A 57671-nucleotide genomic window follows, 5' to 3' on the forward strand; every position below is an offset into this window, starting at 1 on the left:
TCCAGATTTTGTGATTGCAGTAGTTGCACCAAGGCGGCGATCGCAAATTCATTGCCTGGGTCGATTTTCTCTAAGCTTTCTGCTGCCTGCCAACGGGTGGACTCATCCAGATTTTGTGATTGCAGCAGTTGCACCAAGGTGGCGATCGCTTTTGTTCGGTCTGTCTGTTGCAGCGTTGATCTAGCTTCCTTTGTAATTGGATAAATAAATTGCACCCACTTCTGTTTTTCTGGTGAATAACCAAAGCCCCACTTGATAATTTGGTTTACTATGTCATTTGCTTGAGAACAATCTTTAAACTCGGCAATTCCCGCCGCCGCCAAAAAGTAGGCTTGATATTCATAAAAGCCTTTGTCTACATTTTCTCTGTTCCACTCACCACATCCATCTTTAAAGTTTACTAAAACATTAATAAACTCTTGCTGCTGTTGTTTGAGTTCTTTTTCTATTAGTCCTAACCACAGCAAAATCACTTCTCGCCACTGTGGTTCAAAAATGCGGTAATTTCCTTGTTTTGGGTTATCAGGAACACAATCGAGAAACTTATGCCCATCATTAACATTTAAAGCTGCAAAATATTCTTGAAAATTAGGATGAAAGAAAGCATAAACTTCTTCTTCATTTACAGAGCTTCTGTCTACTAAATTTAACCAACCAACATCACAAGCTAATTTAAATAATTTCTCACCCATTTCGTTATGTGCTAACTTTCGCCGCAAGCGAAATCTTGCACTACTATTAATACCTGCAAAAGCTAATTTGCTTAAGGCGCGGTGTAATTCATCTTTTAAATCATCAGAGTTATACAAATCAACAGATAACTCTGATTTCCATTCATAAAAATAGCGAGTAAACCTCTGATAAAGTGCAGCTTTCGTTTCTGGTAATTCTTCCTCCTTATCCAAATAAAATGTCTGACACAACAGCGATAACCGCAGAGGATTTGTCACCAAAATACGCAGGTTTTCATATTTTGTTTCTTTTAATTTTCTTCTGAGTTTATCTCCTTTTTGAGAATTACCAGCACACTTAAACCACTGATGAATAAAGCCATCAATTTGTTCTGGTTTAAACTCTTGAGTTTTATAAGTATCAAATCCTGTGAGTGGATTACTAACCTTGGCATCCCAAACATTTAACCGACAAGTTAACACCACCCGCCCCTTTCTCAGAGATGCTGTCAATTCTTGATTAATTTTGGCTAATGCTTGCACAGATGAATTTTCAGCCATTTCATCTACGCCATCTAACAGTAGCCAAACTCCCTTTTTACCAAAAAACTCGATTAATTGACGTTCAATTTCTAGGGTGATGACAACATTAGAGTTAACTAATCTCATCGCATCAGGAAGCCATTGCTTGAGTAAATATTCCTCAATTGTTTTTTCCTGTAAATTGGCGAGAGAGATAAAGATTGGGAAATCTTGAGTTTTGTCATTAATAAAGGAAGCAATGGTACTTAATAAAGTAGTCTTACCTGCTCCTGGTTCACCGATGATAGCAATATGCTGATTATTTCCATCTAGCTTTTGTGCAATTACTTCTCGGAGAAATGCTTCATGTTCATAGGTTTTGACAATTACTTCTTGGGTTAATTCATAGACATTTTCTCTATCTCGCTGTTCATCTTGCTGTCGGCGCTGCTGCTGTTTGCGTTCCACTAACCCCAAGGGAACATAAACATGAATTTCAAAACCTTGTTCTGTAGCTTTGCGTCTAAGGTTTGCAGTTTCTTGCTGACTTTTCAGCATCTTGTGACAAATATCGCGCCAGTCAATACTTGTACTAGTTTTTATTTGCTGTTCTCCTGATTTTTTGCTCTCCCATAGTTGATTGAATCGTTTCTCATTCTCTTGCAGTTCTGTACTCCAAAATGTCAGTACAAAGTGCCAGTTTCCAGAACCTCTTCCTTGCTTTCGTTGGCGTTTATCTTCATAAATATCTAAAAATTTTTCTCCTAAAGAGTTAGTCAGCGCCTCTCTGACATTATCAATATTGAGACTGTCTTGATTTTCCTTGAGCTTACTTTTTGTCAGTTGTACTAAGTCTTTAAGCTGGGCTTTTACTTCTAATTGAGGACTGCGATTACTTCCTTGTTCCCAATTAATTGGCTTGAGGTTGACACCTGTGAAAGCAGAACTACCTTCTAATTCAGCTTTTACCTGATTTAGGAGTACTTGTAACAAGTTCCACACTCGCTCTCTGCGTATATCTCCTTCACTGTGTCGTGGCATACCTAATATATAAAAAGAAAAATTTTGACCAAAAGTTGAAACGCCCTAATCTAAAAAATTATACCCTAATTAAGTTAAGCCTTATTTTACAAGACTTTGAGCTATTTAATTTTAGCTATTGAGTGGGGCTAGATACCCCAATTTAGTTTGTTTACAGACAAGCACACAAACTGAATTGAAGGTAATTTATGAAACGCCCAACTAAAAAGTTACTTTTGCAGCAATTAATCAATTTGTTACTAATTATGCAAATCTTACTAGCTGGTATGCAAACCGCAGACAAGATTCACAAAGGCGATTCGGTGACAGACACTCTAATTTGGCTGATTAACCAATGCATTCCCGTACTGCAACAAGTCACTCATCAGGAGGATGAGGAGAAGAAGAGTAATGAGTAAATGTGAGTACGATTGGGGTAAAGACAATATCTGACTTTTCACGGCATCTGGAAAACCTCTCTCTAAATCTCTCTCCTAAAAGGCTACAGTGTACACACAAGTCACCAGTTTTATCCCAATACCCTTGGGATAAGCCAGAAACCCCTCATGTAGAGACGCGATTTATCGCGTCTAAAAAATTGACCGTTAGGGAGACGCGATAAATCGCCGTCTCTACAAAGAATGGACTCGTCAATTATTCCTTGACAGACTACTATTTCCTACTTGTGTGTACACCGTAGCCTAAAAGGAGAGAGACTTTGAATTTTCCCTCTTCCCGCGACGAGTTGGGGGTTAGGGGGTTAGGTTTTTGGTGGACTTTTCTAGATAACGTGAAAAGTCAGAGACAAGATACGCGCAAAATTTATCACGGCGTAAAGTGTTGTAAAGTAGTTATGTATTTATGTCTTTCAAATATTGCCTAGTTGGATTCAATTTAGGCAATGTTTTATGGAGAGAGAAACAGATCATAAAGCTTTGAGCCATTCTTACCCAACCACCCCAGCTTCCCTTTTCGGCAAAGGTGGTTTCCCACCCTCCTCTCCCTGTCAAAGTAGTTTCAAAGCGAGAGCGAGAATATTTGCGTCCAAAGGAAGTGGAAGCGATAATCAAAGCAGCGCATTCATTCTTCAGCCCATCATAGACTGATTCTGCAACGCCTAATTTTCTTTGTTGTTAGTATCTTCATATAGCTGTTAGCTAATTGGTTTGCAATTAAATATTTGTCACCACAGATAAACAGCAAAGATTTTTCATATCTGCGGTTTTGGATTAAATTCTAAATTTAAAATATAAAATTTTATAATGTCAGATTCTAAATTTACTGCTCCTGTGGCTCAAGAATCATTCCCGTCAGAATTGTCTGAGCGATCGCCTGTTCCTTCTCTGCGGGACAAGATTCTAGCAATCCGCAACAGTCTACGCCCTGGACAACAGCAAATGGCTGACTGGGAATCTGGTCCCTTAGCTATTTCTGCGGTTCCTGGTGCAGGCAAATCTACTGGGATGGCGGCAGCAGCGGCGATCGCGATCGCACGTCAGTATGAGCGTTCATCCTCCCGCCGTCAATTGGTAGTTGTTACTTTTACTCGCTCCGCTGCTGCCAATATTAAAGCAAAGATTCGCAAAGACCTAAAGAAATTATCTCTACCTCAGACGGGCTTTTTTGTCTATACCTTGCATGGTTTAGCGTTGAACATTGCCAGCCGCCATTCTGATTTATCTGGTTTGCAGTTAGAAAATGTCACATTAATTACACCAACCCAAAGTCACCGCTTTATCAGGACAGCTGTAGAGCAATGGATTGCAAATAATCCAGGAATATATTTGCGGTTATTAGAAGGTCATCAATTTGACGGAGAAGAGACAGAAAGGTTGCGTCGCCAATCGGTGCTGCGAACAGAAGTATTACCGGAATTGGCTAATACAGTAATTCATGAAGCAAAAAGTTCTGGAATCTCGCCAGAAAAATTGCGGGAGTGGAGTAAACAAACCACAGACGAATATGCAATTTTGAGCGTAGCGGCGGGATTGTACGAGCAATATCAAAACTTAATGCGATCGCGTGACTTCATTGACTACGACGATATGATTTTAGCCGCCCTGCGCGTTTTAGTAAACGACAGTGCCCGTCGCATCGAGCAAAACCAAGTATTCGCAGTCTTTGAAGACGAAGCCCAAGATTCTAGCCCCTTACAGACGCAGCTGTTGGAAATTTTGGCCAGTGATGGCGACTCTTCACTCCCCAGTACAGACGCGATTAATCGCGTCTATCCTCACTCCTCACTCAATCTAGTACGAGTTGGTGACCCCAACCAAGCGATTAACTCTACTTTCACCCCAGCCGATCCGATTTATTTTCGGCAATTTTGCGAAGAGTGCGATCGCATCGAACGATTGGCAACGATGGATCAAGCTGGTCGCAGTACTAGAATTATCATTGAAGCCGCTAACTTTGCCCTCAAATGGATCAATAATCAATCCTTAGTAAAAACGAATAACGGACAACAGATTCCTGACAATCGACAAGTACCATTTCGCTTGCAGACAATTCGCCCTGTCGAAGTTGGCGATCCGCAAGATAACGCCAACCCAGCACCAGTAGGACGGGGACTCGAACTTTATACTCCGCGTGACATTCATCACACCGTTGAATTGTTATCTCAAAGAGTAATCGAGTTATTTGGCGAAGACCCAACACAAAATAGTGCAGCGGTTTTAGTGCGAGAAAATCGCCAAGGAAGATGGTTGGCAGAGGCTCTGGCATCTGTGTGCAAAGAGTATAAAATTATGCTTTACGATGTAGGAGAACGCGATCGCCGTTCCCATGTGCCCCAAGAAATTTTAGCATTACTGCAATTTTGCGATCGCCCCCACTCCCCCGATTACCTCAAAGCCGCATTAGAAGCATTAGTACAACGCCAATTAATTCCTACCCAAGACCTTAACGCCCTTGCTAGTCTTCCAGAAGAATTTTTGTATCCTGGCCCCCTAGCAGCACCCCAGCCAGATACAGTCCAAAAAGCCGCTCGTTTGTGTCGCAATTTACTTCGCGCCCGCTTGGAATTGCCCTTGTACCAGCTAATTTCCTTTCTCGCTTTGACCTTAAATTACGACCAAGCAGAATTGGCGACTGCTGACAAACTCGCAGAACGGGTAAACCAGCAAATAGCTGGCAATAGTTCGATGGGGGGAATGCTGTCAGCTTTAAGTGAAATCGTCAGTTCCGAACGGTTTGAACCAGTGGAAACCGAAGATTCGGAAGAACGTTACACTCGTCGCGGTCAACTGACCATTATTACCATGCACAAAGCCAAAGGGCTAGATTGGGATTATGTGTTTCTTCCCTTTCTCCACGAAAACTTGATTCCTGGTAGATTTTGGGTTCCTCCCCAAAGCCAGTTCTTAGGGGATTTTACTTTATCAGAAGTAGCCCGCGCCCAAATTCGTGCTGCTCTCCACGGAGAATCTACTATACCAGATGTCACACAAGCATGGGAACAAGCAAAGCACTTGAAAATATCTGAGGAGTACCGTTTACTATACGTTGCTATGACACGAGCAAAGCGTTTGGTATGGATGTCAGCAGCGCAGAAAGCTCCCTTTACTTGGAGTAAACCGGAGAATTTACAAGAACAAGCGCCTTGTCCTGTATTTCCAGCATTAAAACGCCAATTTCCTGAATGTGTGGTGAATTTAGCAGTAATGACTAAACAAGGATGAGCAAGATTCATGGAATGGAATCTACAGTCACTAGCGATCAGATTGTCCCAGAATATTTGTAGAAAATAACCTACCTAAAGTGGAATTTGCCGTTTGAAAATTAATGTTATAAATTGATGCTCAGGTTTTAATCAGAAATCTATTTACCAATGAAAACCCAACAAATCAGTTCAACGGCACAAGAAAATAGACTCACCAAGACTAAAAAACAGTGTTTTCCTGGCATGAATATTGGTACTCCTAAAGTACCATTCCGCAAATGCAAGAAAATAGTACAACAGCATGAGTTACTTAGTGACTGGGAGCACGCGAGTTAATTTAGTGACATCCTCTCATAGCAACTTCCCAGTCGTGATGCGTAATTAGGCGTGCAATGGGTTCTTTCGGTCTATTGCCATGAGCCAACAATCTGAGTATTCTCCTTCATGCAGTTCATGCGCGGGCAATAGTTTTACCTTCACAAAACCACATTTTTCATAGCAGCGGATAGCGCGAGGATTGTCAACATGTGGGTCTATGACAATTTTATGAGCTTGCCGCTGTTCAAAAAGATAGGTGATAACATCTGACAGAATTTTTGTACCAATTCCCTTGTTCCAATAGTCGGTTTCGCCTATGAACAAGTCAATTCCGTAGACATGATCAGTTTGGTCGAGATGATACAATTGTCTATCGATTTGCGATAAGTCATTGAGCGCACAATACTGCAAATAACCAATGGGAATATTTTGATAGTAAAACAGACACGGAACAACCGGCTCATCTCCCCTGATCATAGGTTTGTACGTTTCTATGATTCTTTCTAAATCAAAAGGATTATCTCTTCCTTCATAAAATTTCAAAACTTGTGCATCAGTTAACCATTTTGCCATCAACTCATAATCAGGCATTTCATCTTGCATGAGACGAATAGCTATTTCGTCTTTTTGAATCAGCATATCCTGTGTGAATTTTTCTAACCAGTATTTAAATAATTATAGTTGGTTCAAAATGTCTATCATCTTGCAAAAATCATCAAACAGGAAAGGGAATTCCATACCCGCTTCGGAAGAATGGAATTCCCTTTAAATTTTTGTCTTACCTCTAACCTATGCCAAGCTTAAATTTACTTAATTCCCACCAGACACAACAGCTTTATTATGTATAGCTGTGTCTTCAGGCTTTCTCTGCCATTTCCCTTCATTGCCTGGTTCGTATTCATTCTTTACACTATTCCAAGCAACATCACGCGCACCCTCTTCACTCATACCATTACTTTGAGCAGCATTTAATGCTGCTACAAAAATCTGCTGCGCGTGTTCAGGTAACTGTTCTCTAATTTCATCAGGCAATTCATTTATTGTTTTATCAGCCATAAACTTACTCCGATGATCTCAAGTTAAGTTCATGTTAAAAAACTTGCAATGTAATTTCCTCTTTCTGGAAGTAGAGAAGTAAATAATCATACTTTTGGCTGAGTCAAGCGATTTTTAAATCAGCGATGCAATGATATTGATACTCATAGCTAAAATGGTGGTATTGAAAAAGAAGGATAATACACTATGTAAAAGAGTCAAGCGTCTCATATCGCGCGATCTCGTCTCAACATCTGAAACTTGACTAGTCATGCCAATTACAAAAGAATAATATAAAAATTCCCAATAGTCTGGATAATCGTTATGAGGAAAATCTAAACCTCCGGCGATTTCTTCTCTATTATTAGGGCTAATATATTTGTAATAGCTGTGTGCATATTGCACTGCAAACATTGTATGTACTAGTAACCAGGAACTAACAATAGTCATAATTGAAAGTATGACATGTAGGGTAAGCAGAATTGTTGACAACCCTTTTTTATCAGTTAGTAAAAACCCGATCGCTAAAACACTAGCACAAGCCGCAGCTATCACCAGCATGAATATAGCCAAATGTCCTTCATATTCATTTTCAGCATAACGGCGAATTTTTTCTGGGGTAGCCTTGATCATTTTCCACCAGGTTACGGCTAAGAAAAAGTCAGCACCGGAGTTCCAAGCGCAGAGAATGCGAGTTGGTAAGTGCAGCCAAGGTGGAAGGATTACTGTAACTAATACAGCAAGTCCGACAGCAATGATCAGTCTGGGGCGGGGGTCAAAATTTTTAAATAAATTAAGTTTCACAAATATTGCGATCGCATTTAATGTGTCTGTAGCTCCTCAAGGAAAATTCCCGCTATTTCCGGTAAAATCAAGTTCTGAGGACTGTGGATTTGGGAGAAATTTGGGGTGCCTACACTTGGCGTTAACATTGACCACATCGCCACTATCCGGCAAGCACGGCGGACAGTGGAACCAGACCCCGTGGCAGCGGCGGTGCTGGCAGAATTAGCGGGTGCAGATGGGATTACGGTGCATCTGCGCGAAGATCGGCGGCATATCCAAGATAGGGATGTGCGACTGTTGCGGCAAACAGTACGATCGCATCTTAATTTAGAAATGGCCGCTACAGATGAAATGCTAGCGATCGCTCTCGATATCAAACCAGATTACGTGACTTTAGTCCCCGAAAAGCGCGAAGAAGTCACAACAGAAGGTGGATTAGATATTATCGGGCAAATTGCTAGAATAGGTGAGATAGTTGATAAATTGCAAAGTGCTAACATTCCAGTTAGTTTATTTATCGACGCAGAGCCAGCACAAATTGAAGCATCTGTCAAGGTGCAGGCGCAGTTTATTGAATTGCACACCGGACAATATGCTGAGGCTAAGGATGAAACAAATCGCCACCGAGAATTAGCCATATTAGCGAAAGGGTGTGAACAAGCAATTCAAGCAGGATTGCGAGTCAACGCTGGTCATGGACTCACCTACTGGAACGTCTATCCAGTAGCTGCGCTTCCAGGTATGGAAGAACTGAACATTGGTCATACCATCATCAGTCGGGCAGCATTAGTAGGTATGGAAAGGGCAGTCCGCGAGATGAAACAAGCTATAAGAGGGGACAGGTGACAGGGATAGAGAATAGGGGAAGAAACTATAACCTATAACCTGTAACCTATAACCTAGAGGGGTTGTCACTGCGAAATCTAGAAATTGGGATCAAATCTTCAGAAAAAACTTCTATGAGCGCAACACAGTCTAACAACCTGCCGCTTTGGGTACAGGATCGGGATAAGGTGATAGCAGAAAGCACAGATGTTGAGTGGCGTTATCAGACACCGCCTGATTATTCCCGTTCAAAAGAGAATCTCGCTCAAGAAAGTATCTATAATCACCTTGAAGGTACACTAGAAGCGATCGTGCAAAACTTAGTGCGAACCTTTGAGATGGAGGTATCATTCAAAGCTAATCCACAACAGTGGTTATCTATTGTGAATGACAAGTTCCGTGTGAGTACTAATGGTGGAGTAGAGTACACAGCAGCAGATTTATCAGCCCAAGGTACTTACAATCTATTTATGGCTGATTCAGAACATTACAAGGCTTCAGAAGAAAGCTTTGAATCATCCGCAAAAGTCTTTCACACAACATTTCCCCAAGGATTCCCTTGGGAAGTGCTGGAGGTTTTCTCAGGGCCACCAAACGTTACATTCAAGTGGCGGCATTGGGGACATTTTAAAGGAGAATACAAAGGCCATGCACCTACTGGAGAGACAGTAGAAATTATCGGCATGAGCATTGCAAAAGTTACCGATGACTTGAAGGTTATTTCCTTGGAACACTACTTCGACAATAATCTGTTCCTGGAAAAGCTAACATCTGGTGGCAAACAGATAAATGCCCAAAAGCAGGGAAGTGCTTGTCCGTTCAGTTCTTGGTTCAAGAAATCCCACAAAAGTTAGTTTTTAAGGGTACAGAGTGCAATGCTGTGCCCTTAAATTATTCACATAGCAACCAAAGGATGAAAATGCAAACATATTATTACGTTTTGGCCAGTCAGCGCTTTCTTCTCGAAGAAGAACCGACACACGAAGTTCTCAAAGAACGCACCCGTCACTACCATGAACAAGAAAAACAAATAGATTTTTGGTTGGTTCAACAACCAGCTTTTTTGGAAACACCTCAGTTTACAGAGCTAAAGGCAAAGTGTCCCCAACCAGCAGTAGCGATTATTTCTACTAATCCCCAATTTATTACTTGGTTAAAACTCCGCTTAGAGTACGTCAGTACTGGTGAATTCCAGGCTCCTTCTGAGACAATCCCTGATGCCTTGGCATCGCTTGCTGCTGTTTCCTAATCTTGAGGAGAGAGGTTACAGGTAAGCTGATGCGCGTCTAAAGTATATAAACACTCTTGATGGTTGTTAACTGTTAACTGTTGACTGTTGACTGTTAACAGTCATCAGTCATCAGTCATTAGGTAAATGTACAAATTAAATGCGTAACAGCTTAATAGAAAATAATCTGTCCCCTGTAACCTGTAGCCCATACCCTTCTAAACCCCTCACTCCCCAATTTTATTTGGTAAGAAAAAATATTTTTTTTGACACTCCTTTCATCCCCATACTGAAGTAGCTGGGTTTTCAGCTTTTTTCTTATAAAATCTTCTAAGACACCTTGATTTACATAATCTAACTTTTGTGCATAGATTTCAGATTTTACCAAGTGTTTTAGGATTAGCGATGTCTACGACGAGCTTCGCTTACGCAGGCTTGATTAGTGGCATGAGTTCTGTTTTTGCCCAACAAGCTATTCCCCTTTGTCAACCACCAAATGCGGGTGAGTATCTTTTATTAGTAGTCAGTCCCACAGCAGATAATCAAAAGCAGTTGCGTAGTGCCTTACCGCCTGAATTGAAGACTATTACCTGCAAATATCTCAACGAGACTGTAACGCGGATTGGGGGCTTTAACAAAATTGATGATGCCAATCGATGGGCAAGGTATGTCAGCAATATTGTTGGCTTGTCTGCCATCATTACGACTCGACCAACAACGCCAGATGCGCAGCCACTGGTACAAGCACAGCAACAGCCGCGGCAACAGCAACAGGCACAGCTACAGCAACCTCAGCAGACAGTTTATAATCCTCAAGCATTAGGAGAGGGTTATGCAGTGCTAGTAGATTATTACAATCGTCCTGAACTAGTAAATAGTGTGCAGCAAGTAGTGGGAGGTAACGTAGGTTTTGTTTCTTATGGACAACGCCCTTACTTGTTGGCAGTTTATACCACTAACCAAACTGAAGCATACAACACATTGCAGAAGCTGAACAATGGCGGTTTTGTTGGAAGTATAGTAGATAGCCGTAAGGTGATTCTGCTGCGCTCAACTGTTCGGTTGTAGTGATATTAAGTTTGCTGAAATACTGATGCGGTCTACCAGGGTGGTAATTTGTCAGCTGACAAATTACCAGTTACCAATTACAAATAGTGGCTCAAACAAAGATTCATTGCCCTAGCTTAATAAGCAGACCTAGCTAACCAATAGATAGTTATACCCAAAGCCGACCCAGCTATTACCTGAACTGGTGTATGTCCTAGTAATTCCTTCAGACGGTCTTGACTAAAGTCTGGTTTTTCATGAAATAATTCATCAATCATTTGATTGAGGATACGAGCTTGCTTACCAGCCGCTTGACGAACTCCCGCCGCATCATACATGACGATGATGGCAAAAACGATCGCAACGGCAAAATCAGGAGATGCCCAACCCAGTGTTTGCCCTACACCAGCGGCTAGAGCTGTAACTAAAGCTGAATGGGCACTGGGCATCCCTCCGGTTGTCACCAAAACACGTACATTCAGTTTGCGATGTTTGATGATCTCGACTACGAGCTTTAGTGCTTGAGCAATTAAACAAGCTACCAGAGCAACCAGCAGCACCCGGTTGTCTAAAATGTTGCCTATGTCCTGCATGGGATTTTGGTTAGGTTAGTAAATATTAGCAGCAGTTGTCGGTTGAGGAAACATTTAGATTCAACCCAAAATCCAAAATTAACCTAGTACATCATGGCGGAAACAGACCAATGATTCAAAATAGCCTAAAAGCTGATCAAATAAGCTTTTGGAATTTTGAATGAGTGAATTCCGCTGGGCGGTAGTAGTACAGTATGGTGTAAATAAACCACCCATTCCAAATCCATAAAAAGCTTGCGGTATAGGAATTACAAATTCCGCAAAGCTGTACTAGTTATTGCGGCTGATAATAAAATGAGCGATCGCTTGGAGTGTCTTGGCTCTCTCCCCAAATGGTTCTAATTCCGCACAAGCTGCTTTAACTAGCTCTTGGGCTTTTGAGCGCGATTCCTCAAGTCCCCAAAGGCTGGGATAGGTCACTTTCTTCGCTTTTTGGTCTTTACCAGCTGTTTTGCCTAATTGCTCTTGAGTAGAAGTGATATCCAGAATATCATCTATGATTTGGAATGCTAGCCCAATATTTTGAGCATAACGGGTCAGTCGTTGTACATCTTCAGGTGATGCCCCAGTTATGATCCCGCCACAAACTACGCAAGCTTCCAAAAGAGCGGCCGTTTTGTGTTTATGAATGAAATTTAGCGTTTCTAGGGAAATATCTGATTTACCTTCCGACTCTAAATCGACAACTTGACCGCCGACCAAACCAGCTGCTCCCAGCGCCCGACCAAGACGGACAACTACCTGCAAGACTAGCTCTCTCTTAACGCTTTGGGGGGTTTGAAGGGCAACAAACTCAAAAGCGAGAGCCAACAAACCATCCCCAGCCAAAATCGCCACATCATCGCCATAGACTTTATGATTTGTCAGCTTCCCACGACGGTAATCGTCATTATCCATCGCTGGGAGGTCGTCATGAATCAACGACATTGTATGGATCATTTCCACAGCACAAGCCGTTGGCATGGCCATTTCGATGGTTCCACCCATCATTTCACAGGTAGCAAGGCAAAGAATGGGACGTACACGCTTGCCTCCAGCTAATAACGAGTAGCGCATCGCCTCATAAATCTTTTCTGGATAAATGATGGGGATAGCCTGATCCAAAGCATTATCACAAAGCTTTTGTCGCTCTTTCAGATAAGCTGCTAAGTTAAACGTGGCTTCCTCTGGTGGTGTCTTTTGAACGTTATCAGTTGCTACCATTCTTAAGTTCCTGACATTTTGGGATTTTTGTCTTATACGTCACAATTTTAAGGTGCTGTGGCGCTGAAAAAATGAAGAGTTAGGAGTTAGGAGTTAGGAATTAAGATTAATAACTCTTAACTCATCACTCCTCACTCCTCACTCTCTTACCGCCCTGGAATAGCTGGCAAATGTATTTTGCAACAATATGGCGACAGTCATAGGGCCAACACCACCAGGAACGGGGGTGATAAATTCTGCTACAGCAGCTGTTGATTCAAAGTGGACATCGCCAATTAAGCGACTTTTGCCACTAGGATCGGTGACGCGATTCATTCCCACATCTACCACAACAGCGCCCGGTTTCACCATATCAGCAGTGATCAGTCCGGGATGACCTACTGCTGCAATTAAAATATCAGCATTTTGGGTGATGGTTTTGAGGTCATGCGATCGCGAGTGAGCGATCGTAACTGTGGCATCAGCTTCTAGGAGCATCAGTGCCATCGGCTTACCTACCAAAATACTACGTCCCACCACTACTGCATGTTTTCCCTGCAAGGGAATTTCATATTCTTCTAAAAGCCGCATCACACCAGCAGGGGTGCAGCTGCGTAAACCAGTTTCTCCCCGTACTAGTCGCCCCAAGTTAACTGGGTGCAGCCCATCAGCATCTTTATCGGGATCAATTTGATGTAGCAGAGCCACAGCATCTAAGTGGTTAGGTAAGGGCAGCTGCACCAGAATTCCATCCACCCGTTCATCGTGGTTTAGTGCAGCGATTACCTCTTCTAACTCCTCAAGGGTAGTTTGGGCGGGAAAATGCTTACCAAAAGAGGCGATGCCAACTTTAGCGCAGGCTTTTTCTTTATTACGCACATAAGCTGCTGACGCTGGATTATCGCCAACCATCAGCACTGCTAAACCAGGGGGTCGTCCAATTTTTGGTTGTAATTGTGTAATGGCAACAGAAAGTTCTTGCTGAATTTTTGCTGCTATTGCTTTACCATCAAGGAGTTTGGCCGTTTTTGTTTCCATGAGAATTCCCAGCTATATTCGCCATTTTGTCAAAATTCAGCCGCTTCTGATCTAGGCGGAGTCAACAGTCGAAAATCCAGAGTTAAAATATTGATTTTTGACTCTTGACTTTTAACTACTTTTATGATCTTGTTTGATGTCGTAGCGTTTTTCTCACAGTAAATCCATAATGCTTATTTTCTCAGATCAATGGCGTTATCTGAAGAATAAAGAATTAAGGATGAAATTCAGAACGTTTTTTGCTCAGTTGAGAGTGTGTTTCTGAAAGCGCAGAGAATAGTATAGATGGGAACAGACCTGATGAAACTGGCGACAAAGCAAGCAGTGAAGCAAAAATTTGCTCAATCGGTGGCTTTCATGCAACAAACAAGAAATTTGTCCCTTTCGTTCTTGTACGGGCACGGGATGATTCCCTACCGCTTGGGGCTGATTTGTTTATTGGTGGTAGGACTTTGTAGTTGTGGTAGTTTAACTTCGTCTGGCTTGAATAGGAGTAATTTCAAAATTGGTAGCAATGTCACCCCAATTCGAGAAATTAAACCAGAACAAGACAATCAGGCTATAGTTTACATCCAAGGTCAGGTGGAAAAGCAAGCTCCTCTGATGAAGCAGTGGGCTTATCAAATTAATGACTCGACTGGCAAAATTTGGGTTGTCACCAATCAAAAGAATCTGGTCGAGGGGGCACAAGTGGTCATTAAGGGGAAAGTTCGCTACCGAAGTATCCCCTTAGCTGGTAAAGAATTGGGGGAAGTTTATCTAGAAGAAGAGTAATCAGCAATTAAAAATGAACATATGAACAATAAACCGGTGCATGTAGCGATCACAATTCTCTACCAAAATAACAAGTTTCTCATGCAGCTGCGCGACAACATCCCCGGTATTCTCTACCCTGGTTACTGGGCGCTATTTGGCGGTCATATCGAACCTAGTGAAACGCCAGAGGTAGCTGTGAAGCGAGAAATCTTAGAAGAAATCGGCTACAACCTACCACCCTTTATGGAATTTGGCTGTTATCCCGACGAAAGAGTAGTCCGTCATGTCTTTCATGCACCACTCTTAGTGGAATTAAATCAACTGGTTTTGACTGAAGGATGGGATATGGGGTTATTGACCCCAGAAGATATTCGCCAGGGTAACTGTTATTCGCAAAACGCTGGTGAAGTGCGACCTTTGGGGAATATGCATCAACGAATTATGTTGGATTTTATAGAGACAAACCAATAAACTCAGTTTATCCCTGCTTGCCCATATTGCAATTGCAGCATGATCTCCTAGATGACGATATGCTTTTTCATAAATCCAAACTGAAGCCAAAATAAAGTTAGAACTCTTGTGGAGTAATCACTAATGCAATCAGCAAACAAACTACCGCGATGGTTAACTATAGGATTGGCATTTCCCATTGCTATTCTCAACGGTTGGCTATTACTCCAGGTTATACAGTACTTTCAACCCTTGGTCAGCATTATTGCCGCAGCTATTCTACTAGCTTTTGTCTTGAACTATCCAATCCAGTTTCTCCAAGAACAAGGGGTGAAACGCAACCTAGCGATCGGGGGAGTGTTACTTTTAACTGTAGTGGTTTTAGTAGCTTTAGGCATCACCTTGGTTCCCCTGATTATCCAACAGCTTAACGAGCTAGCGAATATCTTGCCTAGTTGGATTGATTCTGGTACTCAGCAGTTGCAAGCTTTCCAAGATTGGGCGTTAAGTCAACAACAGCTTCCCATTAATTTAAGTGGTTTATTTACCCAAGTTCTTGAACGATTATCTAATCAACTGCAATCCTTCACTGGTAGAATTCTTGGTTTTGCCGTCGATACTATTGGTATTGTCCTCAACGTCTTGCTGGCGGTAGTTTTGACTATCTACCTAATATTGAACGGCGAACGTCTTTGGGACGGAATTTTTCAGTGGTTTCCCCATAACATTGGGTTAAGAGTACGGGAATTACTGCGAGAAGATTTCCACAATTACTTTATTGGTCAAGCTACATTGGGAGCTGTGTTGGGGGTGACAATTACACTGGCATTTTTGGCGCTGCAAGTTCCCTTGGCTCTGCTTTTTGGCATCGGTATTGGTTTATTTTCTCTTTTCCCCTTTGGTACAGGAGTAGGTATTGCCATAGTAAGTTTGTTGGTGGCGCTGCAAAACTTTTGGTTAGGAGTTGAAGTCTTAGGTGTGGCTGTTGCCATCGACCAAGTTAATTCTAACTTTATAGCACCTAGAATTCTCGGTAATTTAACTGGTTTAAATCCCGTGTGGGTGGTAATTTCTTTGCTGTTGGGGGCAAAATTGGGAGGAGTGCTGGGCTTGTTAATTGCGATCCCTATTGCTAGTTTTATCAAAGATACAACAGATAGCTGGCGGGCTGGAGAGTTTAATAAGATAGATGATATCGTGTCAGAACCTGTAAAGGTGACTAGTGAAACAGCAGGAACTTATAGTTGAAATTCAATATCTAAGTGAAGTAAAACTGACAATATTGACTATTTTATAAAAATATCTATCCCTTACTTATGGCTTGTTTTTTAAACTTGTTAATAATTAAGTGGAACGGGAATTTTAATAATAAACTCAGTCCCTTTGCCAATAGCTGACATGCATTGTAGCTGACCACCGTGTTTTTCTACAACAATTTGATAGCTGATAGATAAACCTAGTCCAGTTCCTTTACCAACGGGTTTAGTGGTGAAAAAGGGATCAAACAATCGGTTTTGGATGCTCTCTGGGATTCCCGGACCATTATCGGAAATACGAATCATTACTTGCTTGTCATCAGTGAGTTGAGTATGAATGCAAATTTTGCCTTTATCCCTTAGCGATGAAGTAGGTGCTTCGCCTTCGCGCAGAGTATGGCTAATGGCTAATGACTCTTCTATCGCATCAATGGCATTCGCCAAAATATTCATAAACACCTGATTAAGTAATCCAGCATAGCAATCAACTTGGGGAATATCACCGTATTCCTTAATTATGTTTATGCTTCCACCGAATTGGTTATTTTTGAGACGACTTTGTAAAATTAACAGGGTGCTATCAATACCTTCATGAATATCAACTAATTTTTTCTCAGATTCATCAAGACGAGAAAAATTTCGTAAGGAAAGAATGATTTGCTCGATTCGTTTGGTGCCAACCTCCATAGAGGTGAGAAGATGGGGGAGATCAGTACTTAAAAAATCCAGTTCAATTTGTGCGATCGCAGTTTTAATATCCGCTTCTGGTTCAGGATAACATTGTTGGTACAATCTAATGAGATTGAGTAGATTTTGGCTGTATTCGATGGCGTGAACAAGGTTACCAGCAATAAAGTTGACGGGGTTATTGATTTCGTGTGCAATACCAGCAACGAGTTGTCCTAAGGCAGCCATTTTTTCATTCTGGATTAATTGCGTATAGTTCTGTTGAAGATCACGAAAACCTACTTTAGCGACTCTAGATTGTTCCTCTACTTCCTTTAATTCAACAAGTGTTAAGACATGAATTTGAGAGTAAGCTAAGAGTAATTGATGAAAATCGACGAGCTTATATTTTCCAGACGAAGTTTTAACTAAAATCGGCTCATAAGCAATTTGAGGTGATTGTTGCAAAGTTGCCTGAGTGGCATTGACAATGAGCATATCTTCAGACAATGCTAATATTTCTTGCTGGAAAAACTTGTAAAGAATTTTAATTGGTCTTATAGAAAATAGTGCCAAACTATAGGTTTGACTCATATGCTCAAAAAATTTCCGCCGTGAAATCATCCCCACATACTGTTGATTATTATTTAGAATAATTCCCGGCAGTAAAGGCTCTTGCTTAAAGAGCATAGCTAAATCATTACCTGGACGCTCTACTTCGATGTGAACCTGCCAATAGGGTAATTCTTGCAAAGTTGACTCTAATCGCAAGTTTGACTCATTAGCATTTGTTATGCCACCCATAGTCAGCATACTCTCAAGCCTTGACTGCTGAGGTAATATTTCTGGTAACATCTTGAATATCCGTCTCTATAATTTCAAAGTTCATCAATCGTTACAAACTTATGTTTCCCAAATTGCGACCCAAAATTCACAAAGCAGATATGGGAATATAAAGTACTTCAGGAAATCCAATACTTTTCTGACTGCGTACACATTTAGCGGTGAGGGGGTAGCAGTATTCTCGCTTTGCACTACGTCTCGCAGAGAAGGGGAGACGCTAAGAGCGAAAACGAGTCTTGTCTACGATACACCAAGGGGGAACGAGCGTCAGGGCTTATCATTAGACATCGCTTCTTCACGAGCATGTTTTTAACATAGAATGAAAAAACTCTGAGCGGTCGGCAAAAAAAGAATGAAGTACAAATTTCTCATACTTCATTACTTTATAATTAATCAATTATCTATTGTTTTCAATGAGTTACTACAAACAATATTAGCTGTCCCAAAAAAAGGTTAAATCTTAACCTTTTCTATTGATGTGTGTAAGTTAATTTATATTAATTGTAATTATAAATAGTGCAAAGCTTTTTATTAACCCTTGGATAACCCAATCTTTACTTATTGCTATAACATAATGTGCTAAATACTTATCCTGTAATACTTCTTAAGCTTGCCATTATTTATCATGGAATCTAATCGTCCATTACAGCTAAATCGTCGCCAGTTTTTGCTCCGTTCAACTATCACAGCAGGTGGAATTATTGCTACAAATCTTGTATCCAAATCACAAGTTTTTGCTCAAGCGCCTGCAATTATCACCTCCGATAAAATGCGTCCTGCTATACCTTATGGCGTAGCTAGCGGAGATATCTCCAATGATAGCATCGTCATTTGGAGTCGCAGCGATCGCCCTGCCAAAATGGTAGTAGAATATTCTACCAGCGAATCTTTTCGCAATGTACAGCGCGTTGTGGGACCCAATGCTTTAAAAAATAGCGACTTTACAGCACGACTTTATCTGAGGAACCTGCCACCAGACCAACAATTATTTTATCGGGTAATCTTCCAAGATTTAGATTATAAAGGCACTTACAGCGCTCCTTTTTATGGCAGTTTCCGAACTCCTCCCAAATTTGGACGAGATATATTCTTTGTTTGGGGTGGTGACACTGCTGGTCAGGGATGGGGGATTAATCCTGATTTCGGTGGGATGAAAATTTACGAAACTATGCGCCAACTTAATCCCGACTTTTTCATTCATTCTGGCGATAATATTTATGCAGATGGGCCGATTCAATCACAAGTAACTCTAGACGACGGCACTATTTGGAGAAATATCACTACACCAGAAAAATCAAAAGTAGCAGAAACTCTCACAGAATTTCGTGGCAACTATATATACAATTTGCTGGATGAAAACATCAAGCGTTTCAACGCTGAAGTTCCCATATTGGCACAGTGGGACGACCACGAAACTACAAATAATTGGTATCCTGGGGAATTTCTTAACGATGACCGCTACACAGTTAAGGATGTTAACTTGCTAGCCCAAAGGGCAAGACAAGCATTTTTAGAATATCTACCTATTGGGTATGCAACTGAAAATCCAGATAAAGCAAGAATTTATCGCTCTTTCAACTATGGCCCGTTATTAGATATTTTCATGTTGGATGAACGCACCTATCGGGGGCCAAACACGCCTAATCGTCAGCCAGTGTCAAGTAAAGAAACAGAATTTTTGAGCAGACAACAAGTGCAATGGTTGAAAAGACAATTGCTCTCATCAAAAGCAACATGGAAAGTAATTGCTAGTGATATGCCCTTAGGACTAATAGTTAGAGACGGTAGCACGGACTTTGAAGCTTGGGCTAACGGAGATGGCCCAGCTTTAGGAAGAGAACTAGAACTTGCCGACTTATTACGATTTATTAAAAACAAGAATATTCAGAATGTTGTTTGGTTAACTGCTGATGTCCATTATGCAGCAGCCCACTATTACGACCCCAGTAAAGCCCAGTTTACCGACTTTAAGCCTTTTTGGGAGTTCGTCGCCGGGCCTCTTAACTCTGGCACATTTGGGCCAAACCAGTTAGAAAATACTTTTGGCCCACAATTGATATTTCAAAGCCTTCCTCCAGGTACAAAAGCAAATCGGCCCCCAAGTGAAGGTTTGCAATTCTTTGGAGGAGTTAAAATTGATAGAAATACAAAAGTGATGACAGTAACACTGCGTAACTTGCTAGGAGAAACTCTTTACAGTGTAGATTTGCCTCCAGAAAAATAAGTTACTAAAAGTGGAGCGGAATATAGCCAGTTAGATAGAGTAATTACGCAATTTTTTACTCTGTCTACTGGCTATGTTGTTTCTTTGCTGAGATATTAAAGAAGAAAAAATCTGCGCTGCTGGATAACGGTATGATTGAATCACGCATCGAGTTCGGATTATGCGAAGGCTGAGTTATAAAATTCAGTAATGGAATAAGACCTTGACCCCGTACTAGGAATATCAACCCATGCTAATTTTGAAAAGAGTTCCTTGGGTGTCCCTGGCGCTAGTACTGCTGAGTTACAGTACTTTGGGCTGGGTAATATCTGAAACGCGTGCTCCTCTGTTTGTGTGGCTGGTGACTGTGGTTGCTATCTTGATTTTAATAGTAACACTGACCACTCCTTGGCCGAAAATGACATATTACTTCAGTATTTTGCTTAAATCAAATACTAGGTCTTTTGGCGTTGCCGTCTTAGCAGCTTTCTTATTTTTTATTATGATTGCCTGGTTTCGGATATTTCTTGATACTTTACTGATCATTTCGGCGACCATATTAGTCAGGATAGATTTTCAAATAGCAGGTCTTAGGGAAGGGTTAGCCTTTTGGACTGCATCTATCTTTTCATTGACAGGTTTGGCCTTGGGTGCGCTAATCTACAAGTTAATATATTCCCAAATTTCGCTAACGTTTTGAAGTATACCCAAAAAGGCTAGCGATGCCTTCTCTACGAGACGCTACGCGAACGGTGGGCTGCACCAACGCTTCAGAACCAGTATTACTTACCCACAACTTCCTTTTTACCTCCGATTCCCGGCTTCTTAAAAAAGCCGGGAATCTTGTTCTTCAATACTTGGGTTCAAAATGCAGGCTGTTCAAACAGCAGTAGAGAAAGGAAAAAATCCATGATAAAAATTGATACCCAACTAGTAACAACTGCTTTGGTTGCAGATTCTCCTACTTCCTTTGCTCCCCCTTTAGTAGTTAAACCCCAACTACAGCCAATCACAGCAACCAGCACTCCAAAAATAAACCCTTTTAGCAAAATAATAAACAAATCTGATGGTTCTAAAAAATTTCTGACTGATTCTAAAAATATTTCGGGAATAATTTTGTAAAACTGTGAAGCAGCAAAAACTCCGCCGATGATGCCTGTAACTAAAGCCAAAATAGTCATCAAAGGCACCATCAAACAACAAGCAATTACTCTAGGAAGTACTAGATAATCAATTGGATCAGTTTTGAGCATATAAAGTGCATCAATTTGCTCTGTGACTCGCATTGCACCTATTTCTGCTGCAAAAGCAGAACCTACTTGTCCCGCCATAATACTAGCGGTCAAAATTGGAGCTAATTCTCTGCAAAAAGCTAAGGCAAAAGCACCTCCCACAGCATTGACAGCACCAAATCGCACTAATTCCCTCGCTGTCTGAATAGTAAAAATCATTCCTGCAAAACCGCTGACAAGCAGAACTGGAGAGATAGAACCTGGCCCAGCAGTAACCAGATGTTGCAGAATCTTGCGATAGTAAGTTTTTCCCTGAAGAAAATGTAGCCACACTTGACCGAAAAGCAGTACTGCCGCAAAACAGCGTATAATCTCAGATTGCTCGAAATTTGTTTTTATTCGCAATTTTATTGTCCTTAAGACTGGCTTTTTTTGCACATATATTATGTCAATTCTCCAAAATAAGACTACAGATACAAATGGTGGAAACCCAGCCAGATGTAATCTGACTTTCTCAATTACATAGACGCAGCTTCCCGTAGGTATTACGAATTGGTCTTAGGGTATGGTACATGAACAGACGCACTGGATGTTTACCCTCAAAGTTGAGGAGGTGTTTAGGCATGGTTCAACTCAAAGGGTTTAAATATTTAATAATATTTCCAAATAATGTAATGTTAAATAATTTTTTATGAACAACATAAAAACCGTAGCTTTTGTGTTATTTCTGATACTATTTTTAAGCGTAGCACACCCAGCTTTTGCATCTGTATGCCGCAATTACAATGTCTACGAGGGGCTACATCACAAGATTTGTATTCTCAGTATCAACCGAAGTGCTAAAAATTATTGGGAATACAGGGCAACCATTAGTGTAGATGGAGTAAAAAGACCCACTGAGGTTTATAATTGTCGCGAACGAGTCAAGGTTCAACAAAGTGGAACAATTTTGCCCTTTGAGCAAAACGACCCTGGTGAGATGATATGCAGCTTTTTTAATTCTTCTCGGCGGTAAACACACACCAGATAATAAAGACCGTAAAACCTAGATAGGCGAATACTGTTAGCCATTCTTGCCAGCTACCAAATGAATTATTCATCAGCAAAATTCGGAAAATTAACATTTCTCAATCCTACACGCTGAGGCTGCCAGTTGCTTGCTGTATTTTGGAAGATAAAGGCTATGCAAAAATTCTTAGCTAATTTTCTGGAATCGATATCATTGGGATGGTAGTACATATTAGAGCATCGATATTATACTTAACCTCTATAACTAATCTTCGGGGAATATAGCCCCATTGTTTACGCTTCAAAACCCGGTTTTCACGACCGGGTTTTTGATGGGTAATACCAATTCTCTAAGAAACTCCACCAAATCAGGCTTGGTGAGACAATAAAATTTTGCAACTTGTTCTATGCAACTTCACAGGTAATCAGTATAAGTAAGTTCGTCGTAAGGACTTTAGTTATTATTCTTATCTTCTAACCACTAAAGTGCTTACAACAAACCCTCAAAACTAGCTTTAGCACTTCCAATACGGTTTGCTTAAGGAAAGAGACGCGATAAATCGCCGTCTCTACAAAGGACTGATTATTGTAAAGACGGCGATTTATCGCGTCTTTATAATCTATAACTTTCATCAAAAAACTTTATCCGAACTATATTGCTAGCACTCCTAAATACAGTTAGTAATACTTAGAGACGAAATTTTTTACGGTTCTAAAAAACTTTGCAAAGGAATTCAAACTTTCACATTAGTACAGCACGGATACAGCCAGCTATCATCTCTATTCAGTAAACAAGGGCGAAAGCAATTGTTAAGGATAAGCAAGCTTCCACCACAGTGTACTAGAAGCAATATTGTTGATGTACAGTGAAAGAGGATATTAGTTGAAAATGATGCAAGATGTGAAAGTCGAATATTATTTGTGAGATTTTAACGAACAGATTCAAAAATGACTGTCGTCAATATTAAGCAAAGGAGAACAAGTCCACACCGAAAAATAATCCAATATAAAATAAAGGGTAGTAGACTCATAGCAATATGCGATCCTCCGAAAATAGCTGATAAAACGTAAGCGATCGCTAGACCAAATAATGCCAATAAAAAATATTTAATGAACTTGGATGTCAAACGAAATAATAAGCTGTGACGATTTGTAGTCATATTTTTCTCCTGATAGTTGAATAAAAAAATAACAGGGTTGATGTAGTACCAATAAGCACTATATCAACCCTGCTGTAGTCTTTTTCTAGACTCTCTTGGGCTGGGAAACTATTCACTTGTTAACCCCAATAACGAAAACAATTTTTTACTGTTTCTCTAAACCTTGAGGTGAAATCAGTGGCTGTTGTTGATTAATAGTTAGAATAATCAGCAAAAAAACAACCAAACTCAGTCCCTATCCAACAATTCAGATACCATCCAGCCAAATATCGGCGCGGTATTTCCCTTCTTGCATCGAGAAAAGTCCAGTCTGAGTAGTCCAAACCCCTTCTTTAACAATTCTCTCAATCCCACTCGAAAGCGATCGCGATAGATAGATACCTGACTTTGCGTATCTGTTGTATCTGTCGGTAACTTCTCTAAATACCTATTTAGATCCGCATGAACGCAACGAAAAGAACCTCGGAAAGAGATGACACGCAGCTCAAATTCTTCGGTTCCAATCTTGCGGATAGTCACTTCAATTATTCCATCCTTGCAAGTGTGACAGGCAAGAATATCTTTTTCAAGCAACTCAAATAATTCCTGAGCAGAATTTGAAGTTTCAGGTGTTGGCATAGTGTGGGTTACCTCAGTGCTAGTTACTTCAGCTATCCTCGCGGTTCACACCTAATTTGTTATCGATTTTACATTTATTGTTATAGATTCTACATTCACTTTATTAATATTGTCAATCTAGTTGATAAACTAAATTGACAAGTTGATAATTTAGAGTATAGTTAGTAGTGTCTTGTCAATACGCTTTTCTGTAAAATGCTAGGCGATGTCTACGACGGGCTACGCTAACGCGCAGGACTGGAGACTGGGAAACCTTATAAATAAATTTATAGAGGTTGCGGTTGAGTCCAATACAGACCTAACCCCCAACCCCTTCCCTACCTCTCCCTAACCCTCTCCCAATACGGTTCGGTTAAGGGAAGAGACGCGATAAATCGCCGTCTCTACAAAGGACTGATTATTGTAAAGACGGCAATTTATCGCGTCTTTGTGATCTATAACTTTCATCAAAAAACCTTATCCGAACCGTATTGAACCCTCTCCTACGAGGAGAGGGAAGTGGAAAAACTTTTATTGCTGGAACAGGAGTAAAATTCAAAGCCTCTCTCCTGCTTGGAGAAAGAGCAAATGTAAAATTTAGGTCAGGGTCGATTTCATCTTCTCCCGTTTTATCTGCCTATTGATGACTGGATAAAGCAATAGAAATATACCTCACATCTACCTCACATATCGATAAATAGTTTTGGCTGGAGAAATTTACTTCATGACGGAAATTCCTGAAAGTTTCTTGAGAGCGGTTGCAGCTGAACACAATGTATCTGAAGCTGAGGTAAGTGCCTTACTTCTAGCTTTAGCTGGCCAAACGGCAGAGTCTATTGCAACCACTCTTGAAATTAGTGCAGCAGCAGTGCGGAAGCGGCTTGGTTCGGTTTACCAAAAGTTTGACATTGCTGGGAGTACTCCTGGGAAATTAGAGGTGATCAGGAGTATCTTCCAGGAAAGATATCAGTTATCAACAGTAGTTAATGCTTCATCCTGTTATGATTTTGGCGAAGCGCCGGATGTCCCCGTTTTCTTTGGGCGTGAGTCGGAGTTAGACGTTCTAGAGCAATGGGTAAACAAAGATCGTTGTCGGCTTATAGCCATATTTGGTATGGGGGGAATTGGCAAAACAGCGTTATCTATCAAACTGGCACAGAAAATTCAGGAACAATTTGAGTATGTTATCTGGCGATCGCTACGTCATGCACCCTCTGTTAAGGAGATTTTTGCAGACCTGATTGAGTTTTTCTCCAAAAAGAATGAGCCTAAAGAAGTAGGAATTTCGCAATTGATTGCCTATTTGCGGAGACATCGCTGTTTATTAGTGCTAGATAATGTAGAGTCAGTCCTGCTTGGAGGCGATTATGTTGGACAATATCGAGAAGGATATGAAGAATATGGAGAACTTTTCCGCCAAGTTGGGGAAGTACCTCATCAAAGCTGTTTAGTCTTAACCAGTCGTGAAAGTCCCAAAGAAATTGTCACCCTAGAAGGAAACAATCTTAAAGTTCAATCCTTGCAGCTAAGTGGGCTAGAAAATATCGCCGCAAAAAGCATATTTGTGGGTAAAGGTGATTTTTTAGGTTCAGAAAAAGACTGGAACAAATTAATTAATCAATATGCAGGTAATCCTTTAGCCTTAAAAATCGTTTGTAATACAATTCAAGAAGTCTTTGGTAGCAATATATCAGAGTTCATTAGTTGTGATATTTCGGTGCTATTTGGAGATATCCGCAATCTATTAGAACAACAGTTTAATCGACTATCAAATTTAGAAAAAGAAATTTTATATTGGCTAGGAATTAATTGCAAACCCACTTCTTTTGTAGAGTTACAAGCAGATATTATTTCAACGACATCACAACCAGAATTAATTGAAGCTTTAGAATCACTACGACGGCGATCGCTAATTTTTAACGAGAAGGGTTTGGCGAAATTCATGCTCCAAGCTGTGGTTATGGAATATATAATTAGCCAATTTGTTAACCAAGTTTGCGAAGAAATTATTTCCGAAATTAATCTAGAAAATATTTCCTTATTAAAGAGCCATGCTTTACTCAAAGCGCAAACCCCAGGAAAGATTAGAAATGCCCAAATTCGTTTAATTTTAGAACCAGTTGCTGAAAAAATAATTAATACATTTGGCAACAAATATCGGATTAAAAAACATCTATTAAAAATCATAGAATTACTACAAGTCAACACCCCTTTAACATCTGGCTATGCTGGTGGTAATATTATTAACCTCCTTTGTTATCTGGAAATTGATTTAAATGGATGTGATTTTTCCAATTTAAAGATATGGCAAGCATACCTAATAAGTGTGAAATTGCATAATGTCAACTTTGCTTATTCTGACTTATCTAAGTCTGTATTTACAGGAATATTCGATAGTATTTTGTCAGTGGCATTTAACCCTATAAATGGAGAAATTGTCGCTACAGGTGACGCTGATGGTCGGATTAGCTTTTGGCAAGCTACATATGGTGAGCAACTGTTTCATTGGAAGGCACATGCTAACTGGGTAAGAACTGTTGCTTTTAGTCCCGATGGTAAAACTTTAGTAAGTAGTAGTGATGACCATACTGTAAAACTATGGGATGTTGATAGCCAAAAACACCTCATGACTCTTGAGGAACATACTAGCTGGGTCAGGTCTGTTGCCTTTAGTCCTGATGGTAAAATTGTCGCCAGTGCTAGTAGCGATAAAACCATTAGACTTTGGGATTTAAGTAACCAACAATGCTGGAAAATTTTAAAGGGACATAGCTACTTCGTTCGTTCTGTTGCCTTCAGCCCTGATGGGAAAATACTCGCCAGTGGTAGTGCTGACCAAACTGTGAAGTTATGGGATGTGAAAACAGGTAAATGTTTGAAAACTCTGGAGGGACACACCAAATTAGTCCAGTCTGTAGTTTTTAGTTCTGATGGTGAAATACTTGCTAGTTGTAGCGAGGACAAAACTGTGAAACTCTGGGATGTTCAAATGGGGAAGTTATTAAAAACTTTAGAAGGACACACCAATTTGATTCATTCTATAGCCTTGAGTCCGATCCCCTCTGCACAAGGAGGAGGAATCATGGCCAGTTGTAGCGACGACAAAACTGTGAAACTCTGGAATGTTGAAACAGGAAAATTATTAAAAACTTTAGAAGGGCATAGTAATTCTATTCAGTCTGTTGCATTTAGTCCTGACGGGAAAACACTCGCCAGTGGTGGCTATGACAAAACCGTTCGGTTCTGGGACATTGAAACTTATCAATGTATCCAAATTTTGCAGGGATACACCAATTGGGTACACGATCTAGCCCTAAGTCCAGATGGGAAGATAATTGCTAGTAGCAATGATGATAAAACCGTTAGGCTGTGGGATGTTCAGACTGACCAATGTATCAGCACTTTAGAAGGACATGCTGGCCGCCTCTGGTCTGTTGCTTTTAGCCCGCTTCCTGGTGGACTATTAGCTAGCGGTGGTGATGACCAAACCATCCGCTTTTGGGATACTCTGAGTGGACAGTGTGTGAAAGTTTTGCAAAATAGCGATCGCATCCGCTCTATTGCTTTTAGTCATGATGGTCAAATTCTGGCTAGTGGTAGTGTTGACTGCAACATCAAGCTATGGAATATTCGGACTGGCCAATGCTTTGAAACTTTACAGGGACATACAAATTGGGTGCAGTCTGTCAGTTTTAGCCCTGATGGTGAAATCCTCGCCAGTGGAAGTGATGATAAAACATTGCGTCTATGGAATGTTTATACAGGAGAATGTATTCGGGTTTTAGAAGGACATACTATGCTAATTTGGTCTGTTGCTTTTAGCCCACTTCTCCCTTCACAAGGGCAATTTGGAGGGTTATTAGCTAGTGGCGGTGATGACAAAACAGTCCGGCTATGGGATGTTCAGACTGGCGAATGTCGCAAAACTTTAGTCAATAATGATTGGATACGTTCTGTTGCTTTTAGTCCTGATGGTAAGATTATTGGCTGTGCTTGTGTTAATCACACTGTAGAAATTTGGGATGTTGACACAGGTAAACGTCTGATTATTTTGCAAGGACATAATAATTGGGTTCGTTCTGTTACCTTTAGTTCGGATGGAACTTTGTATAGTGGTTCCCAGGATGGAGCTATTAAGCAATGGAATGTCAAAACTGGAGAGTGTATCAAAACCCTCATGTCAAAAAGACCTTATGAAGGAATGAATATCAAGGGGCTATCTGGTCTAGGCGAAGAACAAAAAAACACACTTAAAGAATTGGGTGCTATTGAGGATTAATCTGTTAATTAAAAATAATTATGATGCTATTTAATTGCACTCTTATAAATGTGTATTAGTTTCTTATTGTTGAAGATCATGAATTTTTTATAAGCATTGCCATTATGCCAAATTATATCGGTTGGATGATTTTTCAAAACAACCTGACTCGTACTATTGCGAAAATGTCACTATAGTTGCTAGATACTTCCAGTATTTTTATTGAAATTAAAATAATAATTAAATGTCGCAACTTAACCCTAAAAAAATTCAGTTATATGAAATTAAAGATATAGATCGGCTTCCGCAACTGCAAAAACTTTCAACAGCAGACCGCTTGGCAATGAAAGCAGTTGCCCAAGTATTGCCGTTCCGTGTCAATAATTACGTAGTAGAGGAACTGATTGACTGGGAGAATATTCCCGATGATCCCATCTTTCGCCTTACCTTTCCTCAAAAAGAAATGTTGGCTCCTGAATCTCTAGACAAGGTTATTTGGCATCTGCAAAATTCTACGCCAGAAGAACTGCGTCAGCTAGTAAATACAATGCGATCGCAACTCAACCCCCATCCAGGCGGACAGGCAGAACATAATATTCCCACTTTAGATGGAAAACAAGTACCAGGAATTCAACATAAATATCCCGAAACAGTCTTGATTTTTCCGACAGCAGGTCAAACTTGTCACGCATATTGCACATTTTGTTTCCGTTGGCCCCAGTTTGTGAAGATGGACGGAATGAAATTTGCTACCCGTGAATCAGGTCTTTTCCAAGAGTATCTCCGCCAACATCAAGAAGTCACAGATGTTTTAATTACTGGCGGAGATCCAATGACTATGAAAGCTAAACATCTAGCTTTATACATTGAACCACTGCTAAATTCGGATTTTGAACATATCCAGACAATTCGCATTGGTACTAAATCGGTAGCTTACTGGCCTTATCGCTTTGTTACAGATGAAGATGCTGATGATGTCTTACGTTTGTTTGAGAAAGTGACTAGCTCAGGTAAACATCTGTCCATAATGGCACACTACGATCATGGGACAGAAATCAAAACTGAAATTGCTCAAGCAGCGCTCCAACGCATTCGTAGTACAGGCGCACAGGTTCGCACCCAAGGGCCACTCATGCGGGGAATTAATGATTCTCCGCAAGTATGGATACAAATGTGGCAAGAACAAGTTCGCCTTGGTTGCATTCCCTACTATATGTTTATGGAACGAGATACTGGAGCAAAACATTACTTTGAAGTGCCAATTATTCGAGCTTGGGAAATTTATCAAGCAGCAATACAAAAAGTGTCTGGGTTAGCTCGCACGGCTCGCGGCCCAGTCATGTCAGCACTACCGGGTAAAGTTGCAGTGGATGGCGTAACTGAAATTTATGGCGAGAAAGTATTTGTACTTTCTTTTTTGCAAGCACGCGATCCTAATTGGTGTAAACGTCCTTTCTTTGCACGTTATGACGAGAAAGCAACTTGGCTAACTGATTTAGTTCCAGCTATGGGAGAAAAGGAATTTTTTTATGAGACTAAATTAAAGGAAATTCTGAAAATACAAAGTTGAATTGGGGACTGGGGAATAATTTATACCCATTTCCAGAAACTTTTAAGAGATTTTATTGGTCTGGTTCTCCAAATTCTGCAAAAATCAGCCAATGTCATCTTCTACTCAAGGTATTCCCGGATTACCTGATTTGACGCATCCGATTGAGCTTGTCCAATTTGGAACCGAAGCGCTCAAAGCTTCATTGTTATTAGTATTTTTGATTGTAGCTTTGGGAGTTGCGATCGCACTGATCAGTTTTTCCCTGCGTCGAAGCCAGCCGGAACAACTTATATTCATAGGCGAATGGGCTGTTCGTTATTCCCAACTATTGCGGGGATTACAGCATTTAACTCTAGTATTAGTTCTGTTAATACCGGGATTTTTTCTCTGTTCAACTTTAAGCAATCGCTATCACCACTGGGAACAAGCAAAGGTGGCTCAAGTAGCTGAAAGTGTTGCAGGTGAAAAGCTTGAACAATTTGCGCCTCAAGTCCGCTACTCTATTCGAGAGCCATACTCATATACCACTCAAGTAGATGGCAAAATAGTTCAGGTCAATGAAACACGAGAGATTAACCGCTTCTTGATGCTGGCTAGTTCGCAAATTCAAGTCAACCTTGACCAAAGCGTAGATGTTCCAGGTCGCAGCTCAATTTATCGCGCAAATTATACTGCCGATTATAAAGTAGTTAACCAACTCAAGGATATTAATAATTTTTTCTTTGAGGCACCGCCACCCAACGGCTCCATACTTCTTGCTAGCTACAAAATCGAGCGTGACGGGACTAGGTTACAACAAACCAATCCGGGAGACTATGGCTTTCCCTTCCGGCTGCAACCAGGGGAAGAAACCACCTTTCGAGTCACCTATCAGGCGAGAGGCGGGCCTCGCTGGGTTTATAGTGCAGGGGGACAGATGCTATCTAACTTCCGCCTCATCGCAATTGCTAACTTTGCTCCAGCTAATTTTGCCAGTGGTATTGAACCTGATGAAATTAAATCTGACGGACGCAGTACACAATTTACTTGGAAATTTGACGATAATGTTTCAGTCAAAAATCCATTTGGAGTATTTACCAATACCGAGCCTATTAAGAACACGGGGGTAATTCCGCGTCTTTTATTACTAGCACCAGCAATCTTTTTGTGGTGGATATTGTTGTTATATTTGTCACTGCCAATGAGTTTCAAAAATGTAGCGATCGCTGCTAGTATTTTCTTTGCTTGTCTGTTGACTTTGACCTATCTAGCTCGTGTCATCAATGTTCAGTTGGCTTGGACTTTAATTTCCATCATTTTACTAATTTTAACATGGGGATTGGGAGCCAGTCGCAGGGCTTCCCTTGCTGCTATTATCTGCACTCTTGCTGGAGCAGTCCTACCCATCTTTGGATTATTAGTACCCGTCAGTGGGCTAACTCTCAGCCTAGCGGGTTTGCTTTCAGCCGTTTGGCTAGCAGTTCGTCACTGGTATAGTTGGTACAGTTTGCACCCAGAAGACCAGAGATTGTAGGGCTGTAGAAAAATGCTTATAGATTAGGTGATTCCGCTATGATTAGCAAAGTTTTAGTAAATAGCACTTATGGATAATGATTTACTGGCTTTTTTTGCGGGTGCTGGGTTACTTGTCCTCTATCTCATATTTTCCGCATTGACTGAAATGGGGACTAAACTACCTTGGAAGAAATAAGCAGATAGGGTAATGAAGCAAAAATATGTAAATTGAATGTACTGGAATAATGAAAAAATTTATATTTTTCAACCTGATTGGGCTTAGAAAAAGAAATAAACATGCTTTAGGCTGAGTTAATATATAGTTCCCATTCAGATACGGTACAACATTACATCATGAGGTGTAGGGGCACGGCACTGCCGTTGTACCTTACGTAAACGAGAACCGCTATACTTATTGTTCGAGAGAGAGCCAAATGCGCGATCCACAGAAGAACCACATTAAAATCGAGCCAGCAACCCTCGTATTAATTGTGTCCATACTAATACTCTTGCCTCTACTGTTTGTTGGTTTTTTCTCGCAGTGAGCTAATCTCACCGAGAATCTTTCCAGGTTGCAGTAACTTTAAAGTTATTGGCGTTTGTGTGTGGAGGCCATATCCTAATAGACGAGATATTCCCTCATAAATAATTGTCAATTTTTCTGGGATGCTTCATACTTTGAGATTTACCAAATAACTTATGTAAGGCAGCAAGACTTCGACTTAAAGCTAGCAAGCGGGGTCGTGGGTCTTTTTTTTGGGAGCCATGCTTACCCTTAATATCAGGATTAAAAAAGTGGGCAATAGTAAAAAGAGTTCGCATGAGGCTACACCCTTTTTAAGTTAGGTTTTTAGGTAAAAATGGTCTTTGATTGAGGGAGACAGAAGGGCAGATTTGGTAAAATTGGCATCAACTGCGATCGCAACCGTGAGACTTGCTCCTGTAAAGATGCCATTGGTAAAGTCGCCCTTAACCCAATACGGTTCGGGAAAAGGGAAAGGAGTGAATTCCAACCTTTCTCCTTTTCTCCAAACCACTACGACAGAACCCTTGGTGAAAATATCAACCCAAGTTCTCTACGGTAGGTATTCCTTGGGGATCTATGAGAATAAAAAGGTCGTATTTGCTGAGTCAACAATGTTGGTGACGATATCCGCTTGGGTAAAGCCAGTACCAAACAAGGTAATTAACAGGTCTTCTGCTGTGCCGAATCCAGGGTTGCCAGCAATGCCGTCGCTAACTCTAAACTGGGTATTAGTGCCAGCAGCATTAGTAACTACACGCACATCAATAGCAGCAATACCATTGAAGGAAAGGAAATCTCCCCCTGTTCCTGTGACAAATCCATTAACTCGGTCACTACCATCACCTAAGACATAGCGAATGGTATCGCTGCCTATACCACCAGTGAGAGTGTCATTACCAAGGCCGCCGACCAAAATATCATTACCATCAGCGCCAGTCAGGATATCATTGCCCGCTCCACCCGTAAGCAAGTCAGCACCGACTCCACCGTTGAGGTTGTCATTGCCGTCACCTCCATCAAGAGTATCGTTGCCACCTGCTCCAGTTAGGGCATCAGCACCACCATTGCCAAAGAGAATATCGTTGCCAGCTTGACCATTGATGGTGTTGTCAGCTTCATTACCAGTGATGGTGTTGGCAAGTCCATTGCCTGTACCTATTTGGGCTGTGCCAAGCAAAGTTAGGTTTTCTAAGTTATCGCCTAGAGTATAGTCCAGGCTGGACTGGACTGTATCTGTACCTTCATCGACGTTTTCTGTGATGGTATCCCCTATGCTATCGACTATATATGTGTCGTTGCCTGTGCCACCAATCAGGGAGTCATCCCCCGCGCCACCGCCAAGTGTGTCATTACCAGCATCGCCAATTAGAGTATCGTTGCCAGCCAACCCGTTGAGGGTATTGTTGCCAGTATTACCAATGATGACATTATTAAATGCGTTACCAGTCCCGTTTTGGGCTGTTCCTACTAAAACCAAGTTTTCGACGTTGTTGCCTAATGTGTAGCTAGTAAGACTAGAACGGACAGTATCTATACCTGCATTGGCATTTTCAACAACGATATCGCTGGCACTATTGACTGCATAGGTGTCATTACCCGCACCACCAACCATTCTGTCAGCACCCGCGCCGCCATCAAGATAATCATCCCCTCCAGCACCGGTGAGGGTGTCATTACCCTCAAAACCAAAGAGGTTATCGCCGTTACTAGTGCCGTTGAGGGTGTTGTTACTGGCATCACCAAGAGATAAGCCAATGGCATCAACTGCGATCGCTCCCGTGAGATTTGCACCCACAAAGGTAGCATCTGTAAAGTTGCCTTTTGACAGATTAGCGTTACTGAGATTGGCATCAGTGAAATTTGCACCAATTGCGATCGCATCAGTCGTCAGCACCCCACTCATGTTAGCCCCTGTAAAATTGGTATTGGTGAGGTTGGTTTTTGATAGGTCAGCATTCAACAGCTTGGCACTACTGAAATTTGCTCCAGTGAAATCAGTCTCAATTAATTTAGCCCCAGTCAAGTCTGTAACTGTAACAGTGCCATTAGCAGCTACATAAGCACTAAAATCAGAACCCGTCAAAATAGCATCATCTAGAGTCAAGTTGCTTAAATTAGCACCACGAAATCTAGCATTAATTGGCTGTGTCGGATCTAATGCTTCTACATCACTCAGAACAACGTCACTGAAATTAGCTAGGTCAAAAATTGCATTTTGCAGGGTAATATCTGTCATTTTTGCTAGTCGGAAGTCAGCACCAGTTGCATTGATGTTGACTAAAAGAGTTGCTTCAAAATCAGCTTCTTCTAAGCTGGCATTTGTCAGATTTGCACCAGTAAAATCAGCAGCTTTGAGCTTCGCTTTATATAGATCAGCACCAGTAAAGTTCGCACCTCTTAGGTTTGGTCGCTCGGATTGCTCGCCACTGAGATTAGCCTCCTGTAGATTGGCATTGGTCAGGTTAGCGTTTGACAGGTTAATGAATTTGGTGTTGATGAATGAGAGATTAGCACCAGTTAGGTTTGCTCCCCTGAGATTGACATTTTCTAATGTTGCCTTAAAAAGATTAGCTGGGCCAAAGTTATTATTGGAGGCAAAAATGGCATTACGGGCATCAACATTGTATAACTTCGCTTCTTCAAAGTTAGTGCCTCTCAACTGTGTATTGAACAATGAAACGTTGGTGAGAGTGGCTTTGAAAAAGGTCGAACCGTTCAGGTTTTGACCGCTAAAATCGTTTCCTACTAAAAGCTGTTCGCTAAAGTTTAGAGCTGGCATAGTACATACTTAAGGGTTGAAGGAATAGAAGTTCAAGCTGAATGTTTGATTGCTACAGATTGTGGTGGAGAAGTTTTTTGCATTTGGTCTTTTAACCAACCAGCAAAAAGTTCGTTGAGCAACCGTTGTCGCATCGGTTCGTCAAATTGGGACGGGATAAACTTTTCTAAGCGCACAATTAACCACCAATCGCCAATATTGGTCGGGAGCGATAGCTGACCGGGTTGGCTGAAGGCGAGAAGGCGGGCAAGTTTGGGATGGGGTGCACTCAATGCTATGGGCCCCATTAAGCCACCAGTCTGAGCCTCTGCACCTTGGGAATATTGCCTTGCAAGTTCAGCAAAGGACTGTTCACCTTCTAACAGGCGGAAGTAAAGTTCTTGAGCAACAGCTCTATCGCGGATGCGAATGAGAGAATAAACAACCTGGTCAAGTTTTGGTTTTAATTGGCGAAAATAAGTCTCTAACTTGTGATCCCAGGTAGCTTTTTTGAATTTCTCAATTCTCAAGTTGCGAGTTGTTAAATCTAAAAATTCTGTTTCAGTCAGATTCTGCTGCTGTAACCAAGCTTGGCGTTCAGCTTCTGATGACAACTGATTTTGTTGGCAAAACTCTTGGTAACACTTGGCTTGCTCTTCGCTTGTGCAGCTAAAAGAGGCGATCGCTTCGTCAATTAAGAGTTCTTGCTGAAGCTTTGGTAGCAGTTGATATCGACTCAAGAGAGGAATAATTTCTTGAGTTGTCAATGTCTGATTATGAACTTGTAAGAGTGTCGCAGATGTGGCTGATGAATTCTCAGCTTTTTGATGTCGCCTACCAAATCCCTTGTTTTCTACAGGGGCTAGCAACCCTAGTTTTGTTTTCTCCCAAGGCGCAACTAGTTTGTTATCTTCTGACTGCTGTATCCATTGCAGGTGTTGGGGTAATAATTGGGCTAAATCATAGCGATCTAGAATTGTTTGCCTTGCCTTCGCCCTAATTGCAGCCATTTTCTTTGGATGATTGAGGGCTTCTGCAATGCGATCGCATATTTCCTGCGGTGAAAAGAAATCTACCAACAGCCCATTAACGCCATCTTGAATCACCTCGGTTACAGAAGCTGTTTTAGAACCTATCAGCAAGCAACCTGCTGATAAAACCTCCAACATTGACCAAGATAAAACAAAGGGACGGGTAAGATAAACATGTGCCGCAGAAGCTTGGAGAACTTGCAGATATTCAACGTAAGGTAGCCAACCTGTAAAATGAACTCGGCTGAGGTCGAGATCATATTTTTCTAGCATCACCTCTTTATAGGTTTTGCCATCACGCAGAGGCTTACCATAGGCTACGCGGTTTTCTCCGACAATTACGACATGACAATGAGGGCGTTGTTGTTGGAGTAAGGCAACTGCCTCGATAAACTGGGGAAATCCCCGATAAGGCTCCATGCCCCTTGCTACATAAGTAACAAGTTCTTCAACATGAGAAAGATCCAGATTAATCCGTGGGAGAACTAATTTAGCCCCTGGTTTGGGACAAAAAAAGTTAGTATCAATCCCATCATGTAATACAGAAATTTTACTGTGATACTCTAGGGGGAATTGCTGGCGTTGCCAATAGGTAGGAGAAAGACCGCGATCGCAACTATATAGATCCTGCAAAATCGGCGCATTTTTAATCCGAATTCGGGCTTCATCATCCGCAGTCAGGCGATCGCTAGGATCAAAGTCAGCATCAGTACCATGAGCATGATAAAACCACTCAAAGTAACACAGTAACTTGGCTTTGGGAAAAATATCTTTGATAAATAAGGTAGGACCCCAACCCGAATGGCCATAAACTACATCTGGAACAAATCCCCGTGCTTTAAGTTGCTCTGCCAGCCTATACACACCTTGACCCTGAAGAACAGCATTTTCCAAGGGTTTGACGTAATGGTGAGTTTCCGGTCGAGCTTCTCGTTTAGGGTTATAGATGACTTTGTTAACACCGGGCAATTTACCATCGTGACGAGTAGTACCAAAGAAAACTTGGTTACGTTTGTCTTTAGCCAAAGCTGCTGCTACATGACGAAATTGAGCAGGGAAATTAGGATGCAAAAATAAAATTCGCACGGCACTTTCAGTAATTCTGAGTATTACAAATCTTTAAGTTAGTAGACATTTATACTGCATGAGAAAGTCGGGGTAAGATGCCCACCCCACAGGATTTTGATGCGATCGAGATATGCAAATTAGATGTGTTTGAGCTTATTTCCTGTTCTAGGTTTTCGGACAGGAGATATTAAGATGGACACAGTTAAGTAGGTCAGGCAGAATAAATGTCACTAGTGAGGAGAAGTATGGGGTAAAAGGTATAGAGTAGCTTGAATTACCCATTACCTAATACCCATTAAGACCAATCCAAATCCAGTGATCTTTAATTACGCCCGCTTATTTAGCTTTGGTACGAAGAGTAGCGAAAGCGAATTCTGACAACGCCGCTACTCTTCATGGTTGGGGTAACTATCAGGTGTGTGCTACTTGGTTCGTACCCAAGTACACCGCCTAGTTACCCATTTCTTAGATAGGCTCTACAACGAAATCTGATGCGTCGATCGCTCCGGGAAGTACCCCTTGCAGAACTGCTAAGGTTTCGGATTGAGCAATAGTAACGCCTTCAGTCAGAACGTAGATCCGAGTACTAGCTGTAGCAACACCACCAACAGTGAGATTGATGCGCTGGAAGCCTAGATCCTCAAATTCCAGAGCCTCAAGCACTAAGTAGTCAGTACCATTTTGGAAGTCGGTGATCCAGTCGCCAGCAGGAACAGGGATGATTGGCTCACCGGGTTGGGGTGGCTCGAATTCATATTCTGCATAATTCAATTGGAAGAAATCAGTACCAGCACCGCCAGTTAGCGTGTCGCGTTCGGTTTGGGTTTCTGAGTCTTCGCCACCATAGAGAACATCATTGCCACCACCACCGATAATGCGGTCAACGCCAGCGCCACCATCGATGAAGTCATCGCCCGCGCCGCCATTAATCACATCATTGCCAGCGAGAGATTCATCTACACCAAAGTCACCGTAGATAGTGTCATTGCCACCAAGCCCACTAAGGTTATCATTACCCTCACCACCATCGATGAAGTCACCTTCACTACCCCCTGTGATGGTTTCTAAGCCAGCGCCACCCAAGAGGGTGCTAGAACCTGCACCACCATCGAGAACGTCATTGCCATCACCGCCATCGAGGTAGTCAATACCGTCTCCACCCAGGAGGGAGTCATCACCGGCATAGCCATAGAGAGTGTCATCACCATCGCCACCAATGAGGGTGTCATTACCGCCCGAAGCCAAGGTGTCAGCTTCGCCGTAAAGGGTATCATTGCCCGCACCACCATCGATGTAGTCAGCACCACCCGAAACCGAACCTTCTGTGTCGTCGCCGTACAGTGCGTCATCATAGAAGCTACCAATTAGGGTGTCATTGCCAGCACCGCCCTGGGCAGTATCTTCAAAGCCACCATAAATCCAGTCTGCACCTGCGCCACCATCAAGGAAATCTTTCCCATCAAGTCCATCTTCAGCGTCCGCGCCGCCGTAGATGGTGTCATTGCCGCCATCACCAAATACTGAGTCTTCGCCTTCTCCGCCAAAGAGTCTGTCAGCACCAGCTCCACCAAATATGGTGTCTTTATCGAATCCGCCATCGATGAAGTCATTGCCAGCATCACCATATAGCTCGTCCTCACCGAACTCCCCCAATATTCTGTCGGCACCATCTCCACCAAACACGGTGTCTTTATCATCTCCACCGAAGATGGTGTCATTACCGCCTAAGCCAGATAAGAGGTCTTCTTTACCAAAGCCGCGAATCGTATCAGCATTATTAGTGCCGGTAAGGGTATCGTTTTCCGGTGTTCCGTTTCTTACTGCCATAAATGAATCCTTGTTTTCAAAACACAATTTTTCTAGCTAACTTGAACGGGCTGGATGCACGATACAAATCTTGCTAATTAGTTGTTGCAATTCTCACCACTCCCCCCTCTCCCAAAATTAGAAGAGGGGGTCATAAAGGCATGGTGAGAAGATATTGCAGTAGATCGTTAGACATACTCCCAATCACTCCATGAGTAAACATTTGCAAATCAACTTTTTTTGATTTGGCAACTTTGTGTAGGCGACAGCACAAAAATGGACAATTTTAGCCTCTCAAAACAATTAGAAGCAATAATTTAAGAATGGCAAAACATTGTGTAGTCGCACTTTTTCGCGGCCCACTTTTTTGGCGTTATCTTTTACAAACTTATAACTCGCACGAAAAATGAAGCGAAGGCTAAGATTCTACCTTAAGCTAAACATGATTTTTGCCGAAAACAAAATATGCGTCAACCTTATTTGGTGATGCAAACTCGCTGTCGCGCATGTGCAAGCTGAGAATTCAGGCCCAACAGTAAATAAATCATGACGGCAGAATTACTTTATCTACCTGATTTCTCTAAACAATCCAAATTTGCATAATTATGTTTTTGCAGTTAGGTTTGAAATCGATACACAACTGAAACATTAGCCGAGAGCCGAGAGCCGAGATTGATGATGGGAACTATAAACTTTTAATTAGATCATGCTTAGGTAAAAATTTTACCTGTCAAGATAATGATCTTTTGTATTAGTAGTTGCACTAAGAATAGTAAATTTACGCTTTTATACGAGAAACAAAAGTTTGCTAAGTTTTTGCTAAGTGCCAAAGTTTCCACTCCGAACTTTCAAAAACCTTTTACTCGATAAAAACTTGTCACTGCATCTGATGATCTTTATGAAGCCTGATTAATAAGCATAATCAAATTTATGCCCACTTTAACATATTCACATAGAGATTTATCTCTGTCAATATAGGTATTTAAAATTATTCCTAAAGATAGATAAAAGAGATATTTGAAAAATAATTTGTAATAATTCATACCAATTTTCCAAAAATTTTTCTTCCAAAAAAGAAAATTAATGCACAAATTCTGCCGAAATAGATTAAAATCAACGTTTGTCTAACTATTAAGTAAAACGACACATACAGGCTGGCAAGACGGGAAAAATCCCTTCCAGAAAAACCATATAAGTTTTTGTTAATTAAAGTTTTTACCTGATAACAAAAAAAGTAGGCTATGTCTAGGTTTACTTTATGCCAATCCTGGTAAGTTGCTGAAGTATTACTTAATAGATTTTAATGAATTTTGCTTAACATTCAACATATTCTCAGCTTTATAGTGAGAATGCAAGGACAGTTAAGACAGTTAAGTAGACAGCAATCAAGAAATAAATAGATAGGCATAAATAAACATAACTACTCACTGTCCGCGTAATCCAGAAAGAGTTAGATGAGATAAGGGATTGCGGGCAAGCAAGCGAGTGTTTTCACCAACCATTATTCAAGTATTATTCTGGTAAAAAAATCTTGTGTGTCATGTAACGCTTTAATAATGAGCGTGAGGAATGGCACATTTACTTCAATTTGGATATAGCAAAGGTGACCCTAGCCTACCCCAGGTAAAATTAGTGATCGGTTAGTGCGATGCCTAGGTTGGGCTACGCCTACGCTCTTTTTATCAGGTGCGTTAAGCTACTGTTAACGCACCACTTTCACCCGAAAACTACTTAGGCAAAACTTGACGTAGTGCTGCTAAAAGTTGGTCAACACTTTCCTTACGACTATTAAAGCCCATCAATCCGACGCGCCAGACTTGACCCGCTAGTTCGCCAAGACCACCGCCAATTTCAATATTATGTTCATTGAGTAACTGCCGAGCGATCGCTTTACCATCTACCCCTGCTGGAATGCGGACAGTGGTAAGCGTTGGTAGCCTATACTCTTGCTCAACGTGCATACTCAGTCCTAAGTTTTCCAACCCTTCCCAGAGATATTCTACGTTTTTCTGATGGCGCTGCCAGGAGTTTGCTAACCCCTCTTCTGCAAGTAAACGTAGTGCTTCCCGCAATGCATAGTATAAATTAATGGGTGCTGTATGGTGATAGGTGCGTTCAGCGCCCCAATACTTACCCAGTAACAACATATCCAAATACCAGTTTGCAACCTTTGTTGGGCGCTGTTGCAATTTTTCAACTGCACGCGCACTCATTGTAAAGGGCGAAGCGCCAGGCGGGCAACCCAACCCTTTTTGGCTACAACTATAAGCTAGGTCAACTCCCCAAGCATCTAAAAACAAGGGAACGCCACCCAAACTCGTCACCGTATCTACCAGCAGCAAAGTGCCAAATTCCCGACATAAATCAGCGACCCCTTCCAACGGTTGACGTGCACCAGTGGAGGTTTCGGCATGAACTAAAGCTAAAATAGCTGGACGATGAGTTTCTAGGGCAGTTTGGAGTTCATCGAGGTTGAAGACTTGTCCCCAAGGTTTGGTAATGGTTCGCACATCTGCGCCATAACGTTCAGCCATATCCACGAGGCGATTACCGAAGTAACCAGCCACACCAATCAAAACCACATCACCAGGTTCAACAGCATTAGCGATGGTTGCTTCCATTGCGGCTGTTCCTGTACCGCTGACTGCAATGGTGAGTGGGTTTTCTGTTTGCCATACATAGCGTAGCAACGACTGAATTTCATCCATGAGTGTGAGAAAAGCTGGGTCAAGATGCCCAACAGGTGAAGTATTCATCGCTTCGAGAACTGTGGGATGGGCATTCGATGGGCCTGGCCCCAACAGCAGACGGGATGGGATTTCTAGAGGTGTGAGTTGCAAGCGCCCAGAGTCGTTGATTGAAATTGTTTGCGTCATAAACTGTCTTCGCCTAGACGATACTTACCGCATCATAGAGCGATCGCATCACCGATGTTTTAGTGAATCTGTCATTTGCCAGAAGATGCGATTACAGCAAAGTATTACAGTGATTTGAACAAATGTGTGAGAGTATACTTATTCACTTACCCGGAGACATAATTATGGTTTTTGCTGGCAAACGACCAAATAATTTAGGTATTAGCAATGGTAAATTAGCACCCTGCCCTAATTCTCCTAACTGTGTTTCTAGTCAGAGTACAGATGCAAGCCACAAAATTGCACCACTGACATTTACATCTACTCCAGAAGAAGCGATTACTAATCTCAAAAATGTTATTCAGTCTTTACCGAGAACCAAAATCATTACCGAAAGCCAAGACTATTTATATGCAGAATTTAAAAGTGCCTTGCTGGGATTTGTGGATGATGTAGAATTCTATCTAGACCGGAATGCTAATGTTATCCAAGTGCGTTCAGCTTCACGCTTAGGTCAGAGCGATTTGGGTGTTAATCGTCAACGGATAGAGACGATTAGAGCCAAGTTAAAGTAAGTTAGCTGATGCGCGTCTAAAGTATATAAACACTCTTGATGGTCGTTAACTGTTGACTGTTGACGGTTAACAGTCATCAGTCATCAGTCATCGGGTAAATGTACAAATTAAATGCGTAACAGCTTATTAACTTTACTTTTTAGGTCGACTTTATCCATTTTTTCGCAATGTGATACTCCTGCAAAGTCGCTGCAAGAATGCCTAAGCTAAAATCTCTGTGAGACGATAGTTTTACAAAAAGGCAGGAGGCACAGCTAAAAGCCTTTTCAAATCTCGTTTCCAGCCTCTGGGCTGGAAATGCAACTCAAAAGCGGCTCTGCCGCCAGCAAGACGCGATGAATCGCGTCTCTACAAATGGTCTATTTGTCGCATTCTTTTTTAAAATTGGTATTAGACCAAACTTCTAAAACTACTAGGATAAACGGCAATCTCGCTATCCCTCAAATGCTTTAGGGATTACTTTGCAAACTATATTTATACACCGTTGCTATCGGCGTTAATTATCCTGCCAGTGGAAGTTTTATATAAACGACGCTTAATTCGCTTACCCGTAAACACTGGTGACGAAACAGCCCTGTGCTTGATAAAGGGGGTTGGGGAATCTCTTATGCGTAAGTCCTCTGAGTTAGAAAAAGCTGATTTTTGGGCAGACTACTTTTAATAAATAGCTGATTTAACAAGAGTTGATCAAGTATGAATACAGTAGTTGAGCCGATGGACAAGCTTTTGAACTATCGAATTAACGAGCAACTTTATGCAGGCTCTAGAACGTTAGTTTACCGTGCAATTCGAGAGGCAGATCAACTTCCGGTGGTAATCAAATTGCTCCATCAGGAGTATCCCAGCTTCAACGAACTGCTGCTGTTCCGTAATCAGTACACTATCGCTAAAAATATTGACCTGCCTGGTATTGTTCATCCCTATAATCTGGAACCTTACCGCAACAGCTATGCTTTGATAATGGAGGATTTTGGCGGTATTTCCCTCAGAGATTGGATAAACACAAGAATTGGGAGCAACCAATATACTCTGACAGAGTTTTTGGACATTGCGATCGCTCTGAGCAATATTCTTGACGGACTATATCGCCATCGGGTTATCCACAAAGACATCAAGCCTGCCAACATCCTGATTAACCCGGAAACCAAGCAAGTCAAGTTGATTGACTTTAGTATTGCCTCTCTTTTACCTAGAGAAACCCAGGAAATTCATAGTCCTAATGTTTTAGAAGGTACCCTCGCCTACCTTTCCCCGGAACAAACCGGGCGGATGAATCGCGGAATTGACTATCGCAGTGATTACTACTCCCTTGGTATTACCTTCTATGAATTGCTGGCTGGACACCTACCCTTCCAGTCTAATGATCCGATGGAGTTGGTTCACTGTCATATTGCCAAGCAACCAGATCAATTAGAAGGCAAGACGGAAAAAGAAATCCCGCAAGTTCTTTGTAACATTGTGATGAAATTGATGGCGAAAAATGCTGAAGACCGCTATCAGAGTGCATTAGGGCTGAAATTTGATTTAGAACAATGCTTGGAGCAATTGAAGAACACGGGTAGAATTGAGAGTTTCCCAATTGCACAAAGGGATATTTGCGATCGCTTTATTATCCCAGAAAAACTTTACGGCCGCCAAGCCGAAGTTCAAAGCTTACTGGATGCCTTTGAGGAAGTCTGTCAGGGAAGCACTGAAATTATTTTGGTAGCAGGCTTTTCTGGGATTGGCAAGACTGCTGTGGTTAACGAAGTCCACAAGCCAATTGTGCGACAACGGGGTTATTTCATTAAAGGCAAATTTGACCAATTCCAACGCAACATACCTTTCTCTGCCTTTGTGCAAGCCTTCCGAGACTTAATCAGGCAACTACTGAGTGAAACTGATGCCCAATTCGAGTATTGGAAGTGCAAAATTATCTCCGCTTTGGGTGAAAACGGACAAGTAATGATTGAGGTGATTCCAGAACTAGAAAGTATGATTGGGAAACAGCCTCCTGCGCCGGAACTCTCTGGGAGTGCAGCCCAAAATCGCTTCAATCTGCTGTTCTTAAAGTTCACTCAAGTCTTTACTGCACCAGAACATCCATTGGTAATCTTTATTGATGATCTGCAATGGGCAGATTCTGCTTCTTTAAAGTTAATGCACTTGTTAATGAGCGAAGCTAAAATCGGCTATTTACTATTAATTGGTGCCTATCGAGATAACGAAGTCAACCCAGTACATCCGCTGATACTGACTTTGGAAGAGATTCAGAAGTTGGGCGCTAGAGTTAATACGATTATCTTAGCTCCTCTTGATGAAATATCCGTCAATCATTTGGTTGCAGATACATTTAGTTGCTCACTGGCGTTAGCTACACCGTTAACAGAATTGGTATTGAACAAAACCAAAGGCAATCCTTTCTTTAGCACCCAATTTCTCAAAGTGCTACATCAAGATCAACTTATTACATTTAATTTTGATGGTGGTTATTGGGAATGTGATATTGCTCAGGTGCGAGCGATCGCTCTTACTGATGATGTCGTAGAGTTCATGGCAATTCAACTTAAAAAGTTGTCAACAAAAACTCAAGAAGTCTTGAAATTAGCAGCTTGTGTGGGAAACCAATTTGATTTAGCGACATTAGCGATCGTCCATGAAAAATCCCAGATGGAAACAGCCGCAGACTTTTGGAAAGCGTTGCAAGATGGGTTGATTATCCCTACCAGTGAGGTCTACAAATTCTACCAAGAGGAGTCAGAATTTAGAATTCAGAATTCAGAATTGAAGCAACATAATTTTCCTGATTCCTGTTCTTACAAATTTCTCCACGATCGTGTTCAGCAAGCTGCTTATTCCCTAATTCCTGAATCTCAAAAGAAAGCTACTCATTTAAAAGTTGGGCAATTACTGTTAAAAAATACGTTGCCTGAAGTAATTGAAGCCAGCATTTTTGATATTGTTAATCAGCTAAATGAGGGAATTGACATAATTAATGAACAATCTCAGAAATATGAACTGGCTCAACTGAATCTAATTGCTGGCAAGAAAGCAAAAGCTTCAACTGCTTATAAAGCAGCAGTTAAGTATTTCACATTGGGCAGACAATTGCTAATAGAACAATGTTGGCAAGCTAACTATGAACTCACATTTGAGTTATATCGAGAGTCTGCGGAGTGTGAATATTTAACTGGCGATTTTAGCCAGGCAGAGACATTATTCAACTTAACATTAAATCATAGCCAAGATAAATTTGAAAAGGCTGGTCTTTATGCTATTCAGATGTACCTGAAAATGACTCAGGGTGAAAATATCGAAGCTAGTATTGAATCTGGACTGAAAGGTTTGAGCATCATGGGGATGTATTTGCCTATTACTTTTGAAGAACAGCAAGCTGTTATCGAAACTGAACTTCAAGAATTAAAAGCTAAACTTGCAGCAATTCACACAGCAGATTTATTCAATTTACCTGAGATGACAGATCCAGAGAAGAAAGTCTGCATGGGACTTTTAGCTGATCTTTGGGCAGCAGCTTATATGGGAGGAGATCAACATCTCAGTTATTTGGCTCCTCTATTAATGATCAGTTTATCATTGAGATATGGCAATGCAGAAAGCTCTGGTTTTGCTTACTGCTTATATGGGATGAATCTGGCAAATCAAGGAAGTTATAAAACTGCCTATGAGTTCGGTACGTTGGCACTAAAACTTGATCGTCACTTTAATAGCACCCAATTTATATTTAAGACCAATAATATCTTTGCACACACCATTAATCCCTATAATGAGCATTTAAAAACGAATTTATCACTTTCACAGCAATCATTCCAAATATGCCAAGAGACTGGGAATTTGGTGTTTGGCGTTTGGGCAGTTTCGTTTCTCATTTGGGCGATGTTAATTAAGGGCGATCGCTTATCAGATGTCTACGCAGAAACTGAGAAATATCTGAGCTATGTGCAACAGGTGAATGATGCCAATATGCTGTATGCGTTTACTTTACAGCGGCAGTTTCTACTGAACTTACAAGATATATCTAAAAATACTCATTTATTAGATGATCACAATAACAAAGATATTGCCTATATAGAAGTGTGGAGACAGAAGAATAACTTTGAACATGGGATTAATTGGTATTGCTTTCTCAAAATCCAATTATCCTACCTTTATGGTCGCTACGAAGATGCAGTTACAGCGGCAGAAGAAGCTGAGAAAACCCTAGCTTCTAACTCTGGCTTCTTTCCAATTATTCAGTATCATTTCTATTATCCGCTCAGTTTATTAGCCCTGTATCCCAATGCGACATTAGCGAAGAAAAACCAGTATTGGGACATTATCCGAGAGCATCAACAAATCCAAAAAAACTGGGCAGATAATTGCCCACAAAACTTTCTGCATCGATATCTATTGTTATCTGCTGAAATAGCAAGAATTTCTGGCAAGTATATGGATGCAATCGAGTCATACGATCGCGCCATTGCTAAAGCCAAAGAAAACGAATACGTCAACGAAGAAGCTCTTGCCAATGAACTTGCAGCCAAGTTTTATTTAGAATGGGGCAAAGAACGTATTGCCCAAGAGTATTTAATTAATGCTTACTATTGCTACACACGCTGGGATGCTAAAGCTAAAGTCGATGACCTAGAAGAGCGTTACCCACAGTTGCTAGTCCCCATCCTACAACAAACGCGTTCACGAAGTGACTCTGAAAGAGTATCGCCACTCACAATTAGTCACACGATCGCAAATATTGACACCATTGCTACCTTCCACGCAAGCATTCATAAATCAGTAGCATCTAGCAGCAATACATCAGTAATTTTAGATTTAGCAACAGTTCTCAAAGCGTCTCAGACTCTCTCCAGTGAAATCGAACTGGGTAAATTACCTACGAAGCTGTTACAAGTGGTGATTGAAAATGCTGGAGCAGATAAGTGTGCGTTACTACTGCTCAAAAAAGGTAAATTGGTAGTTGAGGCGACTGCTGAAATTGGGCAGCAATCAACCATGCTACAGTCCGTTTTTGTGGAAGATAGCGCAGACGTTCCCCATAGCCTAATTTATACAGTTAAACGTAGCCTACAAACTACAATTATCCTTGATACAACAGTGCATCCGGCGCTGATAGCTGACCCCTACATCATTCGTCAGCAACCCAAAAGCTTGCTGTGTACGCCGATTTTGTATCAAGGCAAACTGTTGGGGATTTTGTATTTAGAAAACAATCTTACTACTGGGGCGTTTACCAGCGATCGCGTCGAAATTCTTAATCTATTATGCACTCAAGCTGCAATCTCCCTAGAAAACGCCCAACTTTATCAGCAAGCACAAGATACTCTAAAAAACCTTGGACAGACCGAACAATTTTTGCGGTTAATTATCGATAATATTCCCCAGTCTGTTTTCTGGAAAGACCGCAATTGTGTTTATTTAGGCTGTAACCAGAAATTTGCTCAAACTTACGAGAATGGAGTGTCTGAAAGTGTTATTGGTAAAACAGATTACGACTTTTCCTGGACTCGTGAGGAATCAGATTCTTTTGTAGAGTGCGATCGCCGCATTATGGAGTCTGGACAAGCTGAACTCAACATTATCGAAACTGTGCAGAAAGCAGATGGAAAACAAATCTGGTCGAATACAAACAAAATTCCCCTACGAGATAGAGAAGGAAACGTTTTTGGCATCCTTGGCACTTCTGAAGACATCACCGAATACCACCAAGCACAAAAATTATTGCAACAGCAAAAGCAACAATTAGAACAAGCATTACAAGAACTCCAAGCAATGCAATTGCAATTAGTACAGGGTGAAAAAATGTCTGCCCTTGGTAATTTGGTAGCAGGTGTTGCCCATGAAATCAACAATCCTGTAGGCTTCATTGCTGGCAACATTGAACCAGCCAAAGATTATATCAAGGATTTGTTTGGATTAATTAACCTTTATCAACAAAAGTTTCCAGATCCCGGCTCAGATATTGAAGATGAAATTGATGCCATCGATTTAGACTATTTACGGGAAGATTTACCTAAGTTGCTGGACTCGATGAAACTGGGTGTTAATCGTATCCGCAGTATTAGCACTAGTTTACGAACCTTCTCCAGAGCAGATAAAGATTACAAAGTGCCCTTTAATATTCACGAAGGCATTGACAGTACTATTTTGATTTTAAGACATCGTTTAAAAGCCAACGAAAACCGTCCAGAAATTGTGGTGGTAAAAGACTATAGCAAATTACCCTTAGTAGAATGCTTTGCTGGACAACTCAATCAGGTGTTTATGAATTTATTAGCAAACGCGATTGATGCACTTGAAGAATACAATACAGAGCGCAGTTTGGAAGCCATTCTAGCCAACCCGAATTGCATCACTATTCAAACCCGTATAGCAGACTCAGGTGAGCACATTTTAATTAAGATTGCCGACAACGGAGTGGGGATGTCACCGGAGGTCAAGCAACGAGTATTTGACCATTTATTCACTACCAAGCCAGTAGGAAAAGGCACAGGATTGGGATTAGCGATCGCTCGTCAAATTGTGGTTGAAAGACATGGTGGTTCGCTCTTCTGCACTTCTGAACCTGGACAGGGGACAGAGTTTGTCATCCAAATTTCTACTCAACAACATTAATTAAGTAAAAACAAATTTTACTTTTGCATTTTTACTTTGAAATTTTAACTTGTAGTAAGACGATAATGATGCTTAAATTACGGAAAGGCTGGTTGAAAATTAACCCCCGTTGGTATGCCCCAACCGATAAAATTTACTACTTGTTCAAATGGCGATCGCGAAACCTACTATTGTTATCAATTGTGGTGATTCTATCCATTAGTATTAGCGCCACGGCTATCACCAGTTACAAAATTGTTAAGGGGTTATTGCTGGATAGCCTCAAGCAGCAAGCACTTTTAAAAACACGCCAAGGTCAGGATGATATAGATAACTGGTTAGGCATTCGTAAGACAGAAATTAAGACTTTGGCAAATTCTGTTTTGGTGCGATCGGTAGATTGGTCTGTAATGGAACCTTACTTGCAATCTGAGGTGAATCGACTGCAAACGTTTTTGCTCATGGCGTTGAGCACACCAGATGGTACATTAATTAATACTCAAGGGAGTCTTCTAAATGTTAAAGATCGAGAATTTTTTCAGCGAAGTATGGCGGGTGAAACCGTAGCTGCCAATCCAATTCTTGGACGCACAAGCAATCAGTTACAAATTCAGATTAGTTCGCCGATTCCTGCCGAAACAGGCACAAAGCCGGCAGGTGTGTTAATGGGAGGAATTCCGATTAACCGAGTAGTTGAAGCGATCAGCAATTTACATCAAGGCAAAGGCAGCTATGCCTTTGCGCTGAATTCTCAAGGAGTTCCCATCGCCCATCCCGACACGGAACTAATAGGTACACCCGAAAAAGTTGCCCAGAGTTTCCTCAACTCACCCAATCCCAGGTTAGCTGAAATTACCCAACAAATGGTGGCTAAACGTACAAATATTGAATTGGCTCAACTGGATGGGAAGTGGAGCTATGTTGCTTACACTCCCCTCAGAGAAGCAAATTGGTCGGTAGCTTTAGTTGTGCCACAAGAAAATATTGAATCGCCATTGCAGGCGTTGAACCTGTTGGCTACGGTTTTGGGAGGATTGCTAGTGGTTGGGTTGATCAGTGCATGGCGACAGGTGCAACTATATGAGCAGATTCGCGATCGCGCCTTGATTTCCAGCCGGCAGGCACAGCAACTCAGCCAAACCTTGAAAGAATTGCAAAATACCCAAGCTCAACTCATCCACACCGAAAAAATGTCTAGCCTGGGACAATTGGTTGCTGGGGTGGCACATGAAATCAATAATCCCGCCAATTTTATTCATGCCAACCTCAACCATGCCAGTGAATACAGCGCAGGTATCCTCGATTTGCTAAAGCTTTATGAGCAAACCTACCCAAATCCTACGTCAGAAATTAGCGATCGCGCCCAAGACCTTGATATTGAATTTTTGGCAGAAGATTTACCCAAGCTAATGGCATCAATGCAAGTGGGAACCAAGCGCATTCGTCAGATTGTACTGTCGCTGCGTAATTTCTCGCGCCTTGATGAAGCAGATATGAAATTTGTAGACATTAATGAAGGATTAGATAACACCCTGATGATTCTGAATCATCGCCTAACAGCCACGGCTGATCAAGCAGAAATTCAGATCATTAAAAAATACGGAGATTTGCCACTAGTTGAATGCTACGCAGGACAACTCAATCAGGTGTTTATGAATATTCTGGCAAATGCGATCGATGCACTCGAAGAAGCCAGCCAAAAACGGAGTTTTGAGGATATTAAAACTAACCCCAATCAAATTAAGATCCAAACCCAAGTTGATGAATCAAGCCATTACGCGATTATTCAGTTTTACGATAATGGTATTGGCATGTCAGAAGATGTTAAGCAACGGGTATTTGACTATATGTTCACTACTAAACCTGTGGGCAAAGGCATCGGATTAGGAATGGCGATCGCCTATCAAATTGTTGTAGAAAAACACGCAGGAACTATTGAAGTTGATTCTACCCCAGGATGGGGGACAGAGTTTACCATCTGTATTCCTTTAACAAGTAAAAATTAAAAATTACTGACAAAATTGAAACAGCCAATAATTATATCAAAGATTGTTTTGGCTAATTTATACACTCATTAATGCGATCGCTATTTTGAAATAAAAGCTGATGGTAAAAACTCAATCTTTCCCGTTTCATCCTCGACTGGAAAATCTGGACTGTGTAGCCTGTTAAAAGGATGTTTGAAAAGTCGAAAAGTATACTAAAGACCCCGCTTCCATTCCTCTCGCCGAATTTTGCCCCCGCTAGAGCTTTCTTAAGGTTATCTACTCTGGGGTGTTATATCCGATATTCCATAATTTGATTAAATTGGAAAGCCTACACTGTACCATCAGGTCAGTGTAGGTAGTTCACATCATAATCGGGTTAACTAAAACAAATCTAAATCTGTTACAGCACCAATACTGCTAGAAGATACCAATTTGGCATATTTCGCCAACACGCCTTTAGTGTAACGCGGAGCGGGAGGTTGCCAGTTGGCACGACGACGGGCCAATTCTTCTTCAGATATATTCAACTGCAACAAACGAGCAGGTGCATCAATAGTAATACTATCGCCTTCTTCTACAAGCGCGATCGCACCACCAACTGCCGCTTCTGGAGCAACATGACCAACTACCATGCCGTAAGTACCGCCAGAAAAGCGTCCGTCAGTAATTAATCCCACTGCATCACCCAAACCAGCACCGATAATTGCTGAAGTGGGAGCCAACATTTCGCGCATTCCAGGGCCGCCCTTAGGCCCTTCGTAGCGGATGACTAGAATATCACCAGCTTGAATCTTACCGGCCAAAATTGCAGCTAAAGAGGCTTCTTCCGATTCAAACACCCGTGCGGGGCCGGTAATTACTGGTTTTTTCACGCCGGTAATTTTGGCAACAGCCCCTTCCGTTGCCAAATTACCTTTGAGGATGGCTAAATGCCCTTGAGCATACATCGGGTTATTCCAAGTCCGAATCACATCTTGATTGGCGGATGGTTCTTCTGGGATATCTGCTAATATCTCTGCAATTGTTTGACCGCTAATGGTAAGGCTATCACCATGTAATAAGTCATGCACAAGTAGCATCTTCATTACTTGGGGAATGCCACCAGCTTTGTGCAAATCTGTAGCGACATATTTACCACTAGGTTTTAAATCACACAAAACGGGAACACGGGCGCGGATAGTTTCAAAGTCGTCTATAGTCAACTCTACATCAGCGGCGCGGGCGATCGCTAAGAAATGCAATACTGCATTGGTCGAACCACCTACCGCCATAATTACAGAGATGGCATTCTCTATAGATTTGCGGGTGATAATTTGGCGGGGTAAGATTTGGTTGCGAATGGCTTCGACTAATACAAATGCTGATTTTTCCGCGCTGTCAGCTTTTTCGGCATCTTCGGCCGCCATTGTCGAGGAATAGGGTAAACTCATTCCCAACGCTTCAAATGCTGAAGACATGGTGTTAGCTGTGAACATTCCCCCACAGGAACCAGCACCAGGACAAGCCCGGCCTTCAACTTCTAATAGTTCTTTTTCGTCAATTTTTCCAGCACTGTATTGACCAACAGCTTCAAAAGAACTGACAACAGTTAAATCGCGCCCATTGTAGTGACCGGGTTTAATTGTCCCACCGTAAACAAAGATAGCAGGGATATTCATCCTTGCGATCGCCAGCATTGCTCCTGGCATATTTTTATCACAACCGCCGATCGCTAATACGCCATCCATACTTTGTCCAGTACAGGCGGTTTCAATGGAATCGGCAATGACTTCCCGCGATACTAGGGAATATTTCATCCCTTCAGTTCCCATCGAAATCCCATCACTAATGGTAATCGTGCCGAACATTTGCGGCATCGCCCCGGCGGTTTTAATTCCAACTTCTGCCCTTTGCGCCAGTTGATTTATCCCCATATTACAGGGAGTGATCGTACTGTAACCATTGGCAATGCCCACAATGGCTTTATTGAAATCCTCATCTTTAAAACCAACTGCACGCAGCATAGCTCGATTAGGCGATCGCTGCACCCCTTGCGTTACAATTTGGCTTCTCAAATTCTCCGACATCTTTTTTCCTTCCCTGGCATCATCGCAACTGTTGCGATTGTATTACCTGATTTTCTCATGCATACGCGGCGCGATCAAAGCATCAGTAAGCATTAGTAATTTTCTATAGTTCAGCGTTCGGCTAATTGCCATCAGAAAAACACCCCTCTCTCAGGCGGAGTGGGATTCTAGCGTGAGATTATGCTTCACTCAAGAAGTCGTTAATAGCATGTAATAATTCATGGAAAGTGTAAGGCTTCCTCAAAAATATATTGACACCAGCATTAGCAGCCTCGACCATCTGACTGTCGGTCACTGTGCCACTGATGCCCATAATTTTGACTTGTGGGTTCATTTGTTGCATTATGTTAATGGCAGTTAACCCATCCATTGATGGCATCATCATATCCATCAACACCATACTAATTTGATTTTTATGCTGGGCGTACAATGAGATTGCCTCGATGCCGTTAATAGCTGTCAGAGTTTCATAGTTGTGGTCTTCAAGCAAAGTTTTGCTAATTTCTAGGATAGCGGCTTCATCATCTACAACTAGAATCAATTCTCCGTTTCCGTTGGGCAATTCCAAACTCTCTGCTTGCTGCTTTGCACTTTTGTTTATAGCTGGTAGATAAACTTGAAATTGAGAACCTTTACCTACCTCGCTAGACACTTTCACAAAACCGTTGTGGTTTTTGACAATCCCAATCACAGTTGATAAACCTAAGCCAGTGCCTTTGCCTGGTTCTTTGGTTGTAAAAAAGGGTTCAAAAATTCGCTCCAAAATTAGTGGAGGAATCCCAAATCCTGTATCTGAAATAGTTATCAATATATAGGGGCCCACTTGAGCATTTAGATTCCTTTTGGCAAAATTTTCATCAACGAATAAATTCTCCGCAGACATATATAGTGTGCCGCCCTTGGGCATAGCATCACGAGCATTGACGCACAAATTCATTAACACCTGATGAATTTGAGTCGGATCTGCCAAGATAGTCCAGAGTTGATGTCTAGGTAGATTATTGATAATTGTGATCGATTTGGGAAATGTGCTTTTGACAATTTGATCAATTTCTAGAAGTAAGTGTTCTATTTGTAAAGAAATACCGTTGCCTTCAGACCTACGAGAAAAAGTCAGAATTTGCTTGACCAAATCCGCCGCCCGTTTAGAGTTATCTTCGAGAAGTTTCAGTAGTTGATAATTACGTACATCCAAATTGGGAAGTTTGAGCGCTAACATTTCTACTGAAGACAAAATGGGCGTTAGGATATTGTTGAGGTCGTGGGCAATACCACTTGCCAACGTACCAAGACTCTCTAGGCGCTGGGCACGAAGAAATTGAGCAAGGAGTTGTTTTTTCTCTGTGATGTCAGTATCAACGGAGAGGATGGATTTTGGTTGCTCTGCTTCATCACGCATCAGTGTCCATCGGCTTTCCACGATAATTTCTTTGCCGCACTTTGTCACTTTATGTAACTCACCTTGCCATAAACCAAAGTCAGTAACATTTGTTAAAGCCGCTTGCAATTGTTGTGAGCTTTCTTTGCACAGCAGAAGCTCCTCAAGGTTCTTTCCCAAAGCCTCATGAGCTTCCCAACCATATAGACGTTCTGCACCTTGATTCCAGAATAAGATTTGGTTTTGAAAATTTCGTACAACGATCGCATCAGAAGCGATATCTAGTAAAGCTGCTTGTTCGCAGATTTTCTGTTCTGCCCATTTGCGCTCAATGGTCATAGCCAACACATTAGCGATCGCTTGCAAAAAGTGAATATCATTTTGGGTAAACTCCCGATGTCTAGTTGTGTGTGCGCCTAAGACACCAAGAGGTTGTTTTTGACCTTGAATGATAACGCTAATGCCACTGATCACTGAGTGGTTAATCAATAACGGTGGCCCTTGAAACCGCGTTTCTTTGGCAAGGTCACCAACAATTACTGGCTCACTGGAAAGTAGTGTATAGGAGGCCTGAGTCTCATTCCCTCCACCTAATTCTAATTTGAAATTTCCCACCAACCCTGACTGCCAACCGACTCCCGATCGCAACAGTAAGGTGTTCTGATCAGGAAGCACTTCCAAAACTTTACTGTACTCAACCTCAAGGCCTTGAGTAATCAGGACAACGGCTTCGTCCATTAATGCGTAAAGGTCTATATTAGCTAGAGCTAACTGACCTAATTTAGCCACGGCTGCCTGCTGGCGCACACGTGCTCTTAAACCAGATTCCACCCGCTTGCGTTCAGCGAGTTCAGTATTTACCTGCTCATACAGTTGAGATTGCTGGATGGCAATGCCTACTTGTATTGCCAATTGTTTAAGTAAATCGATTTCCCACATCTGCCACTGTCGGGGTGCTGCACACTGGTTGGCAACTAATAATCCCCACAATTTTTTTCCTTGCAAGATCGGGACTGCCAAGTTTGCCCTGACTTGGAACTGAATAAGTAAATCGCGGTGGCATTCAGTCAAACCTGCTGTATAAATATCTGCGATCGCTTGAATGCGCCCTTGTCTGTACTCCTTGCCATGAGTTTCCATAAAATAAGTGTCTTTGACTTGGGTATTCAGGGCAGAAATACAATGATCATCAACAGACTCTACCACCACTACCCCGCTGTAGTCTGGTTCAAACTGATACATGAACACTCGATCTACTTCTAGGAGCTGACGTACTTCAGTTACGGTCGTATTCAGAACCTTGTCCAAATTCAAACTCTGGCGGATGCGCTGGGCAATTGCCATCACCAATCGCTGCCATTGAATTTGCTGTTGCAGTGCCTCTTCTGCCTGCTTACAGTCTGTAAGGTTACACTCATCATTGTTCATCTATTATATGCCCCATCTAATCAATGAGGTTTTCAATATCTAGTGACTGCTGGTTACACCTATGGACTATTGCCCATAGTCTATATTTTTATGAACAAATATAGTTAAAACTACCTGAGACGAGGGAATTTAAATTTAACGGTGGTTGTTATTATTATGGCTATACCTTAATACTATAAGAGGTGCGCCGATTTAAGATGTGTTTCCTTTATTGCAGCATAAATCTTGATTTGTAACAACTTCAGGAAATTGTACATATTTGAAGCAAGTGATTGGAAAAAGGGATTAAGTCTGGCTTTGCCAAAGTTTTTTACTCTGTTTTCCCTGGCTTCGCTAGAAGCCAGTAGCTTTAATATATGTTTGCCCTAAATCTTCTGTCTTCCGGCAGAAAAAGTTAGAGAGTCACTAAACTTTTGAAAAAGAATAAAAACAAGATTTTCAAGGATTTTTTGCCTCAATTATGGGATTGCTACGAGAGTTTGATTGCTGATACAAAAGAAAAGTGGTATTCAGATTTAAAGCCTGAATACCACTTTGTATTTTTTCAAAATTCCTGATGACGGAGGTATTTTACCCAGGTAGATTTATCCCAGTGACAGCGATCGCACCAGCGATCGCACTGGCTGCAAGGGAAGTTAATGCTGTGCCAAATAACCACCATGCAGCATTTGCAACGGTTTTTTTGGTTTGTTGGGCTTGCTTTTTAGTTTGCTCTTGGATTGCTTTCAGGCGTTTTTGCGTTTCTTTCTGGATGCGTTCGGCTCGTTGGAGTACGCCATCCCGTGCCGCTTCTATTTGGTCGATAATGCGGTTAGCATCGCTCTCAGAAATATCCTCACGAGAACTGATGACAGCAACTAAGGTGTCACGATCAAATTGACTGAGGCGATCGCGCAATGCTTCAAATCCAGCTTGTGGATCGTCGAACACTTTAGCAAAGTCTTGCTTAATGCCTTCATAGTTGAGTTCCGAACGATCCAACGAGTTGAGATAGTTACGAACTCTAGCAAAAACTCCATCAAGTACTGATTGTACTCTCTGCTGGATCTGCTGGAATTGTTCGACAATCGAACTCCGCACAGACTCAATTTGATCCACAATTCGGTTAGCTTCCTCTTCTGAGATATCCTCCCGTTGAGATAACAGCGCCACAATTGTCGATCGGTCAAATTTGGAGGCGCGATCGCTTAAACTCCCAATTCCAGCGCGGGGAGAAGATAGCAGTAATTGCAAATCGCGTTTAATTGCTTCTGGGTTGAGTTCTTCTTTGTTAGTATTGCGCAGGTAATCTTCAAGATTGCCTTCAAAATCTAGAGCTACTTGAGTGGTACGCTTGGCCAAACGCCGTGGCGCTCTCACAATATCACCAATCGTATCTTGTACCCGATCAATGATCTGATTAACCTGCTCTTGGCTCAAATCTCCCCGTTGACTCACAAGTTTAACCAAGGTTTCTCGATCAACGTGAGACAAGCGATCGCGCAATGCTAATGCTCCTGCTTTAGGATCATCGAGTAATTTTTCCAAATCGGCTCTGATTCCTTCGGGATCAAGTTCTTCCAAATTGGTATTGCGGAGATAGTCTGCGATCGCTTTTGTCGTTTTTTCGTACTGTTCTTTCGCCTGTTGCGGTACTTGCAAAATACTATCTCGGACTGCTTCGATCTGATCGAGAATTTGGTTTACCTGTTCTTCGCTCAAATCTTGACGCTGAGTGAGCAATTGTACCAGTGTATCCCGATCAAATTGCGATAAGCGCGAAGTCAATTGGCTAATTCCGGCTTGCGGATCGTCTAATAAAACTCTAAACTCACGTTTGATAGCTTCGGGATTTAGTTCGTCTTTATTAGTATTCCGCAGATAGTCTTCAACTCTTTGGCGCAGTTCATCGGCTCTGGCTTTTGCTTGTTCTTGCAATTCTCTAGCACGATTTAAGAAATTATCGCGGTTGCGTTCGAGTTGACTAACAATATTATTAGCTTCTTCTTCGCTGATATCTTGACGTTGCTGGAGCAATTGTACATAAGTATCGCGGTCAAATTGCCCGAAGCGGCTAGTTAAATCTTCAAAGCCAGCTTGTGGATCTTCCACCAATGTTGCAAAGTCCCGTTCAATACCTTCAGGGTTGAGTTCTTCTTTCCCTGTTGAACGCAGATAATCTTCGATGCGGCTGCGGAAATCTTGCCCTTTTTCTCGCGCTTGGGCC

At 41.6% G+C, this 57671-nt stretch carries 38 protein-coding genes (1 of these 38 running past the window's edge); 18 read left to right on the plus strand and 20 right to left on the minus strand.

Going from position 1 to position 57671, the window contains the following annotated elements:
• The coding region (locus tag ACEYW6_RS07475) for an NACHT domain-containing protein (protein ID WP_412979218.1) at positions 1 to 2234 on the minus strand (2234 nt) is incomplete at its 3' end.
• A gap of 188 nt (positions 2235 to 2422) precedes the next feature.
• Here ACEYW6_RS07475 and ACEYW6_RS07480 point away from each other — a divergent pair.
• Positions 2423 to 2632: a hypothetical protein gene (locus tag ACEYW6_RS07480; RefSeq protein ID WP_412979219.1), complete on the plus strand. Its 210-nt coding sequence runs from the start codon at positions 2423 to 2425 to the stop codon at positions 2630 to 2632.
• Between the two features lie 843 nt (positions 2633 to 3475).
• On the plus strand, positions 3476 to 5893 hold the full coding sequence (locus ACEYW6_RS07485) for an ATP-dependent helicase (protein ID WP_412979220.1): 2418 nt from the start codon (positions 3476 to 3478) through the stop codon (positions 5891 to 5893).
• Between the two features lie 362 nt (positions 5894 to 6255).
• On the opposite strand, the gene ACEYW6_RS07490 is transcribed toward ACEYW6_RS07485, so the two are convergent.
• From ACEYW6_RS07490 to ACEYW6_RS07500, 3 genes are all read right to left on the minus strand, one after another.
• Entirely contained in the window at positions 6256 to 6831 is a 576-nt protein-coding gene (locus ACEYW6_RS07490; RefSeq protein ID WP_412979221.1) for a GNAT family N-acetyltransferase, read from the minus strand.
• Between the two features lie 171 nt (positions 6832 to 7002).
• Complete coding sequence (locus ACEYW6_RS07495) at positions 7003 to 7248, minus strand: ChaB family protein (RefSeq protein ID WP_412979222.1); 246 nt, start codon at positions 7246 to 7248, stop codon at positions 7003 to 7005.
• Positions 7249 to 7362: 114 nt separating this feature from the next.
• Complete coding sequence (locus tag ACEYW6_RS07500) at positions 7363 to 8031, minus strand: DUF1345 domain-containing protein (RefSeq protein ID WP_412979223.1); 669 nt, start codon at positions 8029 to 8031, stop codon at positions 7363 to 7365.
• Between the two features lie 105 nt (positions 8032 to 8136).
• Between ACEYW6_RS07500 and ACEYW6_RS07505 the strand changes: the two genes are divergently transcribed.
• The 4 genes from ACEYW6_RS07505 (at position 8137) to ACEYW6_RS07520 (ending at position 11134) form a co-directional block, all read left to right on the plus strand.
• Entirely contained in the window at positions 8137 to 8859 is a 723-nt protein-coding gene (locus ACEYW6_RS07505; RefSeq protein WP_196511064.1) for a pyridoxine 5'-phosphate synthase, read from the plus strand.
• 113 nt (positions 8860 to 8972) lie between these two features.
• Positions 8973 to 9692, plus strand: coding sequence for a SnoaL-like polyketide cyclase (locus tag ACEYW6_RS07510; RefSeq protein ID WP_190894383.1), 720 nt, complete (start codon positions 8973 to 8975; stop codon positions 9690 to 9692).
• A gap of 65 nt (positions 9693 to 9757) precedes the next feature.
• Positions 9758 to 10087, plus strand: a complete 330-nt coding sequence (locus ACEYW6_RS07515; protein ID WP_190894441.1) for an MgPME-cyclase complex family protein — start codon at positions 9758 to 9760, stop codon at positions 10085 to 10087.
• 384 nt (positions 10088 to 10471) lie between these two features.
• The gene (locus tag ACEYW6_RS07520; RefSeq protein ID WP_412979224.1) at positions 10472 to 11134 is read left to right on the plus strand and encodes a hypothetical protein; all 663 of its coding nucleotides are present in this window, start codon (positions 10472 to 10474) and stop codon (positions 11132 to 11134) included.
• Positions 11135 to 11250: 116 nt separating this feature from the next.
• Here ACEYW6_RS07520 and ACEYW6_RS07525 read toward each other — a convergent pair whose 3' ends face one another.
• From ACEYW6_RS07525 to folD, 3 genes are all read right to left on the minus strand, one after another.
• Complete coding sequence (locus ACEYW6_RS07525) at positions 11251 to 11706, minus strand: divergent PAP2 family protein (protein WP_190894381.1); 456 nt, start codon at positions 11704 to 11706, stop codon at positions 11251 to 11253.
• 270 nt (positions 11707 to 11976) lie between these two features.
• The gene (crtE, locus tag ACEYW6_RS07530; protein ID WP_196511061.1) at positions 11977 to 12909 is read right to left on the minus strand and encodes a geranylgeranyl diphosphate synthase CrtE; all 933 of its coding nucleotides are present in this window, start codon (positions 12907 to 12909) and stop codon (positions 11977 to 11979) included.
• Positions 12910 to 13047: 138 nt separating this feature from the next.
• Positions 13048 to 13926, minus strand: a complete 879-nt coding sequence (folD, locus tag ACEYW6_RS07535; RefSeq protein ID WP_412979225.1) for a bifunctional methylenetetrahydrofolate dehydrogenase/methenyltetrahydrofolate cyclohydrolase FolD — start codon at positions 13924 to 13926, stop codon at positions 13048 to 13050.
• Between the two features lie 300 nt (positions 13927 to 14226).
• On the opposite strand from folD, the gene ACEYW6_RS07540 reads away from it, so the two are divergent.
• The 3 genes from ACEYW6_RS07540 (at position 14227) to ACEYW6_RS07550 (ending at position 16380) form a co-directional block, all read left to right on the plus strand.
• Positions 14227 to 14700, plus strand: a complete 474-nt coding sequence (locus ACEYW6_RS07540; RefSeq protein ID WP_412979226.1) for a hypothetical protein — start codon at positions 14227 to 14229, stop codon at positions 14698 to 14700.
• Positions 14701 to 14721: 21 nt separating this feature from the next.
• The gene (locus ACEYW6_RS07545; protein WP_412979227.1) at positions 14722 to 15153 is read left to right on the plus strand and encodes an NUDIX hydrolase; all 432 of its coding nucleotides are present in this window, start codon (positions 14722 to 14724) and stop codon (positions 15151 to 15153) included.
• Between the two features lie 123 nt (positions 15154 to 15276).
• Entirely contained in the window at positions 15277 to 16380 is a 1104-nt protein-coding gene (locus ACEYW6_RS07550) for an AI-2E family transporter (protein WP_190894376.1), read from the plus strand.
• A gap of 89 nt (positions 16381 to 16469) precedes the next feature.
• Here the strand turns inward: ACEYW6_RS07550 and ACEYW6_RS07555 are convergent, their stop codons facing one another.
• Complete coding sequence (locus tag ACEYW6_RS07555; protein ID WP_412979363.1) at positions 16470 to 17867, minus strand: sensor histidine kinase; 1398 nt, start codon at positions 17865 to 17867, stop codon at positions 16470 to 16472.
• Between the two features lie 655 nt (positions 17868 to 18522).
• On the opposite strand from ACEYW6_RS07555, the gene ACEYW6_RS07560 reads away from it, so the two are divergent.
• Positions 18523 to 20121, plus strand: a complete 1599-nt coding sequence (locus ACEYW6_RS07560; protein WP_412979228.1) for an alkaline phosphatase D family protein — start codon at positions 18523 to 18525, stop codon at positions 20119 to 20121.
• Positions 20122 to 20350: 229 nt separating this feature from the next.
• The gene (locus tag ACEYW6_RS07565; RefSeq protein WP_412979229.1) at positions 20351 to 20800 is read left to right on the plus strand and encodes a hypothetical protein; all 450 of its coding nucleotides are present in this window, start codon (positions 20351 to 20353) and stop codon (positions 20798 to 20800) included.
• A 163-nt stretch (positions 20801 to 20963) separates the two neighbouring features.
• Here ACEYW6_RS07565 and ACEYW6_RS07570 read toward each other — a convergent pair whose 3' ends face one another.
• Positions 20964 to 21737, minus strand: a complete 774-nt coding sequence (locus ACEYW6_RS07570) for an MlaE family lipid ABC transporter permease subunit (protein WP_190894372.1) — start codon at positions 21735 to 21737, stop codon at positions 20964 to 20966.
• 286 nt (positions 21738 to 22023) lie between these two features.
• Between ACEYW6_RS07570 and ACEYW6_RS07575 the strand changes: the two genes are divergently transcribed.
• Positions 22024 to 22347: a hypothetical protein gene (locus ACEYW6_RS07575; RefSeq protein WP_412979230.1), complete on the plus strand. Its 324-nt coding sequence runs from the start codon at positions 22024 to 22026 to the stop codon at positions 22345 to 22347.
• Positions 22348 to 23269: 922 nt separating this feature from the next.
• On the opposite strand, the gene ACEYW6_RS07580 is transcribed toward ACEYW6_RS07575, so the two are convergent.
• Together ACEYW6_RS07580 and ACEYW6_RS07585 are read right to left on the minus strand one after the other, a co-directional pair.
• Positions 23270 to 23500: a hypothetical protein gene (locus ACEYW6_RS07580; RefSeq protein WP_190894370.1), complete on the minus strand. Its 231-nt coding sequence runs from the start codon at positions 23498 to 23500 to the stop codon at positions 23270 to 23272.
• Positions 23501 to 23728: 228 nt separating this feature from the next.
• Positions 23729 to 24118 carry a hypothetical protein gene (locus ACEYW6_RS07585; protein ID WP_412979231.1) on the minus strand — a complete coding sequence of 130 codons (390 nt, stop codon included), beginning with the start codon at positions 24116 to 24118 and terminating at the stop codon, positions 23729 to 23731.
• 703 nt (positions 24119 to 24821) lie between these two features.
• Here ACEYW6_RS07585 and ACEYW6_RS07590 point away from each other — a divergent pair.
• The 3 genes from ACEYW6_RS07590 (at position 24822) to ACEYW6_RS07600 (ending at position 31420) form a co-directional block, all read left to right on the plus strand.
• Positions 24822 to 28376 carry an NB-ARC domain-containing protein gene (locus ACEYW6_RS07590; RefSeq protein ID WP_412979232.1) on the plus strand — a complete coding sequence of 1185 codons (3555 nt, stop codon included), beginning with the start codon at positions 24822 to 24824 and terminating at the stop codon, positions 28374 to 28376.
• A gap of 223 nt (positions 28377 to 28599) precedes the next feature.
• Complete coding sequence (locus ACEYW6_RS07595; RefSeq protein WP_412979233.1) at positions 28600 to 29925, plus strand: KamA family radical SAM protein; 1326 nt, start codon at positions 28600 to 28602, stop codon at positions 29923 to 29925.
• A gap of 91 nt (positions 29926 to 30016) precedes the next feature.
• Entirely contained in the window at positions 30017 to 31420 is a 1404-nt protein-coding gene (locus ACEYW6_RS07600) for a hypothetical protein (protein WP_412979234.1), read from the plus strand.
• A 620-nt stretch (positions 31421 to 32040) separates the two neighbouring features.
• On the opposite strand, the gene ACEYW6_RS07605 is transcribed toward ACEYW6_RS07600, so the two are convergent.
• From ACEYW6_RS07605 to ACEYW6_RS07630, 6 genes are all read right to left on the minus strand, one after another.
• On the minus strand, positions 32041 to 32223 hold the full coding sequence (locus tag ACEYW6_RS07605) for a hypothetical protein (RefSeq protein ID WP_412979235.1): 183 nt from the start codon (positions 32221 to 32223) through the stop codon (positions 32041 to 32043).
• 20 nt (positions 32224 to 32243) lie between these two features.
• Entirely contained in the window at positions 32244 to 32438 is a 195-nt protein-coding gene (locus tag ACEYW6_RS07610; protein ID WP_412979236.1) for a hypothetical protein, read from the minus strand.
• 63 nt (positions 32439 to 32501) lie between these two features.
• A complete protein-coding gene (locus tag ACEYW6_RS07615; RefSeq protein ID WP_412979237.1) occupies positions 32502 to 34706 on the minus strand; it encodes a pentapeptide repeat-containing protein in 2205 nt (734 codons plus the stop codon).
• 32 nt (positions 34707 to 34738) lie between these two features.
• Positions 34739 to 36802 carry a glycosyltransferase gene (locus ACEYW6_RS07620; protein WP_412979238.1) on the minus strand — a complete coding sequence of 688 codons (2064 nt, stop codon included), beginning with the start codon at positions 36800 to 36802 and terminating at the stop codon, positions 34739 to 34741.
• A 447-nt stretch (positions 36803 to 37249) separates the two neighbouring features.
• Positions 37250 to 38611 (minus strand): calcium-binding protein, encoded by a 1362-nt coding sequence (locus ACEYW6_RS07625; protein WP_412979239.1) that lies wholly within the window; start codon positions 38609 to 38611, stop codon positions 37250 to 37252.
• Positions 38612 to 40317: 1706 nt separating this feature from the next.
• Complete coding sequence (locus ACEYW6_RS07630) at positions 40318 to 41466, minus strand: alanine--glyoxylate aminotransferase family protein (protein WP_412979240.1); 1149 nt, start codon at positions 41464 to 41466, stop codon at positions 40318 to 40320.
• Positions 41467 to 41630: 164 nt separating this feature from the next.
• On the opposite strand from ACEYW6_RS07630, the gene ACEYW6_RS07635 reads away from it, so the two are divergent.
• The 3 genes from ACEYW6_RS07635 (at position 41631) to ACEYW6_RS07645 (ending at position 50611) form a co-directional block, all read left to right on the plus strand.
• Positions 41631 to 42020, plus strand: coding sequence for a DUF1499 domain-containing protein (locus ACEYW6_RS07635; protein WP_190894360.1), 390 nt, complete (start codon positions 41631 to 41633; stop codon positions 42018 to 42020).
• 693 nt (positions 42021 to 42713) lie between these two features.
• Complete coding sequence (locus ACEYW6_RS07640; protein ID WP_412979241.1) at positions 42714 to 48626, plus strand: AAA family ATPase; 5913 nt, start codon at positions 42714 to 42716, stop codon at positions 48624 to 48626.
• Between the two features lie 65 nt (positions 48627 to 48691).
• Positions 48692 to 50611, plus strand: coding sequence for a sensor histidine kinase (locus ACEYW6_RS07645; RefSeq protein WP_412979242.1), 1920 nt, complete (start codon positions 48692 to 48694; stop codon positions 50609 to 50611).
• 362 nt (positions 50612 to 50973) lie between these two features.
• On the opposite strand, the gene ilvD is transcribed toward ACEYW6_RS07645, so the two are convergent.
• The 3 genes from ilvD to ACEYW6_RS07660 all read right to left on the minus strand — a co-directional run.
• On the minus strand, positions 50974 to 52659 hold the full coding sequence (gene ilvD, locus ACEYW6_RS07650) for a dihydroxy-acid dehydratase (RefSeq protein WP_412979243.1): 1686 nt from the start codon (positions 52657 to 52659) through the stop codon (positions 50974 to 50976).
• A gap of 178 nt (positions 52660 to 52837) precedes the next feature.
• Positions 52838 to 55465, minus strand: a complete 2628-nt coding sequence (locus ACEYW6_RS07655) for a GAF domain-containing protein (protein WP_412979244.1) — start codon at positions 55463 to 55465, stop codon at positions 52838 to 52840.
• 570 nt (positions 55466 to 56035) lie between these two features.
• Positions 56036 to 57671: the 3' portion of an MFS transporter gene (locus tag ACEYW6_RS07660; RefSeq protein WP_412979245.1), read on the minus strand. The gene runs 1496 nt beyond the window's last position; only the last 1636 of its 3132 coding nucleotides appear in the window; its start codon lies beyond the right edge, outside the window; the stop codon is at positions 56036 to 56038.

This window comes from Nostoc sp. UIC 10607, assembly GCF_047228265.1.
GTDB lineage: Bacteria > Cyanobacteriota > Cyanobacteriia > Cyanobacteriales > Nostocaceae > Nostoc > Nostoc foliaceum_A.

Excerpts from the sequence above, each read along its gene's own strand:
- ACEYW6_RS07480 (WP_412979219.1), top strand. The coding sequence starts at position 2,423 with ATGAAACGCCCAACTAAAAAGTTACTTTTGCAGCAATTAATCAATTTG.
- ACEYW6_RS07485 (WP_412979220.1), top strand. The coding sequence starts at position 3,476 with ATGTCAGATTCTAAATTTACTGCTCCTGTGGCTCAAGAATCATTCCCG.
- ACEYW6_RS07490 (WP_412979221.1), bottom strand. The coding sequence starts at position 6,831 with ATGCTGATTCAAAAAGACGAAATAGCTATTCGTCTCATGCAAGATGAA.
- ACEYW6_RS07495 (WP_412979222.1), bottom strand. The coding sequence starts at position 7,248 with ATGGCTGATAAAACAATAAATGAATTGCCTGATGAAATTAGAGAACAG.
- ACEYW6_RS07510 (WP_190894383.1), top strand. The coding sequence starts at position 8,973 with ATGAGCGCAACACAGTCTAACAACCTGCCGCTTTGGGTACAGGATCGG.
- ACEYW6_RS07515 (WP_190894441.1), top strand. The coding sequence starts at position 9,758 with ATGCAAACATATTATTACGTTTTGGCCAGTCAGCGCTTTCTTCTCGAA.
- ACEYW6_RS07520 (WP_412979224.1), top strand. The coding sequence starts at position 10,472 with ATGTCTACGACGAGCTTCGCTTACGCAGGCTTGATTAGTGGCATGAGT.
- ACEYW6_RS07525 (WP_190894381.1), bottom strand. The coding sequence starts at position 11,706 with ATGCAGGACATAGGCAACATTTTAGACAACCGGGTGCTGCTGGTTGCT.
- crtE (WP_196511061.1), bottom strand. The coding sequence starts at position 12,909 with ATGGTAGCAACTGATAACGTTCAAAAGACACCACCAGAGGAAGCCACG.
- folD (WP_412979225.1), bottom strand. The coding sequence starts at position 13,926 with ATGGAAACAAAAACGGCCAAACTCCTTGATGGTAAAGCAATAGCAGCA.
- ACEYW6_RS07540 (WP_412979226.1), top strand. The coding sequence starts at position 14,227 with ATGAAACTGGCGACAAAGCAAGCAGTGAAGCAAAAATTTGCTCAATCG.
- ACEYW6_RS07545 (WP_412979227.1), top strand. The coding sequence starts at position 14,722 with ATGAACAATAAACCGGTGCATGTAGCGATCACAATTCTCTACCAAAAT.
- ACEYW6_RS07550 (WP_190894376.1), top strand. The coding sequence starts at position 15,277 with ATGCAATCAGCAAACAAACTACCGCGATGGTTAACTATAGGATTGGCA.
- ACEYW6_RS07555 (WP_412979363.1), bottom strand. The coding sequence starts at position 17,867 with ATGCTGACTATGGGTGGCATAACAAATGCTAATGAGTCAAACTTGCGA.
- ACEYW6_RS07560 (WP_412979228.1), top strand. The coding sequence starts at position 18,523 with ATGGAATCTAATCGTCCATTACAGCTAAATCGTCGCCAGTTTTTGCTC.
- ACEYW6_RS07565 (WP_412979229.1), top strand. The coding sequence starts at position 20,351 with ATGCTAATTTTGAAAAGAGTTCCTTGGGTGTCCCTGGCGCTAGTACTG.
- ACEYW6_RS07575 (WP_412979230.1), top strand. The coding sequence starts at position 22,024 with ATGAACAACATAAAAACCGTAGCTTTTGTGTTATTTCTGATACTATTT.
- ACEYW6_RS07580 (WP_190894370.1), bottom strand. The coding sequence starts at position 23,500 with ATGACTACAAATCGTCACAGCTTATTATTTCGTTTGACATCCAAGTTC.
- ACEYW6_RS07585 (WP_412979231.1), bottom strand. The coding sequence starts at position 24,118 with ATGCCAACACCTGAAACTTCAAATTCTGCTCAGGAATTATTTGAGTTG.
- ACEYW6_RS07590 (WP_412979232.1), top strand. The coding sequence starts at position 24,822 with ATGACGGAAATTCCTGAAAGTTTCTTGAGAGCGGTTGCAGCTGAACAC.
- ACEYW6_RS07595 (WP_412979233.1), top strand. The coding sequence starts at position 28,600 with ATGTCGCAACTTAACCCTAAAAAAATTCAGTTATATGAAATTAAAGAT.
- ACEYW6_RS07600 (WP_412979234.1), top strand. The coding sequence starts at position 30,017 with ATGTCATCTTCTACTCAAGGTATTCCCGGATTACCTGATTTGACGCAT.
- ACEYW6_RS07605 (WP_412979235.1), bottom strand. The coding sequence starts at position 32,223 with ATGCGAACTCTTTTTACTATTGCCCACTTTTTTAATCCTGATATTAAG.
- ACEYW6_RS07615 (WP_412979237.1), bottom strand. The coding sequence starts at position 34,706 with ATGCCAGCTCTAAACTTTAGCGAACAGCTTTTAGTAGGAAACGATTTT.
- ACEYW6_RS07625 (WP_412979239.1), bottom strand. The coding sequence starts at position 38,611 with ATGGCAGTAAGAAACGGAACACCGGAAAACGATACCCTTACCGGCACT.
- ACEYW6_RS07630 (WP_412979240.1), bottom strand. The coding sequence starts at position 41,466 with ATGACGCAAACAATTTCAATCAACGACTCTGGGCGCTTGCAACTCACA.
- ACEYW6_RS07635 (WP_190894360.1), top strand. The coding sequence starts at position 41,631 with ATGGTTTTTGCTGGCAAACGACCAAATAATTTAGGTATTAGCAATGGT.
- ACEYW6_RS07640 (WP_412979241.1), top strand. The coding sequence starts at position 42,714 with ATGAATACAGTAGTTGAGCCGATGGACAAGCTTTTGAACTATCGAATT.
- ACEYW6_RS07645 (WP_412979242.1), top strand. The coding sequence starts at position 48,692 with ATGATGCTTAAATTACGGAAAGGCTGGTTGAAAATTAACCCCCGTTGG.
- ilvD (WP_412979243.1), bottom strand. The coding sequence starts at position 52,659 with ATGTCGGAGAATTTGAGAAGCCAAATTGTAACGCAAGGGGTGCAGCGA.
- ACEYW6_RS07655 (WP_412979244.1), bottom strand. The coding sequence starts at position 55,465 with ATGAACAATGATGAGTGTAACCTTACAGACTGTAAGCAGGCAGAAGAG.